Annotated in this window: 51 protein-coding genes, 7 tRNA genes and 1 other RNA gene; 40 read left to right on the forward strand and 19 right to left on the reverse strand. The window is 50.5% G+C overall.

What is annotated here, in order from left to right:
- From ACJHW7_RS00005 to phrB, 7 genes are all read left to right on the forward strand, one after another.
- Positions 1-3759: RHS element core protein (locus tag ACJHW7_RS00005; RefSeq protein ID WP_410233557.1), on the forward strand; the 3759-nt coding region annotated here is incomplete at its 5' end.
- Positions 3756-4325: a protein YbfC gene (ybfC, locus tag ACJHW7_RS00010; protein ID WP_021556595.1), complete on the forward strand. Its 570-nt coding sequence runs from the start codon at positions 3756-3758 to the stop codon at positions 4323-4325. The genes ACJHW7_RS00005 and ybfC, both read left to right, overlap by 4 nt.
- Before the next feature lie 243 nt (positions 4326-4568).
- Entirely contained in the window at positions 4569-4796 is a 228-nt protein-coding gene (locus ACJHW7_RS00015; protein WP_000404862.1) for an NTF2 fold immunity protein, read from the forward strand.
- Positions 4797-5434: 638 nt separating this feature from the next.
- Complete coding sequence (locus ACJHW7_RS00020) at positions 5435-6571, forward strand: ISAs1-like element ISEc1 family transposase (RefSeq protein ID WP_040234609.1); 1137 nt, start codon at positions 5435-5437, stop codon at positions 6569-6571.
- 12 nt (positions 6572-6583) lie between these two features.
- Entirely contained in the window at positions 6584-6841 is a 258-nt protein-coding gene (locus ACJHW7_RS00025) for a hypothetical protein (RefSeq protein WP_000954499.1), read from the forward strand.
- Positions 6842-7014: 173 nt separating this feature from the next.
- Complete coding sequence (locus ACJHW7_RS00030; protein WP_001053307.1) at positions 7015-7524, forward strand: YbgA family protein; 510 nt, start codon at positions 7015-7017, stop codon at positions 7522-7524.
- Positions 7521-8939 carry a deoxyribodipyrimidine photo-lyase gene (phrB, locus tag ACJHW7_RS00035; protein WP_021556596.1) on the forward strand — a complete coding sequence of 473 codons (1419 nt, stop codon included), beginning with the start codon at positions 7521-7523 and terminating at the stop codon, positions 8937-8939. The genes ACJHW7_RS00030 and phrB overlap by 4 nt, the downstream gene beginning before the upstream one ends.
- A 149-nt stretch (positions 8940-9088) precedes the next feature.
- Here the strand turns inward: phrB and dtpD are convergent, their stop codons facing one another.
- Positions 9089-10570 carry a dipeptide permease DtpD gene (dtpD, locus tag ACJHW7_RS00040; protein ID WP_001032697.1) on the reverse strand — a complete coding sequence of 494 codons (1482 nt, stop codon included), beginning with the start codon at positions 10568-10570 and terminating at the stop codon, positions 9089-9091.
- A 270-nt stretch (positions 10571-10840) separates the two neighbouring features.
- On the opposite strand from dtpD, the gene ybgI reads away from it, so the two are divergent.
- From ybgI to nei, 5 genes are read left to right on the forward strand one after another with little or no spacing between them, the layout of a single operon-like run.
- Entirely contained in the window at positions 10841-11584 is a 744-nt protein-coding gene (ybgI, locus tag ACJHW7_RS00045; protein ID WP_000798871.1) for a radiation resistance protein YbgI, read from the forward strand.
- 22 nt (positions 11585-11606) lie between these two features.
- Complete coding sequence (gene pxpB, locus ACJHW7_RS00050) at positions 11607-12263, forward strand: 5-oxoprolinase subunit PxpB (protein WP_001188343.1); 657 nt, start codon at positions 11607-11609, stop codon at positions 12261-12263.
- Positions 12257-13189: a 5-oxoprolinase subunit PxpC gene (gene pxpC / locus ACJHW7_RS00055; protein ID WP_000912716.1), complete on the forward strand. Its 933-nt coding sequence runs from the start codon at positions 12257-12259 to the stop codon at positions 13187-13189. Before pxpB ends, pxpC begins: the two co-directional genes overlap by 7 nt.
- Positions 13179-13913 carry a 5-oxoprolinase subunit PxpA gene (gene pxpA, locus ACJHW7_RS00060; protein ID WP_021556597.1) on the forward strand — a complete coding sequence of 245 codons (735 nt, stop codon included), beginning with the start codon at positions 13179-13181 and terminating at the stop codon, positions 13911-13913. Before pxpC ends, pxpA begins: the two co-directional genes overlap by 11 nt.
- Before the next feature lie 35 nt (positions 13914-13948).
- Positions 13949-14740, forward strand: a complete 792-nt coding sequence (gene nei, locus ACJHW7_RS00065) for an endonuclease VIII (protein WP_001114001.1) — start codon at positions 13949-13951, stop codon at positions 14738-14740.
- Here nei and ACJHW7_RS00070 read toward each other — a convergent pair.
- From ACJHW7_RS00070 to ACJHW7_RS00100, 7 genes are all read right to left on the reverse strand, one after another.
- Entirely contained in the window at positions 14737-15783 is a 1047-nt protein-coding gene (locus ACJHW7_RS00070; protein ID WP_040234611.1) for an AbrB family transcriptional regulator, read from the reverse strand. The two genes, nei and ACJHW7_RS00070, sit on opposite strands and share 4 nt — an antisense overlap.
- A gap of 148 nt (positions 15784-15931) precedes the next feature.
- Positions 15932-16993, reverse strand: coding sequence for a fimbrial protein (locus ACJHW7_RS00075; protein WP_001209721.1), 1062 nt, complete (start codon positions 16991-16993; stop codon positions 15932-15934).
- Complete coding sequence (locus ACJHW7_RS00080) at positions 16990-17721, reverse strand: molecular chaperone (RefSeq protein WP_021556598.1); 732 nt, start codon at positions 17719-17721, stop codon at positions 16990-16992. The genes ACJHW7_RS00075 and ACJHW7_RS00080 overlap by 4 nt, the downstream gene beginning before the upstream one ends.
- A 14-nt stretch (positions 17722-17735) precedes the next feature.
- Complete coding sequence (locus ACJHW7_RS00085) at positions 17736-20195, reverse strand: fimbria/pilus outer membrane usher protein (protein WP_072769065.1); 2460 nt, start codon at positions 20193-20195, stop codon at positions 17736-17738.
- A 49-nt stretch (positions 20196-20244) separates the two neighbouring features.
- Complete coding sequence (locus ACJHW7_RS00090; protein ID WP_000472402.1) at positions 20245-20811, reverse strand: fimbrial protein; 567 nt, start codon at positions 20809-20811, stop codon at positions 20245-20247.
- Positions 20812-21197: 386 nt separating this feature from the next.
- Complete coding sequence (gltA, locus tag ACJHW7_RS00095) at positions 21198-22481, reverse strand: citrate synthase (RefSeq protein WP_000785835.1); 1284 nt, start codon at positions 22479-22481, stop codon at positions 21198-21200.
- 205 nt (positions 22482-22686) lie between these two features.
- Positions 22687-22794, reverse strand: coding sequence for a hypothetical protein (locus ACJHW7_RS00100; protein ID WP_001305582.1), 108 nt, complete (start codon positions 22792-22794; stop codon positions 22687-22689).
- A 380-nt stretch (positions 22795-23174) separates the two neighbouring features.
- On the opposite strand from ACJHW7_RS00100, the gene sdhC reads away from it, so the two are divergent.
- From sdhC to ACJHW7_RS00145, 9 genes are all read left to right on the forward strand, one after another.
- Positions 23175-23579 (forward strand): succinate dehydrogenase cytochrome b556 subunit, encoded by a 405-nt coding sequence (sdhC, locus tag ACJHW7_RS00105; protein WP_000263347.1) that lies wholly within the window; start codon positions 23175-23177, stop codon positions 23577-23579.
- Entirely contained in the window at positions 23573-23920 is a 348-nt protein-coding gene (gene sdhD / locus ACJHW7_RS00110) for a succinate dehydrogenase membrane anchor subunit (RefSeq protein ID WP_000254365.1), read from the forward strand. The genes sdhC and sdhD overlap by 7 nt, the downstream gene beginning before the upstream one ends.
- The gene (gene sdhA / locus ACJHW7_RS00115; protein WP_000775540.1) at positions 23920-25686 is read left to right on the forward strand and encodes a succinate dehydrogenase flavoprotein subunit; all 1767 of its coding nucleotides are present in this window, start codon (positions 23920-23922) and stop codon (positions 25684-25686) included. The genes sdhD and sdhA overlap by 1 nt, the downstream gene beginning before the upstream one ends.
- 15 nt (positions 25687-25701) lie before the next feature.
- Positions 25702-26418 (forward strand): succinate dehydrogenase iron-sulfur subunit SdhB, encoded by a 717-nt coding sequence (sdhB, locus tag ACJHW7_RS00120; RefSeq protein WP_001235253.1) that lies wholly within the window; start codon positions 25702-25704, stop codon positions 26416-26418.
- A 300-nt stretch (positions 26419-26718) separates the two neighbouring features.
- Positions 26719-29520, forward strand: a complete 2802-nt coding sequence (gene sucA / locus ACJHW7_RS00125; protein WP_001181473.1) for a 2-oxoglutarate dehydrogenase E1 component — start codon at positions 26719-26721, stop codon at positions 29518-29520.
- Between the two features lie 14 nt (positions 29521-29534).
- Positions 29535-30752, forward strand: coding sequence for a 2-oxoglutarate dehydrogenase complex dihydrolipoyllysine-residue succinyltransferase (gene odhB, locus ACJHW7_RS00130; RefSeq protein WP_000099831.1), 1218 nt, complete (start codon positions 29535-29537; stop codon positions 30750-30752).
- 365 nt (positions 30753-31117) lie between these two features.
- Positions 31118-32284, forward strand: coding sequence for an ADP-forming succinate--CoA ligase subunit beta (gene sucC, locus ACJHW7_RS00135; protein ID WP_001048607.1), 1167 nt, complete (start codon positions 31118-31120; stop codon positions 32282-32284).
- Positions 32284-33153 (forward strand): succinate--CoA ligase subunit alpha, encoded by an 870-nt coding sequence (gene sucD, locus ACJHW7_RS00140; protein WP_000025458.1) that lies wholly within the window; start codon positions 32284-32286, stop codon positions 33151-33153. Before sucC ends, sucD begins: the two co-directional genes overlap by 1 nt.
- 666 nt (positions 33154-33819) lie before the next feature.
- The gene (locus tag ACJHW7_RS00145; protein ID WP_001214265.1) at positions 33820-34725 is read left to right on the forward strand and encodes a LysR substrate-binding domain-containing protein; all 906 of its coding nucleotides are present in this window, start codon (positions 33820-33822) and stop codon (positions 34723-34725) included.
- Between the two features lie 33 nt (positions 34726-34758).
- On the opposite strand, the gene cobO is transcribed toward ACJHW7_RS00145, so the two are convergent.
- From cobO to ACJHW7_RS00200, 11 genes are all read right to left on the reverse strand, one after another.
- Positions 34759-35361, reverse strand: coding sequence for a cob(I)yrinic acid a,c-diamide adenosyltransferase (gene cobO, locus ACJHW7_RS00150; RefSeq protein ID WP_000388204.1), 603 nt, complete (start codon positions 35359-35361; stop codon positions 34759-34761).
- A 9-nt stretch (positions 35362-35370) separates the two neighbouring features.
- Positions 35371-37023: a class I fumarate hydratase gene (locus tag ACJHW7_RS00155; RefSeq protein WP_021556600.1), complete on the reverse strand. Its 1653-nt coding sequence runs from the start codon at positions 37021-37023 to the stop codon at positions 35371-35373.
- Between the two features lie 107 nt (positions 37024-37130).
- Positions 37131-38411: a dicarboxylate/amino acid:cation symporter gene (locus tag ACJHW7_RS00160; protein ID WP_021556601.1), complete on the reverse strand. Its 1281-nt coding sequence runs from the start codon at positions 38409-38411 to the stop codon at positions 37131-37133.
- A 160-nt stretch (positions 38412-38571) separates the two neighbouring features.
- Positions 38572-38889, reverse strand: a complete 318-nt coding sequence (locus tag ACJHW7_RS00165; protein WP_000813947.1) for a DUF4387 domain-containing protein — start codon at positions 38887-38889, stop codon at positions 38572-38574.
- Positions 38886-40256: an acyclic terpene utilization AtuA family protein gene (locus tag ACJHW7_RS00170; RefSeq protein ID WP_000124268.1), complete on the reverse strand. Its 1371-nt coding sequence runs from the start codon at positions 40254-40256 to the stop codon at positions 38886-38888. The genes ACJHW7_RS00165 and ACJHW7_RS00170 overlap by 4 nt, the downstream gene beginning before the upstream one ends.
- 3 nt (positions 40257-40259) lie before the next feature.
- Positions 40260-41501, reverse strand: coding sequence for a methylaspartate ammonia-lyase (locus ACJHW7_RS00175; RefSeq protein WP_021556602.1), 1242 nt, complete (start codon positions 41499-41501; stop codon positions 40260-40262).
- Positions 41501-42946, reverse strand: a complete 1446-nt coding sequence (locus tag ACJHW7_RS00180; RefSeq protein WP_021556603.1) for a methylaspartate mutase subunit E — start codon at positions 42944-42946, stop codon at positions 41501-41503. Before ACJHW7_RS00180 ends, ACJHW7_RS00175 begins: the two co-directional genes overlap by 1 nt.
- An 18-nt stretch (positions 42947-42964) precedes the next feature.
- A complete protein-coding gene (glmL, locus tag ACJHW7_RS00185) occupies positions 42965-44353 on the reverse strand; it encodes a methylaspartate mutase accessory protein GlmL (RefSeq protein WP_001167713.1) in 1389 nt (462 codons plus the stop codon).
- Entirely contained in the window at positions 44353-44802 is a 450-nt protein-coding gene (glmS, locus tag ACJHW7_RS00190) for a methylaspartate mutase subunit S (RefSeq protein WP_021556604.1), read from the reverse strand. The genes glmL and glmS overlap by 1 nt, the downstream gene beginning before the upstream one ends.
- A 547-nt stretch (positions 44803-45349) precedes the next feature.
- Positions 45350-45772, reverse strand: coding sequence for a hypothetical protein (locus tag ACJHW7_RS00195; RefSeq protein WP_021556605.1), 423 nt, complete (start codon positions 45770-45772; stop codon positions 45350-45352).
- Between the two features lie 81 nt (positions 45773-45853).
- Positions 45854-46798, reverse strand: coding sequence for a hypothetical protein (locus tag ACJHW7_RS00200; RefSeq protein ID WP_001307678.1), 945 nt, complete (start codon positions 46796-46798; stop codon positions 45854-45856).
- Positions 46799-47603: 805 nt separating this feature from the next.
- On the opposite strand from ACJHW7_RS00200, the gene cydA reads away from it, so the two are divergent.
- The 19 genes from cydA (at position 47604) to ACJHW7_RS00295 (ending at position 57657) form a co-directional block, all read left to right on the forward strand.
- Positions 47604-49172 (forward strand): cytochrome ubiquinol oxidase subunit I, encoded by a 1569-nt coding sequence (cydA, locus tag ACJHW7_RS00205; protein ID WP_000884361.1) that lies wholly within the window; start codon positions 47604-47606, stop codon positions 49170-49172.
- Positions 49173-49187: 15 nt separating this feature from the next.
- Positions 49188-50327 carry a cytochrome d ubiquinol oxidase subunit II gene (gene cydB / locus ACJHW7_RS00210; RefSeq protein ID WP_000568275.1) on the forward strand — a complete coding sequence of 380 codons (1140 nt, stop codon included), beginning with the start codon at positions 49188-49190 and terminating at the stop codon, positions 50325-50327.
- Positions 50328-50341: 14 nt separating this feature from the next.
- Positions 50342-50455, forward strand: coding sequence for a cytochrome bd-I oxidase subunit CydX (gene cydX, locus ACJHW7_RS00215; protein WP_000270282.1), 114 nt, complete (start codon positions 50342-50344; stop codon positions 50453-50455).
- Positions 50455-50748: a cyd operon protein YbgE gene (gene ybgE / locus ACJHW7_RS00220; protein WP_000034602.1), complete on the forward strand. Its 294-nt coding sequence runs from the start codon at positions 50455-50457 to the stop codon at positions 50746-50748. The genes cydX and ybgE overlap by 1 nt, the downstream gene beginning before the upstream one ends.
- A gap of 149 nt (positions 50749-50897) precedes the next feature.
- On the forward strand, positions 50898-51302 hold the full coding sequence (gene ybgC, locus ACJHW7_RS00225) for a tol-pal system-associated acyl-CoA thioesterase (protein WP_001098384.1): 405 nt from the start codon (positions 50898-50900) through the stop codon (positions 51300-51302).
- Positions 51299-51991, forward strand: coding sequence for a Tol-Pal system protein TolQ (gene tolQ, locus ACJHW7_RS00230; RefSeq protein WP_000131314.1), 693 nt, complete (start codon positions 51299-51301; stop codon positions 51989-51991). The genes ybgC and tolQ overlap by 4 nt, the downstream gene beginning before the upstream one ends.
- Positions 51992-51994: 3 nt before the next feature.
- Positions 51995-52423, forward strand: a complete 429-nt coding sequence (tolR, locus tag ACJHW7_RS00235) for a colicin uptake protein TolR (RefSeq protein ID WP_000090097.1) — start codon at positions 51995-51997, stop codon at positions 52421-52423.
- 64 nt (positions 52424-52487) lie between these two features.
- Complete coding sequence (gene tolA, locus ACJHW7_RS00240) at positions 52488-53753, forward strand: cell envelope integrity protein TolA (RefSeq protein WP_000030622.1); 1266 nt, start codon at positions 52488-52490, stop codon at positions 53751-53753.
- 132 nt (positions 53754-53885) lie between these two features.
- Positions 53886-55178, forward strand: a complete 1293-nt coding sequence (gene tolB, locus ACJHW7_RS00245; RefSeq protein WP_001295307.1) for a Tol-Pal system beta propeller repeat protein TolB — start codon at positions 53886-53888, stop codon at positions 55176-55178.
- A 34-nt stretch (positions 55179-55212) separates the two neighbouring features.
- Positions 55213-55734, forward strand: coding sequence for a peptidoglycan-associated lipoprotein Pal (gene pal / locus ACJHW7_RS00250; RefSeq protein ID WP_001295306.1), 522 nt, complete (start codon positions 55213-55215; stop codon positions 55732-55734).
- Between the two features lie 9 nt (positions 55735-55743).
- A complete protein-coding gene (gene cpoB, locus ACJHW7_RS00255) occupies positions 55744-56535 on the forward strand; it encodes a cell division protein CpoB (protein ID WP_021556606.1) in 792 nt (263 codons plus the stop codon).
- Positions 56536-56699: 164 nt separating this feature from the next.
- Positions 56700-56775 (forward strand) — tRNA-Lys (locus ACJHW7_RS00260).
- 35 nt (positions 56776-56810) lie between these two features.
- Positions 56811-56886 (forward strand) — tRNA-Val (locus ACJHW7_RS00265).
- 2 nt (positions 56887-56888) lie between these two features.
- A tRNA-Lys gene (locus ACJHW7_RS00270) sits at positions 56889-56964 on the forward strand.
- Positions 56965-57015: 51 nt separating this feature from the next.
- Positions 57016-57091: transfer RNA gene (locus ACJHW7_RS00275), tRNA-Val, on the forward strand.
- 3 nt (positions 57092-57094) lie between these two features.
- A tRNA-Lys gene (locus ACJHW7_RS00280) sits at positions 57095-57170 on the forward strand.
- A gap of 146 nt (positions 57171-57316) precedes the next feature.
- A tRNA-Lys gene (locus tag ACJHW7_RS00285) sits at positions 57317-57392 on the forward strand.
- 33 nt (positions 57393-57425) lie between these two features.
- Positions 57426-57501 (forward strand) — tRNA-Lys (locus tag ACJHW7_RS00290).
- A gap of 30 nt (positions 57502-57531) precedes the next feature.
- Positions 57532-57657, forward strand: a non-coding RNA gene (locus ACJHW7_RS00295) — RtT sRNA.
- Positions 57658-57671 lie beyond the last annotated feature (14 nt).

The raw sequence follows: 57671 nt of genomic DNA on the forward strand, positions 1-57671 counted from the left end.
AAACTGGATGAAGGTCACCGGCTGGCCGCACTCTGGCAGGCGCTGCCGGAAGAACTCCGCTTAAGTCCGCATCGTTATCTGGCGACAAACAGTCCGCAGGGGCCGTGGTGGCTGCTCGGCTGGTGTGAGCGGGTGCCGGAAGCGGATGAGGTGCTGCCTGCGCCGCTGCCGCCGTACCGGGTACTGACCGGGCTGGTGGACCGCTTCGGGCGCACACAGACGTTCCACCGCGAAGCCGCCGGTGAATTCAGCGGCGAAATCACCGGCGTGACGGATGGTGCCGGGCGTCACTTCCGGCTGGTACTGACCACGCAGGCGCAGCGGGCAGAAGAAGCCCGGCAGCAGGCCTCTTCCGGCGGGACGGAACCGTCCGCTTTTCCTGATACCCTGCCGGGTTACACCGAATATGGCCGGGACAACGGCATCCGTCTGTCTGCCGTGTGGCTGACGCACGACCCGGAATACCCGGACAACCTGCCAGCCGCGCCGCTGGTGCGCTATGGCTGGACGCCACGCGGCGAACTGGCGGCGGTGTATGACCGCAGCAATACACAGGTGCGCAGCTTTACTTACGATGATAAATACCGGGGCCGGATGGTGGCGCACCGTCACACGGGCCGACCGGAAATCCGTTACCGTTACGACAGCGACGGGCGGGTGACAGAGCAGCTTAACCCGGCGGGCTTAAGCTACACCTACTGTTATGAGCAAAACCGCATCACCATCACCGACAGCCTGGACCGCCGTGAAGTGCTGCACACGCAGGGCGAAGGCGGGCTGAAGCGGGTGGTGAAAAAGGAACACGCGGACGGCAGCGTCACGCAGAGTCAGTTTGATGCGGTGGGCAGGCTTAAGGCACAGACGGATGCCGCAGGCCGGACAACAGAATACAGCCCGGATGTGGTGACGGGACTCATCACGCGCATCACCACACCGGATGGCAGGGCATCGGCATTTTACTATAACCACCACAGCCAGTTAACGTCAGCCACCGGGCCTGACGGGCTGGAAATGCGCCGGGAATATGATGAATCCGGCCGTCTGATTCAGGAAACCGCCCCTGACGGCGATATCACCCGCTACCGTTATGATAATCCACACAGTGACTTACCCTGCGCAACGGACGATGCCACCGGCAGCCGGAAAACCATGACGTGGAGCCGTTACGGCCAGTTGCTGAGCTTCACCGACTGTTCCGGTTATGTAACCCGTTATGACCATGACCGTTTCGGGCAGATGACGGCGGTGCACCGCGAGGAAGGGCTGAGTCAGTACCGCGCATACGACAGCCGTGGACGGTTAATTGCCGTGAAAGACATGCAGGGCCATGAAATGCGGTATGAATACAACGCCGCCGGTGACCTGACCGCCGTCATTGCTCCGGACGGCAGCAGAAACGGGACACAGTACGATGCGTGGGGAAAGGCCATCCGTACCACGCAGGGCGGTCTGACGCGCAGTATGGAATACGATGCTGCCGGACGGGTCATCCGCCTGACCAGTGAAAACGGCAGCCACACCACCTTCCGTTACGATGTACTCGACCGGCTGATACAGGAAACCGGCTTTGACGGCCGCACACAGCATTATCACCACGACCTGACCGGCAAACTTATCCGCAGCGAGGATGAGGGTCTGGTCACCCACTGGCACTATGACGAAGCAGACCGCCTCACGCACCGCACCGTGAAGGGTGAAACCGCAGAGCGGTGGCGGTATGACGAACGTGGCTGGCTGACAGACATCAGCCATATCAGCGAAGGGCACCGGGTAGCGGTGCATTACAGGTATGATGAGAAAGGCCGCCTGACCGGTGAGCGTCAGACGGTGCATCACCCGCAGACGGAAGCACTGCTCTGGCAGCATGAGACCAGACACGCTTACAACGCGCAGGGGCTGGCGAACCGCTGTATACCGGACAGCCTGCCCGCCGTGGAATGGCTGACCTACGGCAGCGGCTGGCTGTCAGGCATGAAGCTCGGCGACACACCGCTGGTGGATTTCACCCGCGACCGCCTGCACCGGGAAACGCTGCGCAGCTTCGGCCATTATGAACTCACCACCGCTTATACCCCTGCCGGGCAGTTACAGAGCCAGCACCTGAACAGCCTGCAGTCTGACCGCGATTACACCTGGAACGACAACGGCGAACTCATCCGCATCAGCAGCCCGCGCCATACCCGGAGTTACAGCTACAGCGACTCCGGCAGGCTGACCGGCGTTCACACCACGGCAGCGAACCTTGATATCCGCATCCCGTATGCCACGGACCCGGCAGGTAACCGCCTGCCCGACCCGGAGCTGCACCCGGACAGCACCCTCAGCATGTGGCCGGATAACCGTATCGCCCGTGACGCGCACTATCTTTACCGGTATGACCGTCACGGCAGACTGACAGAGAAAACCGACCTCATCCCGGAAGGGGTTATCCGCACGGATGATGAGCGCACCCACCGGTACCATTACGACAGTCAGCACCGGCTGGTGCACTACACGCGGACACAATATGCAGAGCCGCTGGTCGAAAGCCGCTATCTTTACGACCCGCTGGGCCGCAGGGTGGCAAAACGGGTATGGCGACGTGAACGGGACCTGACGGGCTGGATGTCGCTGTCACGGAAACCGCAAGTGACCTGGTACGGCTGGGATGGCGACCGCCTGACCACGATACAGAACGACAGAACCCGCATCCAGACGATTTATCAGCCGGGGAGCTTCACACCACTCATCAGAGTTGAAACTGCCACCGGTGAACTGGCCAGAACGCAGCGCCGCAGCCTGGCGGATGCCCTTCAGCAGTCCGGCGGTGAAGACGGTGGCAGTGTGGTGTTCCCGCCGGTGCTGGTGCAGATGCTCGACCGGCTGGAAAGTGAAATCCTGGCTGACCGGGTGAGTGAGGAAAGCCGCCGCTGGCTGGCATCGTGCGGCCTGACGGTGAAGCAGATGCAAAACCAGATGGACCCGGTGTACACGCCGGCGCGAAAAATCCACCTGTACCACTGCGACCATCGCGGCCTGCCGCTGGCGCTTATCAGCACGGAAGGGACAACAGCGTGGTACGCAGAATACGATGAATGGGGTAACCAGCTGAATGAAGAGAACCCGCACCAGCTGCAGCAGCTCATCCGCCTGCCGGGTCAGCAGTATGATGAGGAGTCCGGCCTGTATTACAACCGCCACCGCTATTATGACCCGCTGCAGGGGAGGTATATCACTCAGGATCCGATTGGACTGAAGGGGGGATGGAATTTTTATCAGTATCCGTTGAATCCGGTTCAGTATATAGATTCAATGGGACTGGCATCAAAATATGGACACTTAAATAATGGCGGATATGGAGCGAGACCCAACAAACCGCCTACGCCCGATCCAAGTAAATTGCCAGACATAGCGAAACAATTAAGACTGCCATATCCTATTGACCAGGCCAGTAGTGCGCCTAATGTTTTCAAAACATTCTTCAGAGCATTAAGCCCTTACGACTACACACTGTATTGCAGGAAGTGGGTAAAACCAAATCTGACTTGTACGCCACAGGATGATCCCCAGTATCCAGGGATGGATACAAAGACAGCAAGTGATTACCTGCCACAGACAAATTGGCCAACAACTCAATTACCACCAGGATATACTTGTGCAGAACCCTATTTATTCCCAGACATTAATAAACCCGATGGGCCAGCAACAGCAGGGATAGATGATTTGGGTGAAATTTTAGCTAAAATGAAACAGAGAACATCGAGAGGAATAAGAAAATGAAAAGAGTTTTGTTCTTTTTGCTGATGATATTTGTTAATTTTGGTGTTATAGCTGATTGCGAAATACAAGCTAAAGATCATGATTGTTTTACTATTTTCGCTAAGGGTACTATTTTTTCCGCGTTTCCTGTCTTAAATAATAAAGCCATGTGGAGATGGTATCAGAATGAGGACATCGGTGAGTATTATTGGCAAACAGAACTGGGTACATGTAAAAATAATAAATTCACACCAAGCGGGGCGAGACTCTTAATTCGTGTCGGGTCACTACGCCTTAATGAAAATCATGCCATCAAAGGAACGTTGCAGGAGTTGATAAATACAGCAGAAAAAACGGCGTTTCTCGGCGATCGGTTTAGAAGTTATATAAGAGCGGGTATCTATCAAAAAAAGAGCAGTGATCCAGCTCAGTTGTTGGCAGTCCTTGATAATTCAATCATGGTTAAATATTTTAAAGATGAGAAGCCAACTTATGCTCGAATGACAGCACATCTCCCGAACAAAGATGAGTCTTACGAATGTTTAACAAAAATACAGCATGAACTGCTTCGTAGTGAAGAAAAATAAAACATCTTCCTGAGAGAATAAATTAACCATTCGGAAAAACATGTTCTTAATGGATATCCAGGTACACCAGAAGGTCGATTTGGAAAAATGGATTCCGATGGTAAGAATATCATATATTCTGAATGTAATGTTTTACCCACAGCTTTTGAGATTCGATAGGTGTAGAACATGAGAAACTCACTAATATTACTTATTATGATATTGTTTACAATATCATAACAAGTATTTGGAAAAGAAAATCCAGTGGAAATTTTAGTAAATAGTCGTGAAATGGCTTTGGAATTATCATATGTTTACATTAAATATGTATACGGGAAAGAAAAAGCAGAATTTCAGAAACCATATAGTATTACAGATGACAATAATTGTTGGAAAATCGAGGGAAAACAACCGAAGACTTTAGGAGGAAATTTTACAATACTAATAGCGAAAAAAGATGGGCAAGTGTTGAATGTAATACACACAAAATAATCCACTGTACAGTCGATTCAAATATTTTACCAAGGTGTGTTTCGTAACAATTTTGTGTACAATATGACTCTACATATCGACGAAAAAACCACTTGATTTGACAGGAACACATTCAAAAAAATTTCTTTTTTCATTTCAGGAGCGATTTTCATCTGTTACTTGAAGTATCTGTGAGATTAAGTGACTCCCCCTAACGTCGTACTAAATAGTAATTACTGGCCATACCGGGAGCAGTATTCGGCGCTCCCCACATGCAGCAGAATAACCGCATCAGCGAAGATGTATTGTATTTTTACTATCACAATGTGTACGGACGGTTTATGGAAAAGAATGAACATTAGATACGCGATGCGGCGGCAGGTTACACGGTTATCACTACGATAGCCAATACTGGTTGGTGCATTACCGCCGTGAACAATAGGACGCTGTACTGCTGGAAATTTCTTACCTTTATGACTCCCCGCGCCGCCGTATCGGGAAACGGGAAGCAATCACAGGGAAAGATCATCAGAAGTTCACTTTTTGTACTAAATAATTCGCATTTTATGTTTAAAAATTGAGATATTCCTCATTACCTGAAGCTGTTTTTTATTGCTTATACATGATCAAATACTCCTTACATAATTAAGGAGAACAAAATGGAACTTAAAAAATTGATGGAACATATTTCTATTATCCCTGATTACAGACAAGCCTGGAAAGTGGAGCATAAATTATCGGATATTCTACTGTTGACTATTTGTGCCGTTATTTCTGGTGCAGAAGGCTGGGAAGATATAGAGGATTTTGGGGAAACACATCTCGATTTTTTGAAGCAATATGGTGATTTTGAAAATGGTATTCCTGTTCACGATACCATTGCCAGAGTTGTATCCTGTATCAGTCCTGCAAAATTTCACGAGTGCTTTATTAACTGGATGCGTGACTGCCATTCTTCAGATGATAAAGACGTCATTGCAATTGATGGAAAAACGCTCCGGCACTCTTATGACAAGAGTCGCCGCAGGGGAGCGATTCATGTCATTAGTGCGTTCTCAACAATGCACAGTCTGGTCATCGGACAGATCAAGACGGATGAGAAATCTAATGAGATTACAGCTATCCCTGAACTTCTTAACATGCTGGATATTAAAGGAAAAATTATCACAACTGATGCGATGGGTTGCCAGAAAGATATCGCAGAGAAGATACAAAAACAGGGCGGTGATTATTTATTCGCTGTAAAAGGAAATCAGGGGCGGCTTAATAAAGCCTTTGAGGAAAAATTTCCACTGAAAGAATTAAATAATCCAGAGCATGACAGTTACGCAATGAGTGAAAAGAGTCACGGCAGAGAAGAGATCCGTCTTCATAATGTTTGCGATGTCCCTGATGAACTTATTGATTTCACGTTTGAATGGAAAGGGCTGAAGAAATTATGCGTGGCAGTCTCCTTTCGGTCCATAATAGCAGAACAAAAGAAAGAGCCAGAAATGACGGTCAGATATTATATCAGTTCTGCTGATTTAACCGCAGAGAAGTTCGCCACAGCAATCCGAAACCACTGGCACGTGGAGAATAAGCTGCACTGGCGTCTGGACGTGGTAATGAATGAAGACGACTGCAAAATAAGAAGAGGAAATGCAGCAGAATTATTTTCAGGGATACGGCACATTGCTATTAATATTTTGACGAATGATAAGGTATTCAAGGCAGGGTTAAGACGTAAGATGCGAAAAGCAGCCATGGACAGAAACTATCTGGCGTCAGTCCTTGCGGGGAGCGGGCTTTCGTAATCTTGCCCTGGAATGCTGACAGATAAGAATGATTGTGCCAGAATTGAAGCTATAAGCGGACTGGCAGAAAGAAAAGATAATCGTGTTATAACTGCTATAATTTATGAACTGCAAAAAAACATAATTTTTGATGAAGTTATTATTTTGGCAGGTATTTTAGGTGATATTAAACTACATCCTATTCTAAAAAATATATTAAATGAATTTAATGATGAGGATGTCATTGGCAATATAAAGTCAGCAATACAACAAATTATAAAATATAATTGATGGTGAAATATGCAGCGGTACTACCAATCGGTCAAGTATTCGCTGCTTTGATGATGATGTAAAATGATTGTTTTTGAACTGGATATAACAGCTTGGTAGGGAAGAAAGCATAACCCCACAAAATTCATTTACCATCGTCTACACTTACTCCTGTAAACCGTTCAGGAGCAGTAATGAATCTACAACGATTTGATGACAGCACCCTTATCCGCATTTTTGCTTTGCAGGAGTTACACCGTCTTAAAGAGCGAGGCTTAACGCGCGGGGCGCTTCTCGATTATCACAGCCGCTATAAACTCGTCTTTCTGGCGCATTCCCAGCCGGAATACCGCAAACTTGGCCCGTTTGTGGCTGATATTCATCGGTGGCAAAATCTGGATGACTATTACAACCAGTACTACCAACGCGTAATTGTTTTGCTTTCTCATCCTGCCAACCCGCGAGATCACACCAACGTTTTGATGCACGTTCAGGGTTATTTTCGCCCGCATATTGATTCCACAGAACGCCAGCAGCTGGCAGCGCTTATCGACAGTTATCGCCGTGGCGAGCAACCGCTTCTTGCGCCGCTGATGCGTATCAAACACTATATGGCGCTTTATCCTGACGCCTGGCTTTCAGGGCAGCGTTATTTCGAACTTTGGCCGCGTGTGATTAACTTGCGCCATTCAGGAGTTTTATGACTACCCATCTGGTCTGGTTTCGCCAGGATTTACGTCTGCACGATAATCTCGCGCTGGCTGCCGCCTGCCGCAATTCGTCTGCACGCGTGCTGGCGTTGTATATCGCTACACCACGCCAGTGGGCGGCGCATAATATGTCGCCGCGTCAGGCTGAACTTATCAATGCTCAACTGAACGGGCTACAAATCGCGCTGGCGGAAAAAGGTATTCCTTTATTGTTCCGTGAAGTGGATGACTTTGTCGCCAGCGTCGAATTAGTTAAACAGGTGTGCGCGGAAAACAGCGTTACTCATCTTTTTTATAACTATCAGTATGAGGTGAATGAGCGGGCGCGGGATGTGGACGTTGAAAGAGCGCTGCGTAACGTGGTGTGTGAAGGATTTGATGACAGCGTGATCCTGCCGCCGGGGGCGGTGATGACTGGCAATCACGAGATGTACAAAGTCTTTACGCCTTTTAAGAATGCCTGGCTGAAACGGCTGCGGGAAGGGATGCCGGAGTGCGTCGCTGCACCAAAAGTTCGTAGTAGCGGATCGATAAAGCCCGCGCCATCCATTACGCTAAATTATCCTCGTCAGTCTTTCGATACTGCGCATTTCCCGGTGGAAGAAAAAGCGGCGATTGCGCAATTACGCCAGTTTTGCCAGAACGGTGCCGGAGAGTATGAGCAACAACGAGATTTTCCGGCAGTGGAAGGCACCAGCCGTTTGTCCGCCAGCCTGGCAACGGGCGGGTTATCACCTCGCCAGTGTTTGCATCGCCTGTTGGCGGAACAGCCGCAGGCGCTGGACGGTGGGGCCGGTAGTGTCTGGCTTAATGAGCTGATCTGGCGCGAGTTTTACCGTCACCTGATAACGTATCACCCCTCGTTGTGTAAACATCGTCCATTTATTGCCTGGACGGATCGTGTGCAGTGGCAGAGCAATCCCGCACATTTACAGGCCTGGCAGGAAGGCAAAACGGGATACCCGATTGTCGATGCTGCCATGCGTCAGCTTAACAGCACTGGCTGGATGCATAACAGGCTACGGATGATTACAGCCAGTTTTCTGGTGAAAGATTTGTTGATCAACTGGCGCGAAGGCGAGCGATATTTCATGTCGCAGCTGATTGATGGTGATTCGGCAGCCAATAACGGTGGCTGGCAGTGGGCGGCTTCTACGGGTACTGATGCAGCGCCGTATTTTCGTATTTTCAACCCGACAACCCAGGGCGAGAAATTTGACCGCGAAGGCGAGTTTATCCGCCAGTGGCTACCGGAACTGCGCAATGTACCGGGGAAATCGGTGCATGAGCCGTGGAAGTGGGCTGAGAAAGCAGGTGTGAAGCTGGATTATCCGCAACCGATAGTCGAGCACAAAGAGGCGAGAGTACAAACGTTGGCAGCGTATGAGGCGGCGCGGAAGGGGAAATAACAGACGCGTCAGGCAATCGAGCCCAGATGCCGGATGCGGCGTGAACGCCTTATCCAGCCTACAAATTTTTGCAAATTCAATAAATTGCAGGAAATACGTAGGCCTGATAAGACGCGTCAAGCGTCGCATCAGGCATCGGTGCTGGCCTGTTAAGATTCCAGCGCCAGCGCGCGGTTTCTGAATTTCAGCGCCTGATACAGCCAAATCATCAGTACCACTCCTACACACGCCAGTGCGCCCCAGGTAATTTGATCAAATACTTCAATATATGCATTGATGGAGTAGTTGATCGCCCCGGAAGCATCAAACGAAGCCTGCGATGTCTGATCGGCAATCACGCCCGCCAGATAGTTCGCAATCGCGCCGGAAAGCAGCATATAAATGCCGGTTAATACGCCGGTCACACCGGGGATTTCAATGCGCGTAATCTGCGACATAGCAACCGGGTCGATAAACAGTTCCGCAAAGCCCATCACCGCCAGGCCTAATACCATCAGTGGCAGAGAAGAGTGACCATACATTGCGGACCAGCGGGCGCTTAAGGTCAGAATGCAGAATCCGGCGCTCATCAGGCCAAGGCCAAGAGCAAATTTTCCCCAGATGCGCACGGTACGATTACCCGCGACACTCTCTTTTACCACCCACGCCAGGAACACACCGCACAGCATAACTGCGAAGGCATTAATCGACTGGAACATCGCGGTCGGAACGGTATAACCAAACATATCGCGGTTAACGAAGCGGTCGATATAAAGGCTAATCGAGCTACCGCCCTGTTGTGCGAAGGCCCAGAACAACATACTGAAGAAGGTGAGCGTCACAATCAGCCCCAGCTCCTTACGCTGTTTCTGGTTTTCTGCTTTGCGATAAATTTTTGCCAGTACACCCAGGCCAATGATAGTCGCGACAATCAAGGCGTATACCGACCATTCTTTCCAGAACAGTACGGTAATCAGCGCAGGCGTTGCCACCAGCAGAACCAGCAGCCATCCCCAGTTCGGCAGCAGAAAGTTTGTCGCACGCAGTACTTTTTTGTTAACGCCGCGGGTATGTGTGAAATGACGATTGCCACATAAGAAAATAACCAGACCCGCGATCATACCCACCGCCGCCAGGCCAAAGCCCATCGCCCAACTGTACTCTTCCTGGGCGTAGCCACAGGCAATAGGTGCGATAATAGACCCCACGTTACCCGCTGCATACATCAGCGAGAAACCGCCATCACGACGCGGATCGGTTGGCTCATACAGCTCGCCGAGCAGGCAACTGACATTGGATTTAAACAGACCATAGCCACAAACGATTATCGCCAGGGACAGATAGAGGAATGACGGATGGATCTCACTTGCACCCAACACCACATGACCGATCGCCATCAATAACGCCCCCAGCATCACCGCCATGCGATTGCCGAGAACTTTATCCGCCAAAAAGCCACCGAGGATTGGCGTGACATACACCAGCGAACAGTAGGCGCTAAATAACTCGTAGGCGTGAGTATCGTTGTATTTTAGTTGATTGGTGAGATAGAGAATCAGCAGGGCACGCATGCCGTAAAAGCTAAAATATTCCCAGATTTGCAGCGCAACGACATAGTAAATAGCGCGCGGTTGTGATGCGTGTTTATTCATAATAATTCCACAATTGACGGCAACGTCACGTAATAGTTGCGCGGCGTGCTTGTGTTTCCTTAAAGTTAAAACTTTGATACAGATCTGATTATTTATGCAATATGCTGTCTGATTGCATAAATATACATTAGCTGAAGCGTGATGATATAAACAATTTGCGTCTTTTGGCGTCGGGTTTGTTTCTTAATATGTCAAAAGATTGGCTATCGACGAACAGGCGAGGTAACGCTATGTTAACGGTGTAGCTATCAGAATACGGAAGGCGCGAAGATGAAAAACACCGAACTGGAACAACTGATTAACGAAAAACTGAACAGCGCGGCGATTAGTGATTACGCGCCGAATGGTTTGCAGGTGGAAGGCAAAGAGACGGTGCAAAAAATTGTTACCGGTGTCACTGCCAGCCAGGCTTTGCTCGATGAGGCAGTGCGTCTGGGCGCGGATGCGGTCATTGTGCATCATGGCTACTTCTGGAAAGGCGAATCTCCGGTCATTCGCGGCATGAAGCGTAACCGTTTAAAAACGTTGCTGGCGAATGATATCAACCTGTATGGCTGGCATTTGCCGCTTGACGCACATCCTGAGCTGGGCAATAACGCACAGCTGGCGGCGTTACTGGGGATTACGGTCATGGGCGAAATTGAGCCGTTGGTGCCGTGGGGCGAACTGACCATGCCTGTACCGGGACTGGAGCTGGCTTCCTGGATTGAAGCGCGTCTGGGACGTAAGCCGTTATGGTGTGGCGATACCGGACCTGAGGTGGTCCAGCGCGTCGCCTGGTGCACGGGCGGCGGGCAAAGTTTTATCGATAGCGCCGCGCGTTTTGGCGTGGATGCTTTTATTACTGGCGAAGTTTCTGAACAGACCATTCATTCAGCCCGCGAGCAGGGATTGCATTTTTATGCTGCAGGTCACCATGCCACTGAACGTGGTGGTATTCGCGCATTGAGCGAGTGGCTGAATGAAAATACCGATCTTGATGTGACCTTTATTGATATTCCTAATCCTGCATAACGAATAATCAGAGGGATCGAAAGTGCAACGAGCGCGTTGTTATCTGATAGGTGAAACGGCGGTAGTGCTGGAACTGGAACCGCCGGTGACGCTGGCTAGCCAGAAACGGATCTGGCGACTGGCGCAGCGTCTGGTGGATATGCCGAATGTGGTTGAAGCCATTCCCGGCATGAACAATATCACGGTGATTTTGCGTAATCCTGAGTCGCTGGCGCTGGATGCCATAGAGCGTTTGCAACGCTGGTGGGAGGAGAGCGAGGCCCTGGAACCTGAGTCTCGCTTTATTGAAATTCCGGTGGTTTACGGTGGTGCAGGCGGACCGGATTTGGCGGTGGTCGCGGCGCATTGCGGGTTGAGCGAAAAACAGGTTGTTGAATTGCACTCCTCCGTGGAATACGTGGTCTGGTTTTTAGGTTTTCAACCGGGCTTCCCGTATCTCGGGAGTTTGCCGGAACAACTACACACGCCACGGCGCGCTGAACCGCGCTTGCTCGTTCCGGCAGGTTCTGTCGGGATCGGCGGGCCGCAGACTGGTGTTTATCCGCTGGCAACGCCGGGTGGCTGGCAGTTGATTGGTCATACCTCACTCAGCCTGTTTGATCCGGCGCGTGACGAACCCATCTTATTACGTCCGGGAGACAGCGTGCGCTTTGTACCGCAAAAGGAGGGAGTATGCTGAAGATTATTCGTGCGGGCATGTATACCACTGTGCAAGATGGCGGTCGTCACGGTTTTCGCCAGTCGGGTATCAGCCACTGCGGCGCACTGGATATGCCTGCGTTACGCATTGCTAACCTGCTGGTGGGTAATGACGCCAATGCCCCCGCGCTGGAGATCACGCTCGGTCAGTTAACGGTTGAGTTCGAAACTGATGGGTGGTTTGCTCTGACGGGTGCCGGTTGCGAAGCGCGGCTGGATGATAATGCCGTCTGGACCGGCTGGCGATTGCCGATGAAAGCAGGCCAGCGTTTAACGCTTAAACGCCCGCAGCACGGGATGCGCAGTTATCTGGCGGTCGCGGGTGGTATTGATGTTCCGCCGGTAATGGGGTCATGCAGCACCGATCTCAAAGTGGGGATTGGCGGGCTGGAAGGCCGTTTACTGAAGGATGGTGACCGACTCCCGATTGGCAAAGCGAAGCGTGATTTTATGGAAGCGCAGGGCGTTAAACAGCTGCTGTGGGGCAACCGCATTCGCGCCTTGCCGGGGCCGGAATATCATGAGTTCGATCGCGCCTCGCAGGATGCATTCTGGCGTTCGCCCTGGCAGCTTAGCTCGCAAAGTAACCGCATGGGCTATCGCTTACAGGGGCAAATTTTAAAACGCACCACCGATCGCGAACTGTTATCTCACGGTTTGTTACCGGGCGTGGTGCAGGTGCCGCATAACGGGCAGCCCATTGTGTTGATGAACGACGCACAGACCACCGGTGGTTACCCGCGTATTGCCTGTATCATTGAGGCTGATATGTACCATCTGGCGCAAATTCCGCTCGGTCAGCCGATTCATTTTGTCCAGTGTTCACTGGAAGAGGCACTGAAAGCGCGGCAAGATCAGCAACGTTATTTTGAACAATTAGCGTGGCGGCTGCACAATGAAAATTGACCTGAACGCCGATCTGGGCGAAGGCTGCGCCAGCGACGCAGAGCTATTAACGCTGGTTTCCTCTGCCAATATTGCCTGTGGATTTCATGCAGGCGATGCGCAAACCATGCAGGCTTGCGTGCGTGAAGCAATAAAAAATGGTGTCGCGATTGGCGCTCATCCGAGTTTTCCCGACAGGGAAAATTTTGGTCGCAGCGCTATGCAGCTGCCGCCAGAAACCGTTTACGCCCAGACGCTGTATCAAATTGGTGCGCTGGCAACGATTGCCCGTGCGCAAGTCGGTGTAATGCGTCATGTCAAACCGCATGGCATGTTATACAACCAGGCGGCGAAAGAGGCTCAACTGGCAGACGCCATCGCCAGAGCGGTATACGCTTGCGATCCGGCATTGATTCTCGTCGGGCTGGCGGGAAGCGAGCTGATTCGTGCAGGCAAGCAATATGGCCTGACAACGCGCGAGGAAGTGTTTGCCGATCGCGGTTATCAGGCTGACGGCTCGCTGGTGCCGCGAAATCAGCCAGGCGCGTTGATTGAAAACGAAGAACAGGCGTTGGCGCAAACGCTGGAGATGGTGCAACACGGCAGAGTCAAAAGTATCACCGGCGAATGGGCAACGGTCACGGCGCAAACGGTCTGCCTGCATGGCGACGGCGAGCACGCACTGGCGTTCGCCCGCCGACTACGCTCTACATTTGCCGAAAAGGGGATTGTTGTCGCAGCATAATCCCGATTAATAAAGAATGAAAAAAGGATATCACCATGCCTGAAGGCCCGGAGATCCGCCGTGCAGCGGATAACCTGGAGGCGGCGATCAAAGGCAAACCACTAACTGATGTCTGGTTTGCTTTCCCGCAGTTAAAATCTTATCAATCACAACTTATCGGTCAACACGTTACCCATGTGGAAACGCGTGGTAAGGCGCTGTTAACTCATTTTTCCAACGAATTAACGCTCTACAGCCATAATCAGCTTTATGGCGTCTGGCGCGTGGTTGATACCGGCGAAGAGTCGCAGACCACGCGAGTATTGCGGGTAAAACTGCAAACGGCTGACAAAACCATTCTGCTTTATAGCGCCTCGGATATTGAGATGTTGACCCCGGAACAACTGACCACGCATCCGTTTTTACAACGCGTTGGTCCCGATGTGCTGGATCCGAATCTGACGCCGGAGGTGGTGAAAGAACGGTTATTGTCGCCGCGCTTTCGTAACCGTCAGTTTGCTGGATTACTGCTCGATCAGGCGTTTCTGGCTGGGCTTGGCAATTATTTGCGTGTGGAGATCCTCTGGCAGGTTGGGTTGACTGGAAATCATAAAGCGAAAGACCTCAATGCGGCGCAACTGGATGCACTCGCACACGCGTTACTGGATATTCCTCGGTTTTCTTACGCTACGCGGGGGCAGGTGGATGAGAATAAGCATCATGGGGCGCTGTTTCGCTTTAAGGTTTTTCATCGTGATGGCGAACTGTGCGAACGCTGTGGCGGCATCATTGAGAAAACCACGCTGTCATCTCGCCCGTTTTACTGGTGTCCGGGCTGCCAGCACTAGGCCGTACGTTTCGGCGCATAGGTTGAAATAAACCGCGCAATGGCAGGCCCTGTCAGCAAAATACTGAACAGGCGCAGGGTTTGCATCGCCATAATGAGCGCCATATCGGCATTGCTCCCTGCGGCGATGACCGCCACGGTATCAAGCCCGCCGGGGCTGGTGGCGAGGTAGGCAGTCATAAAATCAATGTGCATAAACCGGGTCAGCCCCCACGCCATACCCGCACAAATAGCCAGCAGAGCAAAAATCGACAGCAGGATTTGTGGTAGCGGGCGTAGTGCCCGCAGTAAGATTTGTTTATCGAAACCAAGACCAATCCGCCAGCCAATTGCCATATACGCCATCGCCAGCAGCCATTCCGGTAGTTCGATGGTGATGAGCTGACCAGACTGGAGCACTGCGCCCGCCAGCATCGGGATGAGCATCGTGCCGGAAGGAAGACGCAGCAGGCATCCCACTGTACCGGCAACGACCGCGAGCAAAATAGTAAGCAGGAGATTAATGCTCACTGGCGGGAACCAGACGATATGCTGGTTAACCGCTTCAGCGTTATCGCCCAGCATCATTCGCGTGACCAGAACTGCGGCCCCCGCGACAAACAGCACTCGCAGATACTGCATAAACGCCACCAGGCGGATATCTGCGCCGTAATCCTGCGCCATTGCGACCATTGCCGCAGCCCCGCCAGGCGAGGAGCCCCAGGCACCAGTATTTCCGGGCAGTGAGCTATAGCGCACCAGTAGCCATCCCACGATAGCGCTGGAAAGCAACGTCACCAGTAAAATAGCTAACATAATCGGCCAGTTAACCGCCAGCGTGGTCAGGATCGAACCGGTCAAGTTTTGCGCAATCATGCAGCCAAGAATGGCCTGCGCGGCGAGAAAAGCGGAGCGGGGGAGTTGCAGGGTAACCCCGCGCATACTGAAGATGATCCCGGCGATCATCGGCCCAAGTAATAATGCCGCCGGGAGATGTACCGCGAGGAAACCAATAGAAAGGAGAAGTGATAGCACACATAACATTCCCCACTGCAAAACTGGCATCCTTTGCTCCCTCATTATTTTCTCTTTGGTGTATCGATACAGCATAAAGAATGCCGGGCATGGAAAAAATAACGGTAATCAATAAAAGCCGGAAAATTGGCAATTAACCGAAGAAGCCCTCTCCGGCTGGAAAGGGCAATAGGCTAAATCAGTTGTAGTTAATTTTGAAAAGTACCACTGTATCAAAGGGACCAACGTCGATGGGCGTACCCGGCGTGGATGACAATTCTGCCGTGTAGGTTTTTTCATACACTAACAGGTCGCTGGTAAAATCGGCATACTCACTGTATTTGTTGAAAGTATAGGGTGAGGCATTTTCATCCAACAATCGAAGCTTCAGGCCATTGCCAATGAGCAGTGATTTATCTTCGTCGATAAGGGTTTCATCGGTATAAAACGAAGAGCTGACTTTAAAACCGTCGGTACACTGGTCGTTTTGTGATTTGGTTGTAGTTATTTTAAATTGCTGCGACATCGTATGGCGACGAATATCCAGCACGTTAAATCGGCCAAAATCAACGACCTGGGTTTCAGGTGAGATAGCAAAGTTGACGCTGCAATCCAGCACGCGGATATTTTCCAGACCGGTAATGTGATATTTCAGATTCTTCGCGGTAGGGTCTTCGTTCACGCTGCCTGCGCCATCAAACTGTACGACGATGTAATCGCTGAGTTTGCTCTGATAATCATGGGGCGGCATGGCGCGAACTTTAACGTAAAGCCGCATACGCGCCACAAACGTCCGCGATTTGTGCATAACGGTTGGATCGCCGGAGCAAAGTTTATTTTGCCAGCCCATCGCAATGATCTGCTCCGGGGTGTAAATATCAATATTCTTACTGTCGATGCACTGATTCGTGTCGATGCGGCTTTTCCCAAGGCTTGCGTCATAGTCCACGCCTTCATAGGTTACGCCCAATTGATAATAGGGATCCTGAATACCGGGGTAAGGGTTTACCCAGGCGTAGACGTGCTCGCTTTCAAAATTACCGTTTGTGTTGTTGTCACAGTAGACCGGAATTTTTATATCGTCAGATTCCCAGATTTTATCGCCGGGTTTGGAATTGGCCGGAACGGCGAAGGGCATAATAGCTTCCGATTTTTCTACAGCGCCGTTTGCGGTACCAAAATAGCAGTTCAGCGCCAGCGCCGCTTTTAGCGGCAAAAAAATCAGACAGATGGCGAGCAACACGCCTTTGGCGAATCTCATTTTTTATTCTCCACCGGCTGCAGGCGGCATTGCCGCTGGCAGGAGAGCGTGTTCATACGCAATGCGCCGTAGTCGTCCATGTAGCCAAGATAAAACTGCTTGCCGCTATAGCTGCCCGTGCTGGTGGTGACCGAACTGAACGGTGCGACCATCGTGCTTTTAAAGCCAGGCAGCACGCCTTTCTCATCCCGCCCAAGATAGGCAATAGTCAGATAGTATCCGGTCGGGTTTTTCAGGGTAAGCTGGTTATTCTGCTGGCTAACCTGTAGCTGTTGCTCAACATGATCGCCCATTTTTTTGCGTAATGCGGCGGGCCGCCAGAATAGCTTAATGCGACTTTGGACGGCGACTTGCAGGATCGCATGGCCCTCGCTGCCTTCCGGGACAGGCGGAATTTCACGCAGGTTATAGTAAAAGAGAGATTCGCGATCGGTGGGTAATTTCGCGGTGGCGGCTTGTTTCATGATCCGAACCTGCGAAGTCGCTTTTGGCTCCAGTCGCTGGATAGGCGGCAGGGCGACGAGAAATTCATCGCTTTTCTCTCCCTTTTCATTTTCTATCCATGAATAGGCGAGGTAGGGGAGTTTTTCGCTGCGGTTTTCCACGCGCAGGCTGGTTGCTTTATCTTTGCTATTAAAGATGATGCGCGTGCGGTCAGGCTGCACTGCGCCGTGGCTGCACATACTGGCAACCAGAAGAATCAAAGGGAATCCTTTAACAAATGTCATCGTCTTTTCCTTAATTAATGACAGGGTAAAATCAGGCGATTAGTCACATCTTCCAGATGTTCCGGCAGATGAATGGCACACGTTTTCTGGTCGCCCCAGTGCACGGTAAATTGTTGATTTTCATCGACCCCACTCAGCCATGCGTGACCGTTTTCGCCAACCATCCCGACGCTGACACCGCCTTCAGCCTGGCGAACATCGGCACCGAGCGGCGGGAAATGCCCGTTAGCATCGCTGATAATGACGTTGAGATCTTTCCCGGCGCGGGACGCCAGCGATTTAAAGCCGATGGCGCCTTCGGTCCAGGTTTCTTTCACCACGTTTTCGGAAACGGTAACGCCGTCAGGCAAGTCGTTCATATTGACCGCTACCGTCGTAGGCTGGTAGCTGGAAACAAACGGTACCACGGCAATACCAAAGCGGTTGGTGTAGTCATTATTGCCCTGAATCGGAATATCGCCCACGCCGTCGGTGCTGACCATCAGGCGTGGTTCATTGGTGGAACTGCGGCGATGGAATGCCGCGCCATGTTGAGTCGCGGTAAACGAGCCGCTCCAACTGGCACTGGCGGAAGTGTAATCATTGGCGGCATAGGTTCCGGTCAGATCCCATTCCCCCGCCGAACTGAGGTGTTGGTAATTGCCGCTGACCTGCGCACCGTTATCCGGGCGATCGGATTGTATTCCAGCCGACATTCCCCAACTGTTTCGTTCATCCAGGGTATCGTTCCACGACATGCGGTGGGTGGTAGTATTACTGTTGTTCTGCATGTCATAACCCAGTCGACCACTTTCCCCAATCGGTAAGGAGATCGAAAAGTAAATCTGGTTGTCGCGATCTTTATCTTCATAATGGGTGGTGTTGAACGAGGTCGAGACAGAAATATCTTTCCAGTCGCCAATGTCGACGTTAAAACCGACGGTAATGTTGGCCGTGGTGGAGGTATCCGCATTCCACCAGCTCTGATGCAGGATGTTGGCGTAGAGATTAAGATTCAGCGGAGTAATAGGCTGACCGAAGGAGAGGCTGATGGTTTGCTTTTCATCCTGCGCGTCGGCGTCATTGTATTTGTGATCAATGTAGTTAGCGTAGCTGTGAAAATGGCGATCGGAGAAGCGATAGGCTGCCAATGAGATGGTGCTGTTGGTCGCATCAACCTGTTTGCTGTAGTTAAAGCGGTAGCTGTAACCCTGCTCATCCTGTTGAGTATCAAAATGGCTGTCGGCCCAGGTCACGTCAAACGACAGCGCCCCCAGCCAGAGCATATTTTGCCCAATACCCAGCGCGCCGGAACGATAGTCATCGCCTGCGAGAAGCATGCCGCCATATAGTGAAGTGTTGGAGAGCATTCCCCAGGAGACTTCATGGCTAATGAAGGTTTCATCCTCGGTGTGGTGCGACATAGAGGAACGCGGGCGACCGGCAGCCAGTTTATAGCGCACCTGGCCCTGACGCGTCAGGAACGGGGTAGAGGCCGCTGAAACCTGGAAGTTATTCACCCGTCCATCTTCTTCGCTCACTTTGACATCCAGTGTACCTTGCACTGACTGATTCAGGTCATCAATAATAAATGGGCCTGGCGGAACTTTTTTCTGGTAAATCACGCGACCAGAATGGCTTATCGTGACCGTGGCGTTAGTCTGTGCGATGCCGCTGATTTGCGGCGCGTAGCCGCGTAACTCCCAGGGGAGCATTCGATCGTCGCTGGCTAACGCCGCACCGGTATAGGAGAAACCATCAAAAATGTTAGAGCTAAAATCGGTTTCGCCCAGGGTTAATCGGGAACCTATTTGCGGTAACGGGCGGAACAGGTAGGTCCGTGAAATCGCCCCAGATTGTTCACGGTTGTCGCCGCTATCGGACTGGCTAAGCTGATAATCGCTGCGCAGACGCCATGCCCCGGCGTTGAGGCCCGTGGTGCCATAGGCGTTCAGGTTGTTGCTGCTGCTGCCGCTTTGTGGGCGATAAGTGCTGGCAAACAGGTTGTAATCCATCAGGAAGCCAGGAATACCGTTATTCCACGTTGAGGGTGGCGTCCAGTTTTCTGAATGCCACGCCAGCCATGCCTGCGGGATTGTAATATTGAGCTGTTGATTTGCCTGATCGAAAGTAAAGATGATTTCAGGGAAGACACTAAAATCGACACATTCTTTTATTGCAGGTAATTTTTTACGAAAGTCAGATTTAAGTCCGAAGAGTTCGATCAGCGATTCATTGATACAAGGAATAATTTTATCGCCAGATTTTTGCCAGCGAATTTGTTGCCCATTACTGATTTTATTATTATTAACCGTAACACTAACAAAGTAATCGCCGGGAGCTACGACGCCTTTTTGATTGAGCAACGAAATATCAACGCTATCCCGAATCGACTTATCGAGAACGTTAAGGTTAAATTCAGCTGTCAGCGCAGGAGGGGTTACCATTGCCAGACAGGAAAGAACAGAGAGTCGATAAATATTCACGGCATCCATACCTGAACAATATTCGCAAAAGGCGGCTAATCAGCCGCCTTAAAAAGGATTATTGGTAATCCAGAACGTAAGTTGCGTTAGCAGTAACGGCCCCCGCGGTAACCGAAACTGCGTTATCCATCTGTTCCATCCAGGCAAAGAAGTTTAACGTTTGTTCTGTTGAACTTGCCAATAAGTCAATTGTTGGCGCTTCTGTTCCCAATACAACAAATGATTCATCTTTGTTCATGAGACGTACGCCAACGCCGGTAGCCTCGCCAGCACTGATGTTACTAAGGAGCGGCGTTGCACCTGTCGTTTTAGCTGTGCTGTCGAAGGTCACGCCTACCTTTGAGACCACGCCACCGTTGCCATCATCCCAGCCTGCAATATCACAGTTGATTAAGCGAATATTGACAGGTTTTTTCTCGCTATGATGTTCTCGATTTATGTGGGATGTGGTTACTTCACCCAGGTCAATGTTCATATCAAGGTCATCAGGGTGAATTTCACAAGGTGCTTCAATAACTTCACCTTTAAAGTGGATTTCACCAGATCCTTCATCTGCAGCAAAAACAGGTGAAGCGAATAGTAGAGATATGGCCAGGGCGGCCAGTGTTTTTTGTCCTTTAAACATACATGAATCCTTCATGGGCTATGATAAAGTATACTAATTATTCCGACAGAATAGTGGTTTTTTGCTCATGTAATAATATTAAAGTTGCTACATTATGTTTGAGAGTTTCTCAAAGCTCTCGAATCATAAATAAAGTGAATTAATCCTATTACGAGTTTATTTAATTGTGGGTGCTACCCAATGTATTCTACATCGATTGGCGGGATAACGGTGGTGGTGAATGAAAAATTAGGATTTTATTTAGTTATCGGATATGTATTCTTGTAACGTGTAATTATGTATTTGTGTCCGATTACGTTTTTTTGTCGATAGACATAACTAACGAACAAAAAAAAGCCCGCCAGATATTCAGGCGGGCTAAACGATATATGGTTCAAATCAGATAATTAATGTTTAACATCTGATTTAAAGTCTCGTTTTTCATAGCCGGTGTACAACTGGCGCGGACGGGCGATCTTCATGCCGTCACTGTGCATTTCGCTCCAGTGAGCGATCCAGCCAACGGTACGGGCCATAGCGAAGATGACGGTGAACATGGAAGACGGAATACCCATCGCTTTCAGGATGATACCAGAGTAGAAATCGACGTTCGGGTACAGTTTCTTCTCGATAAAGTACGGGTCGTTCAGCGCGATGTTTTCCAGCTCCATAGCCACTTCCAGCAGGTCATCTTTGGTGCCCAGCTCTTTCAGAACTTCATGGCAGGTTTCACGCATTACGGTGGCGCGCGGGTCGTAATTTTTGTACACGCGGTGACCGAAGCCCATCAGGCGGAAAGAATCATTTTTATCTTTCGCACGACGAACAAATTCCGGAATGTGTTTAACGGAGCTAATTTCTTCCAGCATTTTCAGCGCCGCTTCGTTAGCACCACCGTGCGCAGGTCCCCACAGTGAAGCAATACCTGCTGCGATACAGGCAAACGGGTTCGCACCCGAAGAGCCAGCGGTACGCACGGTGGAGGTAGAGGCGTTCTGTTCATGGTCAGCGTGCAGGATCAGAATACGGTCCATAGCACGTTCCAGAATCGGATTAACTTCATACGGTTCGCACGGCGTGGAGAACATCATATTCAGGAAGTTACCGGCATAGGAGAGATCGTTGCGCGGATAAACAAATGGCTGACCAATGGAATACTTGTAACACATCGCTGCCATGGTCGGCATTTTCGACAGCAGGCGGAACGCGGCAATTTCACGATGACGAGGATTGTTAACATCCAGCGAGTCGTGATAGAACGCCGCCAGCGCGCCGGTAATACCACACATGACTGCCATTGGATGTGAGTCGCGACGGAAAGCGTGGAACAGACGGGTAATCTGCTCGTGGATCATGGTATGACGGGTCACCGTAGTTTTAAATTCGTCATACTGTTCCTGAGTCGGTTTTTCACCATTCAGCAGGATGTAACAAACTTCCAGGTAGTTAGAATCGGTCGCCAGCTGATCGATCGGGAAACCGCGGTGCAGCAAAATACCTTCATCACCATCAATAAAAGTAATTTTAGATTCGCAGGATGCGGTTGAAGTGAAGCCAGGGTCAAAGGTGAACACACCTTTTGAACCGAGAGTACGGATATCAATAACATCTTGACCCAGCGTGCCTTTCAGCACATCCAGTTCAACAGCTGTGTCCCCGTTGAGGGTGAGTTTTGCTTTTGTATCAGCCATTTAAGGTCTCCTTAGCGCCTTATTGCGTAAGACTGCCGGAACTTAAATTTGCCTTCGCACATCAACCTGGCTTTACCCGTTTGTTATTTGGCTCGCCGCTCTGTGAAAGAGGGGAAAACCTGGGTACAGAGCTCTGGGCGCTTGCAGGTAAAGGATCCATTGATGACGAATAAATGGCGAATCAAGTACTTAGCAATCCGAATTATTAAACTTGTCTACCACTAATAACTGTCCCGAATGAATTGGTCAATACTTCCACACTGTTACATAAGTTAATCTTAGGTGAAATACCGACTTCATAACTTTTACGCATTATATGCTTTTCCTGGTAATGTTTGTAACAACTTTGTTGAATGATTGTCAAATTAGATGATTAAAAATTAAATAAATGTTGTTATCGTGACCTGGATCACTGTTCAGGATAAAACCCGACAAACTATATGTAGGTTAATTGTAATGATTTTGTGAACGGCCTATACTGCCGCCAGGTCTCCGGAACACCCTGCAATCCCGAGCCACCCAGCGTTGTAACGTGTCGTTTTCGCATCTGGAAGCAGTGTTTTGCATGACGCGCAGTTATAGAAAGGACGCTGTCTGACCCGCAAGCAGACCGGAGGAAGGAAATCCCGACGTCTCCAGGTAACAGAAAGTTAACCTCTGTGCCCGTAGTCCCCAGGGAATAATAAGAACAGCATGTGGGCGTTATTCATGATAAGAAATGTGAAAAAACAAAGACCTGTTAATCTGGACCTACAGACCATCCGGTTCCCCATCACGGCGATAGCGTCCATTCTCCATCGCGTTTCCGGTGTGATCACCTTTGTTGCAGTGGGTATCCTGCTGTGGCTTCTGGGTACCAGCCTCTCTTCCCCTGAAGGTTTCGAGCAAGCTTCCGCGATTATGGGCAGCTTCTTCGTCAAATTTATCATGTGGGGCATCCTTACCGCTCTGGCGTATCACGTCGTCGTAGGTATTCGCCACATGATGATGGATTTTGGCTATCTGGAAGAAACATTCGAAGCGGGTAAACGCTCCGCCAAAATCTCCTTTGTTATTACTGTCGTGCTTTCACTTCTCGCAGGAGTCCTCGTATGGTAAGCAACGCCTCCGCATTAGGACGCAATGGCGTACATGATTTCATCCTCGTTCGCGCTACCGCTATCGTCCTGACGCTCTACATCATTTATATGGTCGGTTTTTTCGCCACCAGTGGCGAGCTGACATATGAAGTCTGGATCGGTTTCTTCGCCTCTGCGTTCACCAAAGTGTTCACCCTGCTGGCGCTGTTTTCTATCTTGATCCATGCCTGGATCGGCATGTGGCAGGTGTTGACCGACTACGTTAAACCGCTGGCTTTGCGCCTGATGCTGCAACTGGTGATTGTCGTTGCACTGGTGGTTTACGTGATTTATGGATTCGTTGTGGTGTGGGGTGTGTGATGAAATTGCCAGTCAGAGAATTTGATGCAGTTGTGATTGGTGCCGGCGGCGCAGGTATGCGCGCGGCGCTGCAAATTTCCCAGAGCGGCCAGACCTGTGCGCTGCTCTCTAAAGTCTTCCCGACCCGTTCCCATACCGTTTCTGCGCAAGGCGGCATTACCGTTGCGCTGGGTAATACCCATGAAGATAACTGGGAATGGCATATGTACGACACCGTGAAAGGGTCGGACTATATCGGTGACCAGGACGCGATTGAATATATGTGTAAAACCGGGCCGGAAGCGATTCTGGAACTCGAACACATGGGCCTGCCGTTCTCGCGTCTCGATGATGGTCGTATCTATCAACGTCCGTTTGGCGGTCAGTCGAAAAACTTCGGCGGCGAGCAGGCGGCACGCACTGCGGCAGCGGCTGACCGTACCGGTCACGCACTGTTGCACACGCTTTATCAGCAGAACCTGAAAAACCACACCACCATTTTCTCCGAGTGGTATGCGCTGGATCTGGTGAAAAACCAGGATGGCGCGGTGGTGGGTTGTACCGCACTGTGCATCGAAACCGGTGAAGTGGTTTATTTCAAAGCCCGCGCTACCGTGCTGGCGACTGGCGGGGCAGGGCGTATTTATCAGTCCACCACTAACGCCCACATTAACACTGGCGACGGTGTCGGCATGGCTATCCGCGCAGGCGTACCGGTGCAGGATATGGAAATGTGGCAATTCCACCCGACCGGCATTGCCGGTGCGGGCGTACTGGTCACCGAAGGTTGCCGTGGTGAAGGCGGTTATCTGCTGAACAAACATGGCGAACGCTTTATGGAGCGTTATGCGCCGAACGCCAAAGACCTGGCGGGCCGTGATGTGGTGGCGCGTTCCATCATGATCGAAATCCGTGAAGGTCGCGGCTGTGATGGTCCGTGGGGGCCACACGCGAAACTGAAACTCGATCACCTGGGTAAAGAAGTTCTCGAATCCCGTCTGCCGGGTATCCTGGAGCTTTCCCGTACCTTCGCTCACGTTGATCCGGTGAAAGAGCCGATTCCGGTTATCCCAACCTGTCACTACATGATGGGCGGTATTCCGACCAAAGTTACCGGTCAGGCGCTGACTGTGAATGAGAAAGGCGAAGATGTGGTTGTTCCGGGGCTGTTCGCGGTGGGTGAAATTGCCTGTGTATCGGTACACGGCGCTAACCGTCTTGGCGGTAACTCGCTGCTGGACCTGGTGGTCTTTGGTCGCGCTGCTGGCCTGCATCTGCAAGAGTCTATCGCCGAGCAGGGCGCACTGCGCGATGCCAGCGAGTCTGATGTAGAAGCGTCTCTGGATCGCCTGAACCGCTGGAACAACAACCGTAACGGTGAAGATCCGGTTGCGATCCGTAAAGCGCTGCAAGAATGTATGCAGCATAACTTCTCGGTCTTCCGTGAAGGTGATGCGATGGCGAAAGGGCTTGAGCAGTTGAAAGTTATCCGCGAGCGTCTGAAAAATGCCCGTCTGGATGACACTTCCAGCGAGTTCAACACCCAGCGCGTTGAGTGTCTGGAACTGGATAACCTGATGGAAACGGCGTATGCAACGGCTGTTTCTGCCAACTTCCGTACCGAAAGCCGTGGCGCACATAGCCGCTTCGACTTCCCGGATCGCGATGATGAAAACTGGCTGTGCCACTCCCTGTATCTGCCAGAGTCGGAATCCATGACGCGCCGAAGCGTCAACATGGAACCGAAACTGCGCCCGGCATTCCCGCCGAAGATTCGTACTTACTAATGCGGAGACAGGAAAATGAGACTCGAGTTTTCAATTTATCGTTATAACCCGGATGTTGATGATGCTCCGCGTATGCAGGATTACACCCTGGAAGCGGATGAAGGTCGCGACATGATGCTGCTGGATGCGCTTATCCAGCTGAAAGAGAAAGATCCCAGCCTGTCGTTCCGTCGCTCCTGTCGTGAAGGTGTGTGCGGTTCCGACGGTCTGAACATGAACGGCAAGAATGGTCTGGCCTGTATTACCCCGATTTCGGCACTCAACCAGCCGGGCAAGAAGATTGTGATTCGCCCTCTGCCAGGTTTACCGGTGATCCGCGATTTGGTGGTAGACATGGGACAATTCTATGCGCAATATGAGAAAATTAAGCCTTACCTGTTGAATAATGAACAAAATCCGCCAGCTCGCGAGCATTTACAGATGCCAGAGCAGCGCGAAAAACTCGACGGGCTGTATGAATGTATTCTCTGCGCATGTTGTTCAACCTCTTGTCCGTCTTTCTGGTGGAATCCCGATAAGTTTATCGGCCCGGCAGGCTTGTTAGCGGCATATCGTTTTCTGATCGATAGCCGTGATACCGAGACTGACAGCCGCCTCGACGGTTTGAGCGATGCATTCAGTGTATTCCGCTGTCACAGCATCATGAACTGCGTCAGTGTATGTCCGAAGGGGCTGAACCCGACGCGCGCCATCGGTCATATCAAGTCGATGTTGTTGCAACGTAATGCGTAAACCGTAGGCCTGATAAGACGCGCAAGCGTCGCATCAGGCAACCAGTGCCGGATGCGGCGTGAACGCCTTATCCGGCCTACAAGTCATTACCCGTAGGCCTGATAAGCGCAGCGCATCAGGCGTAACAAAGAAATGCAGGAAATCTTTAAAAACTGCCCCTGACACTAAGACAGTTTTTAAAGGTTCCTTCGCGAGCCACTACGTAGACAAGAGCTCGCAAGTGAACCCCGGCACGCACATCACTGTGCGTGGTAGTATCCACGGCGAAGTAAGCATAAAAAAGATGCTTAAGGGATCACGATGCAGAACAGCGCTTTGAAAGCCTGGTTGGACTCTTCTTACCTCTCTGGCGCAAACCAGAGCTGGATAGAACAGCTCTATGAAGACTTCTTAACCGATCCTGACTCGGTTGACGCTAACTGGCGTTCGACGTTCCAGCAGTTACCTGGTACGGGAGTCAAACCGGATCAATTCCACTCTCAAACGCGTGAATATTTCCGCCGCCTGGCGAAAGACGCTTCACGTTACTCTTCAACGATCTCCGACCCTGACACCAATGTGAAGCAGGTAAAAGTCCTGCAGCTCATTAACGCATACCGCTTCCGTGGTCACCAGCATGCGAATCTCGATCCGCTGGGACTGTGGCAGCAAGATAAAGTGGCCGATCTGGATCCGTCTTTCCACGATCTGACAGAAGCAGACTTCCAGGAGACCTTCAACGTTGGTTCATTTGCCAGCGGCAAAGAAACCATGAAACTCGGCGAGCTGCTGGAAGCCCTCAAGCAAACCTACTGCGGCCCGATTGGTGCCGAGTATATGCACATCACCAGCACCGAAGAAAAACGCTGGATCCAACAGCGTATCGAGTCTGGTCGCGCGACTTTCAATAGCGAAGAGAAAAAACGCTTCCTAAGCGAACTGACCGCCGCTGAAGGCCTTGAACGTTACCTCGGCGCAAAATTCCCTGGCGCAAAACGCTTCTCGCTGGAAGGCGGTGACGCGTTAATCCCGATGCTTAAAGAGATGATTCGCCACGCTGGCAACAGCGGCACCCGCGAAGTGGTTCTCGGGATGGCGCACCGTGGTCGTCTGAACGTGCTGGTGAACGTGCTGGGTAAAAAACCGCAAGACTTGTTCGACGAGTTTGCCGGTAAACATAAAGAACACCTCGGCACGGGTGACGTGAAATACCACATGGGCTTCTCGTCTGACTTCCAGACCGATGGCGGCCTGGTGCACCTGGCGCTGGCGTTTAACCCGTCTCACCTTGAGATTGTAAGCCCGGTAGTTATCGGTTCTGTTCGTGCCCGTCTGGACAGACTTGATGAGCCGAGCAGCAACAAAGTGCTGCCAATCACCATCCACGGTGACGCCGCAGTGACCGGGCAGGGCGTGGTTCAGGAAACTCTGAACATGTCGAAAGCGCGTGGTTATGAAGTTGGCGGTACGGTACGTATCGTTATCAACAACCAGGTTGGTTTCACCACCTCTAATCCGCTGGATGCTCGTTCTACACCGTACTGTACTGATATCGGTAAGATGGTTCAGGCACCGATTTTCCACGTTAACGCGGATGATCCGGAAGCCGTTGCCTTTGTGACCCGTCTGGCGCTCGATTTCCGTAACACCTTTAAACGTGATGTCTTCATCGACCTGGTGTGCTACCGCCGTCACGGCCACAACGAAGCCGACGAGCCGAGCGCAACCCAGCCGCTGATGTATCAGAAAATCAAAAAACATCCGACGCCGCGCAAAATCTATGCTGACAAGCTGGAGCAGGAAAAAGTGGCGACGCTGGAAGATGCCACCGAGATGGTTAACCTGTACCGCGATGCGCTGGATGCTGGCGATTGCGTAGTGGCAGAGTGGCGTCCGATGAACATGCACTCTTTCACCTGGTCGCCGTATCTCAACCACGAATGGGACGAAGAGTACCCGAACAAAGTTGAGATGAAGCGCCTGCAGGAGCTGGCGAAACGCATCAGCACGGTGCCGGAAGCAGTTGAAATGCAGTCTCGCGTTGCCAAGATTTATGGCGATCGCCAGGCAATGGCAGCCGGTGAGAAACTGTTCGACTGGGGCGGCGCGGAAAACCTCGCTTACGCCACGCTGGTTGATGAAGGCATTCCGGTTCGCCTGTCGGGTGAAGACTCCGGTCGCGGTACCTTCTTCCACCGCCACGCGGTGATCCACAACCAGTCTAACGGTTCCACTTACACGCCGCTGCAACACATCCATAACGGCCAGGGCGCGTTCCGTGTCTGGGACTCCGTACTTTCTGAAGAAGCCGTGCTGGCGTTTGAATACGGTTATGCCACCGCAGAACCACGCACCCTGACCATCTGGGAAGCGCAGTTCGGTGACTTCGCCAACGGCGCACAGGTGGTTATCGACCAGTTCATCTCCTCTGGCGAGCAGAAATGGGGCCGGATGTGTGGCCTGGTGATGTTGCTGCCGCACGGTTACGAAGGGCAGGGGCCGGAGCACTCCTCCGCGCGTCTGGAACGTTATCTGCAACTTTGTGCTGAGCAAAACATGCAGGTGTGCGTACCGTCTACCCCGGCACAGGTTTACCACATGCTGCGTCGTCAGGCGCTGCGCGGGATGCGTCGTCCGCTGGTCGTGATGTCGCCGAAATCCCTGCTGCGTCATCCGCTGGCGGTTTCCAGCCTCGAAGAACTGGCGAACGGCACCTTCCTGCCAGCCATCGGTGAAATCGACGAGCTTGATCCGAAGGGCGTGAAGCGCGTAGTGATGTGTTCTGGTAAGGTTTATTACGACCTGCTGGAACAACGTCGTAAGAACAATCAACACGATGTCGCCATTGTGCGTATCGAGCAACTCTACCCGTTCCCGCATAAAGCGATGCAGGAAGTGTTGCAGCAGTTTGCTCACGTCAAGGATTTTGTCTGGTGCCAGGAAGAGCCGCTCAACCAGGGCGCATGGTACTGCAGCCAGCATCATTTCCGTGAAGTGATTCCGTTTGGGGCTTCTCTGCGTTATGCAGGCCGCCCGGCCTCCGCCTCTCCGGCGGTAGGGTATATGTCCGTTCACCAGAAACAGCAACAAGATCTGGTTAATGACGCGCTGAACGTCGAATAAATAAAGGATACACAATGAGTAGCGTAGATATTCTGGTCCCTGACCTGCCTGAATCCGTAGCCGATGCCACCGTCGCAACCTGGCATAAAAAACCCGGCGACGCAGTCGTACGTGATGAAGTGCTGGTAGAAATCGAAACTGACAAAGTGGTACTGGAAGTACCGGCATCAGCAGACGGCATTCTGGATGCGGTTCTGGAAGATGAAGGTACAACGGTAACGTCTCGTCAGATCCTTGGTCGCCTGCGTGAAGGCAACAGCGCCGGTAAAGAAACCAGCGCCAAATCTGAAGAGAAAGCGTCCACACCGGCGCAACGCCAGCAGGCGTCTCTGGAAGAGCAAAACAACGATGCGTTAAGCCCGGCGATCCGTCGCCTGCTGGCTGAACACAACCTCGACGCCAGCGCCATTAAAGGCACCGGTGTGGGTGGTCGTCTGACCCGTGAAGATGTGGAAAAACATCTGGCGAAAGCCCCGGCGAAAGAGTCTGCTCCGGCAGCGGCTGCTTCGGCAGCGCAACCGGCTCTGGCTGCACGTAGTGAAAAACGTGTCCCGATGACTCGCCTGCGTAAGCGTGTGGCAGAGCGTCTGCTGGAAGCGAAAAACTCCACCGCCATGCTGACCACGTTCAACGAAGTCAACATGAAGCCGATTATGGATCTGCGTAAGCAGTACGGTGAAGCGTTTGAAAAACGCCACGGCATCCGTCTGGGCTTTATGTCCTTCTACGTGAAAGCGGTGGTTGAAGCCCTGAAACGTTACCCGGAAGTGAATGCTTCTATCGACGGCGATGACGTGGTTTACCACAACTATTTCGACGTCAGCATGGCGGTTTCTACGCCGCGCGGCCTGGTGACGCCGGTACTGCGTGATGTCGATACCCTCGGCATGGCAGACATCGAGAAGAAAATCAAAGAGCTTGCAGTTAAAGGCCGTGACGGCAAGCTGACGGTTGAAGATCTGACCGGTGGTAACTTCACCATCACCAACGGTGGTGTGTTCGGTTCCCTGATGTCTACGCCGATCATCAACCCGCCGCAGAGCGCAATTCTGGGTATGCACGCTATCAAAGATCGTCCGATGGCTGTGAATGGTCAGGTTGAGATCCTGCCGATGATGTATCTGGCGCTGTCCTACGATCACCGTCTGATCGATGGTCGCGAATCCGTGGGCTTCCTGGTAACGATCAAAGAGTTGCTGGAAGATCCGACACGTCTGCTGCTGGACGTTTAGTAGTTTAAGCTTCACCTGCACTGTAGACCGGGTAAGACATTATCGCCTTCTCCGGCAATTGAAGCCTGATGCGACGCTTAACGCGTCTTATCAGGCCTACGGGAAGCACCGATGTAGGTCGGATAAGGCGCTCGCGTCGCATCCGACAAGCGATGCCTGATGCGACGCTTACACGTCTTATCAGGCCTACGGGGAGCACCGATGTAGGTCGGATAAGGCGCTTGCGCCGCATCCGACAAGCGATGCCAGATGCGACGCTTGCGCGTCTTATCAGGCCTACGGGTGACCGACAATACCCGGGAGCGATACGAAATATTCGGTCTACGGTTTAAAAGATAACGATTACTGAAGGATGGACAGAACACATGAACTTACATGAATATCAGGCAAAACAACTGTTTGCCCGCTATGGCTTACCAGCACCGGTGGGTTATGCCTGTACTACTCCGCGCGAAGCAGAAGAAGCCGCTTCAAAAATCGGTGCCGGTCCGTGGGTAGTGAAATGTCAGGTTCACGCTGGTGGCCGCGGTAAAGCGGGCGGTGTGAAAGTTGTAAACAGCAAAGAAGACATCCGTGCTTTTGCAGAAAACTGGCTCGGCAAGCGTCTGGTAACGTATCAAACAGATGCCAATGGCCAACCGGTTAACCAGATTCTGGTTGAAGCAGCGACCGATATCGCTAAAGAGCTGTATCTCGGTGCCGTTGTAGACCGTAGTTCCCGTCGTGTGGTCTTTATGGCCTCCACCGAAGGCGGCGTGGAAATCGAAAAAGTGGCGGAAGAAACTCCGCACCTGATCCATAAAGTTGCGCTTGATCCGCTGACTGGCCCGATGCCGTATCAGGGACGCGAGCTGGCGTTCAAACTGGGTCTGGAAGGTAAACTGGTTCAGCAGTTCACCAAAATCTTCATGGGCCTGGCGACCATTTTCCTGGAGCGCGACCTGGCGCTGATCGAAATCAACCCGCTGGTCATTACCAAACAGGGCGATCTGATTTGCCTCGACGGCAAACTGGGCGCTGATGGCAACGCACTGTTCCGCCAGCCTGATCTGCGCGAAATGCGTGACCAGTCGCAGGAAGATTCACGTGAAGCACAGGCTGCACAGTGGGAACTGAACTACGTTGCGCTGGACGGTAACATCGGTTGTATGGTTAACGGCGCAGGTCTGGCGATGGGTACGATGGACATCGTTAAACTGCACGGCGGCGAACCGGCTAACTTCCTGGACGTTGGCGGCGGCGCAACCAAAGAACGTGTAACCGAAGCGTTCAAAATCATTCTCTCTGACGACAAAGTGAAAGCCGTTCTGGTTAACATCTTCGGCGGTATCGTTCGTTGCGACCTGATCGCTGACGGTATCATCGGCGCGGTAGCGGAAGTGGGTGTTAACGTACCGGTCGTGGTACGTCTGGAAGGTAACAACGCCGAACTCGGCGCGAAGAAACTGGCTGACAGCGGCCTGAATATTATTGCAGCAAAAGGTCTGACGGATGCAGCTCAGCAGGTTGTTGCCGCAGTGGAGGGGAAATAATGTCCATTTTAATTGATAAAAACACCAAGGTTATCTGCCAGGGCTTTACCGGTAGCCAGGGGACTTTCCACTCAGAACAGGCCATTGCATACGGCACTAAAATGGTTGGCGGCGTAACCCCAGGTAAAGGCGGTACTACCCACCTCGGCCTGCCGGTGTTCAACACAGTGCGTGAAGCTGTTGCTGCTACTGGCGCTACCGCTTCTGTTATCTACGTACCAGCACCGTTCTGCAAAGACTCCATTCTGGAAGCCATCGACGCAGGCATCAAACTGATTATCACCATCACTGAAGGCATCCCGACGCTGGATATGCTGACTGTGAAAGTGAAACTGGATGAAGCCGGCGTTCGTATGATCGGCCCGAACTGCCCAGGCGTTATCACCCCGGGTGAATGCAAAATTGGTATCCAACCGGGTCACATTCACAAACCGGGTAAAGTGGGTATCGTTTCCCGTTCCGGTACACTGACCTATGAAGCGGTTAAACAGACCACGGATTACGGTTTCGGTCAGTCGACCTGTGTCGGTATCGGCGGTGACCCGATCCCTGGCTCTAACTTTATCGACATTCTCGAAATGTTCGAAAAAGATCCGCAGACCGAAGCGATCGTGATGATCGGTGAGATCGGCGGTAGCGCTGAAGAAGAAGCAGCTGCGTACATCAAAGAGCACGTTACCAAGCCAGTTGTGGGTTACATCGCTGGTGTGACTGCGCCGAAAGGCAAACGTATGGGCCACGCGGGTGCCATCATTGCCGGTGGGAAAGGGACTGCGGATGAGAAATTCGCTGCTCTGGAAGCCGCAGGCGTGAAAACCGTTCGCAGCCTGGCGGATATCGGTGAAGCACTGAAAACTGTTCTGAAATAAATATCTGTAATAAGAAATAGCCCTCGCCGCTTCCCTCTACAGGAATGGCGAAGGGCTGTCGGTTTCGACATGGTTGGCCATCGTATGATGGCCTTTTTTATGTCTTAAACGGTTAACCACGGTCGAAATCTGACTGCAGGCTTGACTGCATGACCACAGCCACTGTGGATTGCCGCGACCGACCGCAAGCCACGAATAAGAACGACGGCGAATTTCGAATCGTTACCTGATGCACTGGCTTCCCAGCGTTTGACCGTAGCGTTAAGTAAATCAACAAAAGCGATGTTCACCGCTTTTCGTCAAGTCGTGCCATTTGTCAGCCAGGATCGGGTCTTTACCCCGGATATTGCAGCATCGCAAAAATTCTTAGATGGATATGCTATAAATCAAAAATAAAATCTTTGTTGATTGTTTATCATAATATCCACAGATATGATAAATGATATCAATTTAATAATTTTCACTTAATGTGATTCCGGATAATTCGAAAGGCGCTGTGCTTTTCGGATTATTATTATCTGATTAAGATATTTGTCACGCCAGCCTTACTGGTTTATAAATGTCAATCATGATTCTTATAAATTATTTATTGCTGCTTTGGTTACCATTACTTCGTAATAAGTAATGTATTTTTGATGGTTTAAACTATTTTTAAGGGACGGCATTATGCGAGGGAAAATACCTAAAACGGAACTGCTGGTGACTTTTGAGGTCGTCGCACGTCATGAAAGTTATACCAGAGCGGCAGAGGAGTTAGCGTTAACCCAAAGTGCAGTATTCAGACAAGTAAGTGCGCTGGAGGAATTTTTACGTACTCCGTTATTTTCACACTCTAAAAAACGCATTTTTCTTAATGATACAGGGAAGTATTACCTGGGGATAGTAAAAGAAACATTAAATAAGCTGGAACGCGATACCAATACCATTATGACCTGGCAGCCTACGGTTCAGGTTATTGAACTTGCCGTTAATCCTACTTTTAGTACCCACTGGTTGATCCCAAATTTACATGAATTCACAAAGTTACATCCCGATATTATTGTTAATATTCATTCTTTAGCTAATAACGGCGATTTTCTTAATCGGGAGTACGATGCTGTCATTATGCGCGAAAATTTTTGCGCGCCCTGGGCGGAAGTAGAATATCTCTTTGATGAGGAGATTTTGCCGGTATGCAGCGGCAGTTTGCTTGCAATGTCCGATCAAAAGCTGTCAGTGGCAGAACTGCTTACTGAGTTACCGCTTCTGCATCAAAGCACCCGTATTACTGGCTGGGAAGAGTGGTTTGCTTTATCTGGCGTTAGCAGTCCGCTGGTCAATAACGGACCACGTTTCGATTTGCTTTCAATGCTGATTGCCGCCGTGCGCTCTAATCTCGGCGTGGCGCTGTTACCACGGTTCGCTATTCAACATGATTTGGATAGTGGCGATATGGTGATCCCCTGTGATGTGCCTATTCGTACCGGTAATCGTTTTATTATGACGTGGCAGGAAGAGAAGTCTGACTCACCGCACTTGCAGCAATTTCGTGAATGGTTGCTGGCGAAATCGGTCGTACCGCAGGAGATGTAAAACCTGTGCCTGGCGGGATGCCAGGCGCAGTTATTACCAGTCGATACCCGGCTGGGCCTGTATGCCGTTATCAAAAGCATGTTTGACGGGGCGGATTTCGCTTACCGTATCCGCCATTTTTAATATCTGACTGTGGCAACCGCGTCCGGTGACAATGACACTTTGTTGTGCCGGGCGGTTTTGCAGAGAAGCGATCACTTCTTCGGTATCCAGATAATGGTAAGCCAGCATATAGGTCAGCTCATCAAGCACCACTAAGTCGTAACGCTTGTCAGCCAGCATCCGTTTGCTTTCCGACCAGATCTCTTTCGCCGCGTCGATATCCGCTTGCCGGTTCTGAGTCTCCCAGGTAAAACCGGTTCCCATTATATGAAACTCAACCCCCAGCGGCTGGAGAAGGTTGTATTCGCCGTTGTCCCATTGCCCCTTGATGTACTGCGCAACCCCCACCGTTTTGCCATGACCCACCGCGCGCGTCACAGTACCAAACGCGGCAGTGGATTTCCCTTTGCCGTTGCCGGTGAAAACAATCAAGATCCCTTTTTTCTCTATCGCCGCTGCGACGCGCGTATCGACCTGTTCCTTCAATTTCTGTTGGCGCTGCACATGCCGTTCAGTTGAAATTCGCGCTTCCATTCATTTTCCTTAATGTCCCGCAGGGCAACTGGCGCAGCGATGTTGCTGCTCAAACTGACTAAAGAAATTATTGCCTTTATCATCTACCAGGATGAATGCGGGCAGATTTTCCACTTCCATCATCCACACCGCTTCCATACCCAGCTCCGGGTATTCCAGGCAACGCAGACTTTTGACATATTCTTGCGCCAGTAACGCAGCTGCACCGCCAATACTTCCCAGATTGAAGCCGCCATGTTTGTGACAGGCATCGGTGACCTGCTGGCTGCGGTTACCTTTCGATAACATCACCAGACTGCCGCCAGCTGCCTGGAAGGTATCGACATAACCGTCCATTCGACCGCCCGTGGTTGGACCCAGTGAACCGCAGGCCATGTTCTCCGGTGTTTTCGCCGGGCCAGCGTAATAGACAATATGATGCTTCAGGTACTCCGGCATCGATTCGCCGCTATCCAGCCGCGCTTTTATTTTGGCGTGGGCGATATCGCGCGCCACTACGATGGGACCACTTAACGACACGCGGGTACCTACCGGTAATCTGGCGAGATCCAGCATCACGTCACGCAACGGACGGTTTAGATCCAGTTGTACATGTTGCGCGTGATTTTCTTCCCGCAATGAGGCTGGAATATATTGCCCCGGATTGTGTTCGAGTTTTTCCAGCCAGATACCGTGTTTGTTAATTTTTGCTTTGATATTGCGATCGGCAGAACAGGAGAGCGTCATAGCTATCGGGCAAGAGCCACCGTGACGCGGCAGACGAATGACGCGAATATCATGAGCGAAATATTTCCCCCCAAATTGTGCACCAATACCAAATTGCTGACTGGCCTCGAGCAACGCTTTTTCCAGCTCAATATCACGGAATGCTTGTCCCTGCTCGTTTCCGCTGGTGGGCAAATTGTCGTAATATTTCGTTGAGGCCAGCTTGGCAACTTTTAAGGTTTGATCGGCTGAAAGCCCTCCGACGACAAAGGCGATGTGGTAAGGCGGGCAGGCAGCGGTGCCCAGCGATTTCATTTTTTCGATTAAAAATGCGGTCAGTTTTTCTGGTTGCAATAAGGATTTGGTTTCCTGATAAAGCGCGGCTTTATTGGCGGAGCCGCCCCCTTTATTAACACAGAGAAAATGGTACACATCACCAGCGACAGCGCTGATATCAATCTGCGCCGGGAGATTGGTTTGCGTATTGACTTCGGTATACATATCCAGCGGCGCATTTTGTGAAAAGCGCAGATTATTTTCCTGAAAAGTGGTGTAAATGCCTTTGCTTAAGGCTTCGGCGTCGTTACCTCCGGTCCATATCTGTTGCCCTTTACTGGCAATAATAGTTGCGGTGCCGGTATCCTGACAGTTGGGTAATACCCCTTTTGCTGAGACTTCAGCATTACGTAATAACTGCAACGCAACGTATTTATCATTACTACTGGCCTGCGGATCGTTAAGAATGCTGGCGACCTGTTGCAAATGAGCGGAACGTAAGAAAAAAGAGGCTTCATAAAATGCCTGCCGGGCAAGCAGCGTTAATGCTTCAGGAGCAATTTTTATCACTTCTTCGCCGTCTAATTCCGTTACTGTAATATGCTGATCGCTAATTAATGTATATTCTGTACCGTCTTTATTTTGTAGAAACGGTTCTTGCCAGATAAATGGTTTGGACATATTTCACTTTTCACCTTAAACGTTAGTGTTACTTAATTGCCGTCTAACTTCATGATCCGGCTTATAAAAATGCGTAGTCATTGGCTTCTGATTGCTTAAGATCCCCCTCAGGGCAGAGCAACGTTCGATTCATTGGGTTTTAATGCTTTACCCCGACAGCCCTCGCCGAAATGTTCGCCTTCCCACCGACTCACCATCGCAGCGCCCATTGCGTTGCTCATGACGTTTGTCGCGGAACGCCCCATATCAAGGAACGGATCAACGCCCATCAGCAAGATCAGCCCCGCTTCCGGAATATTGAACTGGTTGAGCGTGGCGGCGATAACCACCATTGAGGCGCGTGGTACGCCAGCCATTCCTTTCGAGGTCAACATCAGGATCAACAGCATGGTGATTTGTTCACCGATGGATAAATGGATATTGCAGGCCTGGGCGATGAAAACTGTAGCGAAGGAGCAGTAGGCCATTGATCCAACGAGATTAAATGAGTAGCCAATGGGTAAGACAAAGCTGGCAATTTTGGGGGAAACGCCAAATTGCTCCAGTTTTTCAAGCGTTCCCGGAAAAGCCGCTTCAGAACTGGATGTGGTAAATGCCAGCAGGGCGGGTTCCGAAAGGGCGCGGGTCAGGCGTCTGATGCAGGGGCCGACATAAACGATGGCCAGACCGATAAGCAGCACCCAAAGTAATAACATGGTGAAATAAAATTCACCCATAAAGATCCCGGCGCTCACCATAACTGCCAGTCCTCGTTCAGCAATCAATGCTGAAATAGCAGCGAATACGGTCAGGGGAGCGAAGAGCATGACGTAGCCAGTCAGCTTTAACATGGCATGTGCCAGCGAATCTAAGGCGTGAACGATGGCGCTGCCTTTCTCGCCAATCGCCGTCAGGCTACAGCCGAGGAAAATTGAGAACACCACGATTTGCAAAATTTCATTGTGCGCCATGGCATCGACAATGCTGGTGGGGAAAGCATGCGAAATAAATACTTTTAGCGTAAAGGGTTCTGCCGCGACCACTCCGGTGGTTTCGGCACCGTGTGCAACAAAATTAATTCCTGTACCTGGCATGAAGAAATTTACCGTTATCAAGCCTAAGGCAATTGACAGCAATGAGGCGCAAATAAATAAAAAGAGTGTTTTAGAAAAAATACGACCAAGGGCTTTGGCATCGCCCATTTTAGCAATACCTACCACCAGGGTAGAGACCACTAACGGAGCGATAATCATTTTTATCAGTCGTAAGAAAATCGTCGTGAATATCGATATTTCTTGCGCATAGAGTTTTGCGGTTTCCGGTGAAGCAGTGTTATTGAGCACTACGCCGATAATCATTCCAAGTACCAGCGCCAAAAGAATCATCGTGGTTAAACTTATTGTCTTCATTTTTTCCTCCATCAGGTGCACGGCGATAAATCAGAATCAGGAGAAGTAGATGCCTGAATAGAGATTCAGGCATCTACCTGCTATTACAACCTTACAAATAGCTGAAGTGTTGAACTGCAATAAGTGACGGGATGTCAGTTGGCTAAAAGTATTCGGATTTTTACAAATCGAAACTCATATTTAATAAAGGTGCATGTTGCTGTGCACCATAGACATCATTGTCACCTACATTCCCGGAGATAATATCTCGTGGCATGACGATTTTTACTGCGTTAGAAGGATCAAACCAGACAATACGATGAATAAAGTCAGGTTCAACATGATATAAGCGCGCAATCAGTTCTGGGGTTAATTGCCCTGATGATTTAACTCGCTCATAGTTTTCTTTCGTTTTAAATAAAATATCTAAAACCAGTTCGTAAGGTCCGGCATTTTTCGAACGAATGACTTGCGCCAGTGAGACAATTGACTGTTTCATGCCTGAACTCCTTCTGGCGTCACCTGTTCAATATGGAAATCAAAACGCAGAGCGTCGTTGGCTTCAATCAGGTGATATATGGAAAATTCGTATACCGGCCCGCCCTGGATATCAGAAGGGGAGAACGGGAACGCCAGATTACCTGCGGTAGCGATGCGGTTTTCATAGCCGTAGTGCAGCATGGTAGAGCGCACCAGCGAGCAAACGCTGTTGGCAATTTCCTGGGTCGGTGCAACTACATCAAGGACAATCCCCAGCTCATGCCCGGCAGTTTGCATCGGTTCATGGTCTCCCATCACCCCGTTTTTGCCGTACAGGTGGAAATTGATGCGAATGCTGTCATCGTCGAGCGACAGGTTACGCGAAACGCTGGTTTTGACTTCATCGATGATTTTATCGATCCCGGCGATCATAATCGGGTCGCGCGTTCCGGCGATGGTCAGACAGCGGAAGCCCACCCGTCGTGCACCTTCCAGTTTCAGGGCATACGGCGTTTCTTCATGCTTAGAACCGCTGACGTAGACTTCGCCGTCATTGACTGCTTTAAATGTGCAGCCTTTCAGGTTCAACACGCCGCCAGGTCCTGGCAGGAAGTAGGGATCGGATTTCTCATACAGTGTGTGTGCAGCTGCTGACGTTTCGGTAAATTTACGCTTCGGATTAAATGTCTTCAGCGTAAAGCCGTTGTCATCAATGATGCCCATCGCACAGTCAGAGCCTGAGCCGGGCGTTGCGGCGATTGCCGCGCATTCAAGGATTTTCCCACAATGCAGCGCCAGACCTTCATCAAAGCCTTGCATGATCGGGAGCGCAGCAAAGCAGGCCGGGTCGTAAGCGCGCCCGCCCAGCACCACTTGCGCGCGTTCTTTCAGCGCCCGCTGGAAGGGTTCGATGCCCATTTGCGCGACGATATACGTACTTTCGTCAATCGCGTCGTGGGTTAACGGCGGGACAAAATCCAGCGCCGTGATTTTGCCGTTATCCAGCGCCTGGTGGACGATGGCTTTGTCAACGTCTGCCGGGATCAACGCCATCGAGAACGAGAGGTGCTCTTCCCGGGCAATCTCATGAATTATTTCTCGGCACCACTCCAGGTGTGGTGCGGCACCAGAACCGCCAGCCGTTCCGATCACCACCGGTATATTATTTTGCACGCCTGCGGTGATCATATAGCGCAGATCGCGCTTGACCCCTGCGCGATCGGTAAACGGTTTGCCTGCCCCGAGGTAGTGGGGGCCTGGATCGGAAGAGCCTGCATCAACGGCGATCAGATCGGGCGATTCTGCCATCGCTTTGCGGAAGCTCTCTTCCGGGAATCCATACCCGAGGATTGCCGTTGGCGATAAGACTTTAAAAGAACGAGCCATTTGTTAATCCTTAGCCTGCAACAGCGCGATAGTACGATTCATTTCGTTGAAGACGATATCGAGGCCTTCGTCAAAGCCCATCCCTGGTTTTACCAGCATACGCATGGGGCGAGCGGCAAGGGCGACGTGGACACAGGTGCGGGCACTGACATCAGTTTCATTGCAGGTGCCGCCCTGGTACGCTTCCATGCTGTGGCTATTGCAGTAAAGAACCGCATCGACGATGTTGTGAATACTGCCCAGATCCGGGGTTTTGATTTGCACCATGTGACAACTGGCGGCATCAGTGAAATCAACAATATCCTGGTAGGTGTTACACCATTCATCGGCCACAATTTTCACGCCGGAACCGAGGCGCGTCAGCTCTTTGGTAATCGCGGTCAGCAGGCGAATTTGATCGGGCTTGTTACCGGCATCGACCGGCCCTTCAATGTAGAGCGGCAGGCCTTGCGCTTCTTTTTCCAGGCTGGCGATGTATTGCGCACAGCGAAGCGTATCCATATCGAAGATCAGACCGATAGTGCCGTATACATCGATGTGCAGGGTAGGGTGGTAGCGTGCGCTGGTGCGCTTGCTTAGAATGCGATCCGACAACCAGCGGACATATTCGCGCAGTTTTTCACCTTTAAAGCCCAGCTTCTCTTCGACGTTATTAATCAGCGCATGGGGCAGCACGTCGATGCCTTTAAGGATCATCTTATCGACGGCGATATATCGATCGTCGCCGCTCTGACCAAATAATGGAATGGATTCCGCCACGCGTGGCAACTGCCATTCATCACAGACCACTTCAGTTTTCAGACGGCCGGTTGCCAGCGCGGTAGCATCAAGCAGCGCCTGTGATAATCCGTAGCGCACGGCGGTATGCAGCAAGTTGCCGTCAATACGCAATTTGTCGAAGAAACGGGCATTCGGCAGGAAAGCATCCACATCGCGGCCTACCAGTAATGGCTTGATATGGTCGTTGAGGAACGGAATAAAGTGCTCTGCGAGGAACAGTGGATCGCGACCACCTGCCCCAGAATACTGTACGGCAGCACAGTCACCTACAGCGACCGCGCCGTTTTCCAGAATCAACTGTACCGATACGCACTCCCCGGCCTGACGTACGGTGTTAAACCCCTGTGTTACCGGCTCCCCAGTATAAAAAAAGCCGTCATGACCCGCTCCGTTTTTTATCGCCTGCTGGTCATCGAAATAGAATGAGGAGTAGCCAGCGGTGAACAGAGCCTGTTTTATTTTCATTATGGTCTTCCTATTAATTTACTGTGGGATACAGCATTGATGTCATCTACAACCATCTGGAATGTCGGTTGGCGTCCTTCAAAGCGTGCGCGTTCCGCAACGTAATCGTGGTGGAGGTCGAGAATATCTTTTGGCAATGGAACGGCTCCGGCTTCCAGTACGCGTATCGCGCCGGTGTTGTCTCGGACCGGAAGAATTTTGCCCGCGTTGCAGGCGGCTGGCGCAAACGGCACATCCAGTACGCCCGCTTCAAATGCCAGCACCGTACCGCGCGCAATATCACCATTACCCAGTTCGAACACTTTATTCAGTACCGCGCGAACCTCGCTCTTAATCAGTTCAATTTCCAGTTCAACCGCAGGGCACGGCGGGAATTTCTGCTCGTTGACCATGTTGAGCATCTGGCGGGAGGCTTTCAGCCCCTGAATGTTGGCAGCGGCAGTCGGGATGCCCCAGGCTTCGTGCGGACTTTTGGTGATGACTTTGGTGGCACCAGACATCCCCGCGACGGCTGCGCCCCATGAGATAATAGCGAACGCTTTCGATTCGTCTTCCGGAAAGCCGCCCATCCACTGGTGAAACACGGTACTTAATTCATAGTCGGTATAGCCATAGCTCTGAAAATATTCGTGTGCAAGTTCACGCAGAGACTGGATCGCCGCAACATCCTGCGTCAGGCTGCCGACCTGTCCATAACCAACGGTGATAGATTTCACACCCTGTTCCAGCGCCAGCAAGCCTTCGATTATCGCGATAGAGTGCGAGATAAACGGCGGGATCAGCGTACCTGTTAGTGGGCCAAACGGTTCGCGGTTGATGCGGATCCCGTGTTCTTCATACATCCCCATTAAACGGTCGCAGTACTGCCAGTCGCGGATCGATTTTTCCAGCGTTACGCGTTTGGCATACGGAATGTTGTAGGAAATGCCGCCGCCTTCATAACTGGTAAAGCCACTGGCCATCGAGATTTCAGCCAGCAGACGCGCATCTGGCGTGCCGTGGCGGATCTGTAGCGGTTTTTGCAGGGTTTCGGTGAGGCGACGGCAAGCTGCGACGCCGTGGTTAACTACCGGTAAACCGTTCAGTTTAGAGGTTCCGGCTTCGATGGATTTTTTAATCCCTACAGCCGCTTCTTCGTACCGATTCAGACGGGTATATGCATCGATAGTGCTCGGCAGCAGATCGCACTCTTCTTGCAGTGTTTTCAGTAGTTCGATGTGTTCGTCCATCAGCGCCACACCTGCGCGCGGTTGGCTAAGGGTGTTACCTTCCTTGTCTGCTTTCAGCAGGGCATGAGAGAAGCGTTTATGCTCAGGAATGTTTTGTTGGTATTTAACGCCATCTTCAAAGTTTTCAACATCCTTGCCGGTTTCCCAGGTTTTCAGTACCTGTTGCCGCTCGGTCATGAATTCGTCATGGGTTAATTTCTTATTTCGAAGTTCCATTGATTGCAGCCTTAATTGTTATAGGGTTAAGCATTGAATACTGGTGCGCGCGGCGGCCAGCGGATCGACTCTGGCGACGTTTGCCAGCAGTGGTAATAGCCCCCGGGAATCGCGGTAATATTCAAATTCGGTCGGTAAGAGAATGCGTTTACCGTCGTCGTTTAACTCGCGGTATTTCAACCAGTGATGCATATCGAACTGACTGGCACGCGAGAGCCATCCGCCGGATCCGACGACTTTACGCACGGTTGTCAGGTCACGTCCCATCTGTAAATCGACATTGCCGACGCAGGTGCAGACCTCTTTTTTGGTGCCCGCATGTCTTTCGGTGGCATAACCCACACACAGTCCGGCCAGGACGGTATCGAAATATTTCTCTTCTGCATTTGCGGGTAAGTAGTCGGGATGAGCGACTAGATGACGGAGGTAATGATAAAAAGCGTCCAGCTGTGCGGGTTGCTGAGCAAAATTCACATTGACTAACTCTTTCGCACTTTCACCAACCACCACTGCCGAGACGCGCATTCCCAGATCGCCTTCCACCGTCCGTTTTACGAAGGGTTCCGGTACGCCGTGTAAAACGGTGTCGGGCGAGAGCGTGTTGGCACAGGCGGAATAAACATCGGTGGTTGCGCCGCCCATGTCGATCAGCATGAACTCTTTCCAGCTGTGATCGACGTTACTGATTGCCTTGACCAGTTCAAAGACCGTCCATGGTGTCGGCATTGGTTCTTCGCCTGTTTTATCAACAATGACATCCAGCCCTTTCCCTTTAACGATGCGTTTAAGGAATATGTCGCAAATAGCCTGGCGTGCGGCTAAAGGGTTCGGATGGTCAAGATCGGGCAGAACGTTGTCGACGATGGTCAGGTCTTTATGCCCGAGGATCTCCTGCACCTCGTCCTGAATATCCCGGTTTCCGGCATAAATAATGGCGCAGTCGAGTTTGGATTCTGCCAGCACACGGGCGTTATTCAGTCCGTAGCTTTCTTCTCCGCCGTCGGTGCCGCCGGTGAACAAGAGAATATCGGGCTGCGTTTCTTCCAGTGCCTGGATATCACGGCGGTTCAGCTTGTAGGCGTAATATTGCGCAATTTTAGCACCCGCAGAGTGAGCGGTTACTTTCGCGGTTTCCAGGGTGATAGAAGGCACCAATCCCATTGCGGCAACCGCCAGCCCACCTTTGGCAGAGGAGGAATACTTCAATGCAACCTCACCGCTGTTTAACAGGGGGAGGGCATTATCTACGTTTAACACCTGGTTCAGGCTGGAGAAAAACCCCTTCGCCAGATGATGGGTGGTGGTTGGGGTCAGTACGTGGTTAACCAACGTTAACGCGTCCCCCTCCCGGGTGAAGAGGGCTGCTTTGGTCCACGTCGATCCAATATCGACAGAGACGATTTGCATCAGATAGCCTCTTCAAGAATACGAGTATCAACGTCATGACGTTGGTTGATATCGTGGGCCATCAGCTGACAAACCTCTTCTAAGTCATGACTTGGGGCAAAGACGCGATCAAATCCCATCTCTTTGAATTTGGTTTCCACGTCAGCGAAGTCATGTTTTCCGACTACCAGGTTACCGCCCACATAGAGCAGGATGTCCCCCAGTCCACGCTCGATGCAGCGTTCGCGCATGCCCAGACAGTCGATATCACCATGCCCATAGATAGAGGAGACGACAATCGCGTCAGCGCCAGTTTCAATGGCCGCATCAATATATTCGTCCTGGCTGACCATTACGCCCAGATTAATGACTCTGAAGTCGTGGTTGCTAAAAACGCGGTCCAGAACTTTATTGCCTACTGCATGGCAGTCCGCGCCAATAACGCCAATCACAAGTGTTGCTTTCTTCATGGGTAATCCTTTGTAAGACAGAGAGTAAAATAAGTTACACACGTCGTATTTATGGCCGTTCATAACGGCACAGGTTTAATATCACAGGAGTGTCTTTATCTGACCGTAATGTTGCAATTGATCTATTTTCAAAATGTCTTTCGGGAAATGATTGTTTAAAGTATGTTTTTAAATTCTCATGTTAATTCAGTGTGTTATGTCAACTAATGTCATGAGTGTTAAATTTTTAAAATTAACTTGATTTAATGTATTGAGATAATTGTGATCTACTTCTAATTTGCATTTTTGTGACGTGGTTTTAGCCATGAGTAAATGCATTTCATAAGATTTAAGTCGAATTTCACTGCAATTCATCTCTGCTTAATGTAAAAATAATGTTGAAAATAACAAATGGTTAATGATTCATGCGAATTATGACCTTAGTTAGCTCTTTTAATTTTTCGTAAAAAAGAGAGGTACATGAAGGTGCTATCAGTATGAGTAACGTTAATCAAAGGTTTTATTACGTCTGGCAATAACGCAGGCCATTTTTCGCGACAGGGTGGATTTAATCAGTATAATCCTCATACAATAGTTCACGATTAACTGAACCGTTAACGGGGATTTGGTGTTGAAATTTAGAAATGGCGGAGTCAATTAATGAAGACAATATCGAAAAAATGACTGTGTCAGAATTAATTTCAATTAATCCTTCTCGTTGTTGACCAAAAAAGATATTTATCTTGATGTCATTTGTACTACGGCAATCAATATGCAGTAATTTTTGATCGCTGAGATTTTCTGTTTCATAAATGTTTTTGGCGAGAGTCGGGTGTATTGATGCCAGACATCTGCTCAGATAAGCCATATCCTTTAGGGAACACCCCGCTGAGTAGAGGATGTCAGAGAATTTTTGTGTGTCAACTGTTGTCTCTGAAGCGTATGTTGCATTGACTGGAAGGGTATTGAAAGAGATCTGAGATGGTATCATTATTTAAATCTTTCCGTGAGTAATAAAAATTAATCCCCAGGCATTGTTTAGCAATATTTGCCATAGGGGATATATAGAAAATTAAAGTATTTGATTGGCATCGGTTAACTGATCAATAACCAGTGCCAGATTGGTAAACATTTTGAAAAAGCGATACTGGCTCGGAATATCTCTTTCAAAGACGAAACATTCAATGTCATTGTTTGAAAAATAAAGGACTAGTGTTGCTGATTCGTCAGGAAAAATATGGAAATATATCTGGTTACCAGAAGGAGGATAGTCCAGAAGAAGGGTATCTTTGCCCGTCACATACCTGTTGTGGTCGTGGATGCTGCGCTCACACTTCATCAGAGGTGTCATGATACTCATGTATTCATCTGATGTTAATATATTAAAATCACCATCCATTTTAAAGAAACGATAAAGTAACAGTATATCCTCTTGCGTAACCGGTTCGTTTGTTTTTAGAGGGAAATAAGTGGGAACCAGAAGATGAGGTTCTAATCTATTTTGTTGAGCGCTATAACTAAATTTGAACATAAATTCCGGATCGCTCATCAATTGAGCGACATAATTATGCCTGGCTTCGAAAATTTTAATTTTTATCAGGTTAAATAAGTTTGTTTCGTCATCCTGTATTACAAGACATTGGCCATAGCAGCCAGGTTTTTTTTCATTATAAGCAGAAACGGTTATTCTGTCAGAGGTGTCAACGTTATATTCAAAAGCCAGATAGTGACCTTCTTCATCGCGATTTGTTTCCAGGTTATTTAAATTCATCACATGAAGTGTTTGCAATGCTGATTCAATGAGCTGTTGACTCTCTGAGGTAAATGTTTCGCGCTGCGTTGTATAAAGTGTATCAATTCCAACGACTATCCGATGTGGATCAAGGATGGCGGCAATCATCTTTATTACCTGCACAGTCACGGGTGATGTCATTGATTCTTCATCTGTTTTTAGAGGATCATTAGATGGCCAACCTGAGAAGCGATTGACAGCCGAACCGATATTATCAGGACTCATAGCAGCAACCTCATTGTAATCAAGCGAGGCGCTGAGCGTACTCGGCTATAGAAAAACTAACTTGCAAAAATCGCTCATTTTTCATTTATCAGGCGAAAGTGGCCTCTGTTCACTCAGAAACAATCACTCCCGGTAAGTCATACCTGTTTCATCGATACATTTAAGTGATTATTACTAATGAAACAATAACATAACGGGCTTACGGTCGGTGCTCATAAAGGCAACAATCAATTAACTTTGATAAAAATATGTTATGTAAAATAGCAACAAATTGGCTACTCTAATCAATTGGTATTATAAAAAGTGGATAAGGCGGTTCTGTTAAATAAAATACTGGTTTTTTATCTATACCTTTTCATTGTAATAATTGTGTTGCATAAATATTTCACAATAAATTAACAATAAAATCACCAATGATCTATGGTTTATACATAATTAACATATTTGGTTGGTTTTGATATAAATCAATTTTTAATTCTTGAAAAAAATCTGCAAAACACGATAAATTGTCGTAGATCAAATTGGTGAGATCGTGACAATTTCGCTATAAATTGATCACTGTCGAAAAATGCAAATTTGCTCAATAAAAACCTGTTTATTGTAAGGATTTTGCGGCGTAATATAATTACGGGATCAATTTGGTTTATTCATTAACATATTTGTAACTTTTTTATCATTGTCTTTTCCTCTTTAGATGAAATGGCAACGATAGAGGCGAGCAAATAATTTTGTATTGGGGCATGCGTGTGACCCTTTCTAACGGGGTTCACTCTCGGAGTCTTCATGCGATGAGCAAGGAGTCATGATGTTAGATATAGTCGAACTGTCGCGCTTACAGTTTGCCTTGACCGCGATGTACCACTTCCTTTTTGTGCCACTGACGCTCGGTATGGCGTTCCTGCTGGCCATTATGGAAACGGTCTACGTCCTTTCCGGCAAACAGATTTATAAAGATATGACCAAGTTCTGGGGCAAGTTGTTTGGTATCAACTTCGCTCTGGGTGTGGCTACCGGTCTGACCATGGAGTTCCAGTTCGGGACTAACTGGTCTTACTATTCCCACTATGTAGGGGATATCTTCGGTGCGCCGCTGGCAATCGAAGGTCTGATGGCCTTCTTCCTCGAATCCACCTTTGTAGGTCTGTTCTTCTTCGGTTGGGATCGTCTGGGTAAAGTTCAGCATATGTGTGTCACCTGGCTGGTGGCGCTCGGTTCAAACCTGTCCGCACTGTGGATTCTGGTTGCGAACGGCTGGATGCAAAACCCAATCGCGTCCGATTTCAACTTTGAAACTATGCGTATGGAGATGGTGAGCTTCTCCGAGCTGGTGCTTAACCCGGTTGCTCAGGTGAAATTCGTTCACACTGTAGCGTCTGGTTATGTTACTGGCGCGATGTTCATCCTCGGTATCAGCGCATGGTATATGCTGAAAGGTCGTGACTTCGCCTTCGCTAAACGCTCCTTTGCTATCGCTGCCAGCTTCGGTATGGCTGCCGTTCTGTCTGTTATTGTTCTGGGTGATGAATCCGGCTACGAAATGGGCGACGTGCAGAAAACCAAACTGGCTGCTATTGAAGCCGAGTGGGAAACGCAACCTGCGCCTGCTGCCTTTACTCTGTTCGGCATTCCTGATCAGGAAGAGGAGACGAACAAATTTGCGATCCAGATCCCTTACGCGCTGGGCATCATTGCAACGCGTTCCGTGGATACTCCAGTTATCGGCCTGAAAGAACTGATGGTGCAGCATGAAGAACGCATTCGTAACGGGATGAAGGCGTACTCTCTGCTCGAACAACTGCGTTCTGGTTCTACCGACCAGGCGGTTCGTGACCAGTTCAATAGCATGAAGAAGGACCTCGGTTACGGTCTGCTGCTGAAACGCTATACGCCAAACGTGGCTGATGCGACTGAAGCGCAGATTCAACAGGCAACCAAAGACTCCATTCCGCGTGTAGCGCCGCTGTACTTCGCGTTCCGTATCATGGTGGCGTGTGGCTTCCTGCTGCTGGCAATCATCGCGCTCTCTTTCTGGAGTGTCATCCGCAACCGCATTGGCGAGAAAAAATGGCTCCTGCGCGCCGCGCTGTACGGTATTCCGCTGCCGTGGATTGCTGTAGAAGCGGGCTGGTTCGTGGCTGAATATGGCCGCCAACCGTGGGCTATCGGTGAAGTGCTGCCGACAGCTGTGGCGAACTCGTCACTGACCGCAGGCGATCTCATCTTCTCAATGGTGCTGATTTGCGGCCTGTATACCCTGTTCCTGGTGGCAGAATTGTTCTTAATGTTCAAGTTTGCACGCCTCGGCCCAAGCAGCCTGAAAACCGGTCGCTATCACTTTGAGCAGTCTTCCACGACTACTCAGCCGGCACGCTAAGACAGGAGTCGTCAAATGATCGATTATGAAGTATTGCGTTTTATCTGGTGGCTGCTGGTTGGCGTTCTGCTGATTGGTTTTGCAGTCACTGATGGTTTCGACATGGGGGTGGGCATGCTCACCCGTTTCCTCGGTCGTAACGACACCGAGCGTCGAATTATGATTAACTCCATCGCACCACACTGGGACGGTAACCAGGTTTGGCTGATCACCGCAGGCGGCGCACTGTTTGCTGCCTGGCCGATGGTCTATGCCGCTGCGTTCTCCGGCTTCTATGTGGCGATGATCCTCGTGCTGGCGTCTTTGTTCTTCCGTCCGGTCGGTTTTGACTACCGCTCCAAGATTGAAGAAACCCGCTGGCGTAACATGTGGGACTGGGGCATCTTCATTGGTAGCTTCGTTCCGCCGTTGGTGATTGGTGTAGCGTTCGGTAACCTGTTGCAGGGCGTACCGTTCAACGTTGATGAATATCTGCGTCTGTACTACACCGGTAACTTCTTCCAGCTGCTTAACCCGTTCGGCCTGCTGGCAGGCGTGGTGAGCGTAGGGATGATCATTACTCAGGGCGCAACCTATCTGCAAATGCGTACCGTGGGCGAACTGCACCTGCGTACCCGTGCAACGGCTCAGGTGGCGGCACTGGTGACACTGGTCTGCTTCGCACTGGCTGGTGTATGGGTGATGTACGGTATCGATGGTTATGTCGTGAAATCGACAATGGACCATTACGCAGCCTCTAACCCGCTGAATAAAGAAGTGGTTCGTGAAGCTGGCGCATGGCTGGTTAACTTCAACAACACGCCAATTCTGTGGGCTATTCCGGCACTGGGTGTGGTTCTGCCGCTGCTGACCATCCTGACTGCACGTATGGATAAAGCCGCATGGGCGTTTGTGTTCTCCTCCCTGACGCTGGCCTGCATCATCCTGACTGCCGGTATCGCAATGTTCCCGTTTGTGATGCCGTCCAGCACCATGATGAACGCAAGCCTGACAATGTGGGATGCAACTTCCAGCCAGCTGACACTTAACGTCATGACCTGGGTTGCGGTGGTTCTGGTACCGATCATTCTGCTCTACACCGCCTGGTGTTACTGGAAAATGTTCGGTCGTATCACCAAAGAAGATATTGAACGTAACACCCACTCTCTGTACTAAGTAAGGAGCTAAAAATGTGGTATTTCGCATGGATTCTGGGAACGCTTCTTGCCTGTTCGTTTGGGGTAATCACCGCGCTGGCGCTTGAGCACGTCGAATCAGGCAAAGCCGGTCAAGAAGACATCTGATGAGTAAGATTATCGCAACCTTGTATGCGGTAATGGACAAGCGCCCCCTGCGGGCGCTTTCCTTCGTGATGGCGCTTCTGTTAGCAGGATGTATGTTTTGGGACCCATCACGTTTCGCCGCGAAGACCAGTGAACTGGAAATCTGGCATGGTTTATTGCTGATGTGGGCCGTCTGTGCTGGTGTGATTCACGGCGTGGGCTTTCGTCCGCAGAAGGTTCTTTGGCAAGGGATTTTTTGCCCATTGCTTGCCGATATTGTTCTCATTGTCGGGCTGATTTTCTTCTTCTTTTAAATCAGAATTCTCTTTAAAAAATTATGGGCCGCTCCAGGCCCATAAATTTTTACGCTCCCTTAACTTGCCCTCATTCCCAAACCTCAATCGCGCGCGTATAGTAGCAGCGTTTAAAAGCTCTAACTTTTGTTGCATTACCGGGATGTAAAGTGAATACAACGCTGTTTCGATGGCCGGTTCGCGTCTACTATGAAGATACCGATGCCGGTGGTGTGGTGTACCACGCCAGTTACGTCGCTTTTTATGAAAGAGCACGCACAGAGATGCTGCGTCATCATCACTTCAGTCAGCAGGCGCTGATGGCTGAACGCGTTGCCTTTGTGGTACGTAAAATGACGGTGGAATATTACGCACCTGCGCGGCTCGACGATATGCTCGAAATACAGACTGAAATAACATCAATGCGTGGCACCTCTTTGGTTTTCACGCAACGTATTGTCAACGCCGAGAATACTTTGCTGAATGAAGCAGAGGTTCTGGTTGTTTGCGTTGACCCACTCAAAATGAAGCCTCGTGCGCTTCCCAAGTCTATTGTCGCGGAGTTTAAGCAGTGACTGACATGAATATCCTTGATTTGTTCCTGAAGGCTAGCCTTCTGGTTAAACTTATCATGTTGATTTTGATTGGTTTTTCAATCGCATCTTGGGCCATTATTATCCAGCGGACCCGTATTCTTAACGCAGCGGCGCGCGAAGCCGAAGCGTTTGAGGATAAATTCTGGTCTGGAATCGAACTCTCTCGCCTCTATCAAGAGAGCCAGGGGAAACGGGATAATCTGACCGGTTCGGAACAAATCTTTTACAGCGGGTTCAAAGAATTTGTGCGCCTGCATCGTGCCAATAGCCATGCGCCGGAAGCCGTAGTAGAAGGGGCGTCGCGTGCGATGCGTATTTCCATGAACCGTGAACTTGAAAATCTGGAAACGCACATTCCGTTCCTCGGTACGGTTGGCTCCATCAGCCCGTATATTGGTCTGTTTGGTACGGTCTGGGGGATCATGCACGCCTTTATCGCCCTCGGGGCGGTAAAACAAGCAACACTGCAAATGGTTGCGCCCGGTATCGCAGAAGCGTTGATTGCGACGGCAATTGGTCTGTTCGCCGCAATTCCGGCGGTAATGGCTTATAACCGTCTCAACCAGCGCGTAAACAAACTGGAACTGAATTACGACAACTTTATGGAAGAGTTTACCGCGATTCTGCACCGCCAGGCGTTTACCGTTAGCGAGAGCAACAAGGGGTAAGCCATGGCCAGAGCGCGTGGACGAGGTCGTCGCGATCTCAAGTCCGAAATCAACATTGTACCGTTGCTGGACGTACTGCTGGTGCTGTTGCTGATCTTTATGGCGACAGCGCCCATCATCACCCAGAGCGTGGAGGTCGATCTGCCAGACGCTACTGAATCACAGGCGGTGAGCAGTAACGATAATCCGCCAGTGATTGTTGAAGTGTCTGGTATTGGTCAGTACACCGTGGTGGTTGAGAAAGATCGCCTGGAGCGTTTACCACCAGAGCAGGTGGTGGCGGAAGTGTCCAGCCGTTTCAAGGCCAACCCGAAAACGGTCTTTCTGATCGGTGGCGCAAAAGATGTGCCTTACGATGAAATAATTAAAGCACTGAACTTGTTACATAGTGCGGGTGTGAAATCGGTTGGTTTAATGACGCAGCCTATCTAAACATCTGCGTTTCCCTTGCTTGAAAGAGAGCGGGTAACAGGCGAACAGTTTTTGGAAACCGAGAGTGTCAAAGGCAACCGAACAAAACGACAAGCTCAAGCGGGCGATAATTATTTCAGCAGTGCTGCATGTCATCTTATTTGCGGCGCTGATCTGGAGTTCGTTCGATGAGAATATAGAAGCTTCAGCCGGAGGCGGCGGTGGTTCGTCCATCGACGCTGTCATGGTTGATTCAGGTGCGGTAGTTGAGCAGTACAAACGCATGCAAAGCCAGGAATCAAGCGCGAAGCGTTCTGATGAGCAGCGCAAGATGAAGGAACAGCAGGCTGCTGAAGAACTGCGTGAGAAACAAGCGGCTGAACAGGAACGCCTGAAGCAACTTGAGAAAGAGCGGTTAGCTGCTCAGGAACAGAAAAAGCAGGCTGAAGAAGCCGCAAAACAGGCCGAGTTAAAGCAGAAGCAAGCGGAAGAGGCGGCAGCGAAAGCGGCGGCAGATGCTAAAGCGAAGGCCGAAGCGGATGCTAAAGCTGCGGAAGATGCAGCGAAGAAAGCGGCTGCAGATGCGAAGAAAAAAGCAGAAGCAGAAGCCGCCAAAGCCGCAGCCGAAGCGCAGAAAAAAGCCGAGGCAGCCGCTGCGGCGCTGAAGAAGAAAGCGGAAGCGGCAGAAGCAGCTGCAGCTGAAGCAAGAAAGAAAGCGGCAACTGAAGCTGCTGAAAAAGCCAAGGCAGAAGCTGAGAAGAAAGCGGCTGCTGAAAAGGCTGCAGCTGATAAGAAAGCGGCAGCAGAGAAAGCTGCAGCCGACAAAAAAGCAGCAGAAAAAGCGGCTGCAGAAAAGGCAGCAGCTGATAAGAAAGCAGCGGCAGAAAAAGCCGCCGCAGACAAAAAAGCGGCAGCTGCAAAAGCAGCAGCTGAAAAAGCCGCTGCAGCAAAAGCTGCCGCAGAGGCAGATGATATTTTCGGTGAGCTAAGCTCTGGTAAGAATGCACCGAAAACGGGGGGAGGGGCGAAAGGGAACAATGCTTCGCCTGCCGGGAGTGGTAATACTAAAAACAATGGCGCATCAGGGGCCGATATCAATAACTATGCCGGGCAGATTAAATCTGCTATCGAAAGTAAGTTCTATGACGCATCGTCCTATGCAGGCAAAACCTGTACGCTGCGCATAAAACTGGCACCCGATGGCATGTTACTGGATATCAAACCTGAAGGTGGCGATCCCGCACTTTGTCAGGCTGCGTTGGCAGCAGCTAAACTTGCGAAGATCCCGAAACCACCAAGCCAGGCAGTATATGAAGTGTTCAAAAACGCGCCATTGGACTTCAAACCGTAATCGCGATGTTGACTGTTCCGACGGTCAACATCAGGCACCGGTTGCCACGGGGTTCTGGTAGTTTTGTGTATTTTAGTTTGTTAACATTCTGCTAAATTATCGTGGGCCATCGGTCCAGATAAGGGAGATATGATGAAGCAGGCATTACGAGTAGCATTTGGTTTTCTCATACTGTGGGCATCAGTTCTGCATGCTGAAGTCCGCATTGTGATCGACAGCGGTGTAGATTCCGGTCGTCCTATTGGAGTTGTTCCTTTCCAGTGGGCGGGCCCTGGTGCGGCACCTGAAGATATTGGCGGCATCGTTGCTGCCGACTTGCGTAACAGCGGTAAATTTAATCCGTTAGATCGCGCTCGTCTGCCACAGCAGCCGGGTAGTGCGCAGGAAGTACAACCAGCTGCATGGTCCGCGCTGGGTATTGACGCTGTAGTTGTCGGTCAGGTCACTCCGAATCCGGATGGTTCTTACAATGTTGCTTATCAACTTGTTGACACTGGCGGCGCACCGGGTACTGTACTTGCTCAGAACTCGTACAAAGTGAACAAGCAGTGGCTGCGTTATGCTGGTCATACCGCCAGTGATGAAGTGTTTGAAAAACTGACCGGTATTAAAGGTGCGTTCCGTACCCGTATTGCCTACGTTGTTCAGACCAACGGCGGTCAGTTCCCGTATGAACTGCGCGTATCTGACTATGACGGTTACAACCAGTTTGTCGTTCACCGTTCACCACAGCCGCTGATGTCCCCGGCGTGGTCACCAGACGGTTCTAAACTGGCTTATGTGACCTTCGAAAGCGGTCGTTCCGCGCTGGTTATCCAAACGCTGGCAAACGGCGCTGTACGTCAGGTGGCTTCATTCCCGCGTCACAACGGTGCGCCTGCATTCTCGCCAGACGGCAGCAAACTGGCATTCGCCTTGTCGAAAACCGGTAGCCTGAACCTGTACGTAATGGATTTGGCTTCTGGTCAGATCCGCCAGGTGACTGATGGTCGCAGTAACAATACCGAACCGACCTGGTTCCCGGACAGCCAGAACCTGGCATTTACTTCTGACCAGGCCGGTCGTCCACAGGTTTATAAAGTGAATATCAACGGCGGTGCGCCACAACGTATTACCTGGGAAGGTTCGCAGAACCAGGATGCGGATGTCAGCAGCGACGGTAAATTTATGGTAATGGTCAGCTCCAACGGTGGGCAGCAGCACATTGCCAAACAAGATCTGGCAACGGGAGGCGTACAAGTTCTGTCGTCCACGTTCCTGGATGAAACGCCAAGTCTGGCACCTAACGGCACTATGGTAATCTACAGCTCTTCTCAGGGGATGGGATCCGTGCTGAATTTGGTTTCTACAGATGGGCGTTTCAAAGCGCGTCTTCCGGCAACTGATGGACAGGTCAAATTCCCTGCCTGGTCGCCGTATCTGTGATAATAATTAATTGAATAGTAAAGGAATCATTGAAATGCAACTGAACAAAGTGCTGAAAGGGCTGATGATTGCTCTGCCTGTTATGGCAATTGCGGCATGTTCTTCCAACAAGAACGCCAGCAATGACGGCAGCGAAGGCATGCTGGGTGCCGGCACTGGTATGGATGCGAACGGCGGCAACGGCAACATGTCTTCCGAAGAGCAGGCTCGTCTGCAAATGCAACAGCTGCAGCAGAACAACATCGTTTACTTCGATCTGGACAAGTACGATATCCGTTCTGACTTCGCTCAAATGCTGGATGCACATGCAAACTTCCTGCGTAGCAACCCGTCTTACAAAGTCACCGTAGAAGGTCACGCGGACGAACGTGGTACTCCGGAATACAACATCTCCCTGGGTGAACGTCGTGCGAACGCCGTTAAGATGTACCTGCAGGGTAAAGGCGTTTCTGCAGACCAGATCTCCATCGTTTCTTACGGTAAAGAAAAACCTGCAGTACTGGGTCATGACGAAGCGGCATACTCCAAAAACCGTCGTGCGGTACTGGTTTACTAAGAGAATTGCATGAGCAGTAACTTCAGACATCAACTATTGAGTCTGTCGTTACTGGTTGGTATAGCGGCCCCCTGGGCCGCTTTTGCTCAGGCACCAATCAGTAGTGTCGGCTCAGGCTCGGTCGAAGACCGCGTCACTCAACTTGAGCGTATTTCTAATGCTCACAGCCAGCTTTTAACCCAACTCCAGCAACAACTCTCTGATAATCAATCCGATATTGATTCCCTGCGTGGTCAGATTCAGGAAAATCAGTATCAACTGAATCAGGTCGTGGAGCGGCAAAAGCAGATCCTGTTGCAGATCGACAGCCTCAGCAGCGGTGGTGCAGCGGCGCAATCAACCAGCGGTGATCAAAGCGGTGCGGCGGCATCAACGACGCCGACAGCTGATGCTGGTACTGCGAATACTGGCGCGCCGGTGAAAAGCGGTGATGCAAACACGGATTACAATGCAGCTATTGCGCTGGTGCAGGATAAATCCCGCCAGGATGACGCAATGGTGGCATTTCAGAATTTCATCAAAAATTACCCTGATTCAACTTACCTGCCAAACGCCAATTATTGGCTGGGTCAGTTAAACTACAACAAGGGTAAAAAAGATGATGCGGCGTACTATTTTGCTTCGGTAGTGAAAAACTATCCGAAGTCACCAAAGGCTGCAGATGCGATGTTTAAAGTCGGCGTCATCATGCAGGACAAAGGTGACACCGCAAAAGCGAAAGCCGTATACCAGCAGGTTATCAGTAAATACCCTGGTACTGATGGCGCTAAACAGGCGCAAAAACGTCTGAACGCGATGTAATGCATAACACACGACCAGAAGTCGCATTATTTCTGGTCGTGTCGTGCGAATCATAAGCAGTTGAGTGATCTACATCGAAATTTTTGTTGCGCTCAAGTCTGAAATCAGTAATATATGCCGCCGTTGCCACGGGATATCAAACAAACCGAAAGCAACGAAAAAGTGGGTCGTTAGCTCAGTTGGTAGAGCAGTTGACTTTTAATCAATTGGTCGCAGGTTCGAATCCTGCACGACCCACCACTAACCTAGTTAGTTGTAGTATCCAGCGAAGTATCGGGTGATTAGCTCAGCTGGGAGAGCACCTCCCTTACAAGGAGGGGGTCGGCGGTTCGATCCCGTCATCACCCACCACCGGGTCGTTAGCTCAGTTGGTAGAGCAGTTGACTTTTAATCAATTGGTCGCAGGTTCGAATCCTGCACGACCCACCACTAATTACGGTGGGTTCGGTGGAAGTAGTTTGTAGTATCCAGCGCAGTATCGGGTGATTAGCTCAGCTGGGAGAGCACCTCCCTTACAAGGAGGGGGTCGGCGGTTCGATCCCGTCATCACCCACCACTCGGGTCGTTAGCTCAGTTGGTAGAGCAGTTGACTTTTAATCAATTGGTCGCAGGTTCGAATCCTGCACGACCCACCAATTTTAACATCAAACTCAGATGTTAAGCGTGAAGGATAACGTTGCGCCAGCAACGGCCCGTAGGGCGAGCGAAGCGAGTCATCCTGCACGACCCACCAATCTTAAAGATTGGCCCCGAGTAAAAATCTTTCAGGTAACACCCGTATGGGTCGTTAGCTCAGTTGGTAGAGCAGTTGACTTTTAATCAATTGGTCGCAGGTTCGAATCCTGCACGACCCACCATCCTGAATGATTAAAGCAGCATAATCCCGCAAGGGGTCGTTAGCTCAGTTGGTAGAGCAGTTGACTTTTAATCAATTGGTCGCAGGTTCGAATCCTGCACGACCCACCAATGTAAAAAAGCGCCCTAAAGGCGCTTTTTTGCTATCTGCGATACTCAAAGATTCGAACCTGCAGCAGGTTTGAGTTGAGCGTAGCGAAACAACGGAGCCGCTCGCGGCGACGGCCCGAAGGGCGAGCGAAGCGAGTCATCCTGCACGACCCACCAATGTAAAAAAGCGC

Source organism: Escherichia sp. WS1152, from assembly GCF_046487665.1.
Lineage (GTDB): Bacteria > Pseudomonadota > Gammaproteobacteria > Enterobacterales > Enterobacteriaceae > Escherichia > Escherichia coli.

Coding starts and splice junctions, on each gene's coding strand:
- ybfC (WP_021556595.1), top strand. CDS start 3,756: ATGAAAAGAGTTTTGTTCTTTTTGCTGATGATATTTGTTAATTTTGGT.
- ACJHW7_RS00020 (WP_040234609.1), top strand. CDS start 5,435: ATGGAACTTAAAAAATTGATGGAACATATTTCTATTATCCCTGATTAC.
- ACJHW7_RS00025 (WP_000954499.1), top strand. CDS start 6,584: ATGCTGACAGATAAGAATGATTGTGCCAGAATTGAAGCTATAAGCGGA.
- ACJHW7_RS00030 (WP_001053307.1), top strand. CDS start 7,015: ATGAATCTACAACGATTTGATGACAGCACCCTTATCCGCATTTTTGCT.
- phrB (WP_021556596.1), top strand. CDS start 7,521: ATGACTACCCATCTGGTCTGGTTTCGCCAGGATTTACGTCTGCACGAT.
- dtpD (WP_001032697.1), bottom strand. CDS start 10,570: ATGAATAAACACGCATCACAACCGCGCGCTATTTACTATGTCGTTGCG.
- ybgI (WP_000798871.1), top strand. CDS start 10,841: ATGAAAAACACCGAACTGGAACAACTGATTAACGAAAAACTGAACAGC.
- pxpC (WP_000912716.1), top strand. CDS start 12,257: ATGCTGAAGATTATTCGTGCGGGCATGTATACCACTGTGCAAGATGGC.
- pxpA (WP_021556597.1), top strand. CDS start 13,179: ATGAAAATTGACCTGAACGCCGATCTGGGCGAAGGCTGCGCCAGCGAC.
- nei (WP_001114001.1), top strand. CDS start 13,949: ATGCCTGAAGGCCCGGAGATCCGCCGTGCAGCGGATAACCTGGAGGCG.
- ACJHW7_RS00070 (WP_040234611.1), bottom strand. CDS start 15,783: ATGCCAGTTTTGCAGTGGGGAATGTTATGTGTGCTATCACTTCTCCTT.
- ACJHW7_RS00075 (WP_001209721.1), bottom strand. CDS start 16,993: ATGAGATTCGCCAAAGGCGTGTTGCTCGCCATCTGTCTGATTTTTTTG.
- ACJHW7_RS00080 (WP_021556598.1), bottom strand. CDS start 17,721: ATGACATTTGTTAAAGGATTCCCTTTGATTCTTCTGGTTGCCAGTATG.
- ACJHW7_RS00085 (WP_072769065.1), bottom strand. CDS start 20,195: ATGGATGCCGTGAATATTTATCGACTCTCTGTTCTTTCCTGTCTGGCA.
- ACJHW7_RS00090 (WP_000472402.1), bottom strand. CDS start 20,811: ATGTTTAAAGGACAAAAAACACTGGCCGCCCTGGCCATATCTCTACTA.
- gltA (WP_000785835.1), bottom strand. CDS start 22,481: ATGGCTGATACAAAAGCAAAACTCACCCTCAACGGGGACACAGCTGTT.
- ACJHW7_RS00100 (WP_001305582.1), bottom strand. CDS start 22,794: ATGCGTAAAAGTTATGAAGTCGGTATTTCACCTAAGATTAACTTATGT.
- sdhC (WP_000263347.1), top strand. CDS start 23,175: ATGTGGGCGTTATTCATGATAAGAAATGTGAAAAAACAAAGACCTGTT.
- sdhD (WP_000254365.1), top strand. CDS start 23,573: ATGGTAAGCAACGCCTCCGCATTAGGACGCAATGGCGTACATGATTTC.
- sdhA (WP_000775540.1), top strand. CDS start 23,920: ATGAAATTGCCAGTCAGAGAATTTGATGCAGTTGTGATTGGTGCCGGC.
- sdhB (WP_001235253.1), top strand. CDS start 25,702: ATGAGACTCGAGTTTTCAATTTATCGTTATAACCCGGATGTTGATGAT.
- sucA (WP_001181473.1), top strand. CDS start 26,719: ATGCAGAACAGCGCTTTGAAAGCCTGGTTGGACTCTTCTTACCTCTCT.
- odhB (WP_000099831.1), top strand. CDS start 29,535: ATGAGTAGCGTAGATATTCTGGTCCCTGACCTGCCTGAATCCGTAGCC.
- sucC (WP_001048607.1), top strand. CDS start 31,118: ATGAACTTACATGAATATCAGGCAAAACAACTGTTTGCCCGCTATGGC.
- sucD (WP_000025458.1), top strand. CDS start 32,284: ATGTCCATTTTAATTGATAAAAACACCAAGGTTATCTGCCAGGGCTTT.
- ACJHW7_RS00145 (WP_001214265.1), top strand. CDS start 33,820: ATGCGAGGGAAAATACCTAAAACGGAACTGCTGGTGACTTTTGAGGTC.
- cobO (WP_000388204.1), bottom strand. CDS start 35,361: ATGGAAGCGCGAATTTCAACTGAACGGCATGTGCAGCGCCAACAGAAA.
- ACJHW7_RS00155 (WP_021556600.1), bottom strand. CDS start 37,023: ATGTCCAAACCATTTATCTGGCAAGAACCGTTTCTACAAAATAAAGAC.
- ACJHW7_RS00160 (WP_021556601.1), bottom strand. CDS start 38,411: ATGAAGACAATAAGTTTAACCACGATGATTCTTTTGGCGCTGGTACTT.
- ACJHW7_RS00165 (WP_000813947.1), bottom strand. CDS start 38,889: ATGAAACAGTCAATTGTCTCACTGGCGCAAGTCATTCGTTCGAAAAAT.
- ACJHW7_RS00170 (WP_000124268.1), bottom strand. CDS start 40,256: ATGGCTCGTTCTTTTAAAGTCTTATCGCCAACGGCAATCCTCGGGTAT.
- ACJHW7_RS00175 (WP_021556602.1), bottom strand. CDS start 41,501: ATGAAAATAAAACAGGCTCTGTTCACCGCTGGCTACTCCTCATTCTAT.
- ACJHW7_RS00180 (WP_021556603.1), bottom strand. CDS start 42,946: ATGGAACTTCGAAATAAGAAATTAACCCATGACGAATTCATGACCGAG.
- glmL (WP_001167713.1), bottom strand. CDS start 44,353: ATGCAAATCGTCTCTGTCGATATTGGATCGACGTGGACCAAAGCAGCC.
- glmS (WP_021556604.1), bottom strand. CDS start 44,802: ATGAAGAAAGCAACACTTGTGATTGGCGTTATTGGCGCGGACTGCCAT.
- ACJHW7_RS00195 (WP_021556605.1), bottom strand. CDS start 45,772: ATGATACCATCTCAGATCTCTTTCAATACCCTTCCAGTCAATGCAACA.
- ACJHW7_RS00200 (WP_001307678.1), bottom strand. CDS start 46,798: ATGAGTCCTGATAATATCGGTTCGGCTGTCAATCGCTTCTCAGGTTGG.
- cydA (WP_000884361.1), top strand. CDS start 47,604: ATGTTAGATATAGTCGAACTGTCGCGCTTACAGTTTGCCTTGACCGCG.
- cydB (WP_000568275.1), top strand. CDS start 49,188: ATGATCGATTATGAAGTATTGCGTTTTATCTGGTGGCTGCTGGTTGGC.
- cydX (WP_000270282.1), top strand. CDS start 50,342: ATGTGGTATTTCGCATGGATTCTGGGAACGCTTCTTGCCTGTTCGTTT.
- ybgE (WP_000034602.1), top strand. CDS start 50,455: ATGAGTAAGATTATCGCAACCTTGTATGCGGTAATGGACAAGCGCCCC.
- tolR (WP_000090097.1), top strand. CDS start 51,995: ATGGCCAGAGCGCGTGGACGAGGTCGTCGCGATCTCAAGTCCGAAATC.
- tolB (WP_001295307.1), top strand. CDS start 53,886: ATGAAGCAGGCATTACGAGTAGCATTTGGTTTTCTCATACTGTGGGCA.
- pal (WP_001295306.1), top strand. CDS start 55,213: ATGCAACTGAACAAAGTGCTGAAAGGGCTGATGATTGCTCTGCCTGTT.
- cpoB (WP_021556606.1), top strand. CDS start 55,744: ATGAGCAGTAACTTCAGACATCAACTATTGAGTCTGTCGTTACTGGTT.